The sequence below is a fragment of the Pelotomaculum propionicicum genome (genome assembly GCF_004369225.1).
GTDB lineage: Bacteria > Bacillota > Desulfotomaculia > Desulfotomaculales > Pelotomaculaceae > Pelotomaculum_B > Pelotomaculum_B propionicicum.
On sequence record NZ_QFFZ01000001.1, the window covers coordinates 57,672 to 115,342 of the forward strand.

A 57,671-nucleotide genomic window follows, 5' to 3' on the forward strand; every position below is an offset into this window, starting at 1 on the left:
GGCAGCGGCTGTGACGTGGACAGGGTGGCGGATGCTGGCCGCTATTACCTGAGTAGGCAGCTGGTGCCTGTCAAATATTTCCATAATGTCATACACCAGGTCCATTCCGTCCTGGCTGATATCGTCCAGCCGGCCTACAAAGGGGCTGACATAGGCAGCGCCGGCCCTTGCCGCAAGCAAGGCCTGGTTGGCTGAAAAGATCAGGGTTACATTAGTGCGGATCTTTTTGCCGGCCAAAATCTTGGTTGCTTTTAAACCCTCCGCGGTCATTGGTATCTTGATCACGATATTGGGATGGATTGCCGACAGTTCAACAGCCTCGGAGACCATGCCCGGCGCGTCTGTGCTTACCGCCTCGGCGCTGATGGGGCCGTCGACTATGGATACGATTTCACGCACCACCTGGGCAAAATTCCGCCCCTCCCTGGCAATTAAGGAAGGGTTGGTGGTAACGCCGCAAATCACACCGAGAGCATATGCTTCCCTTATTTCCTCCACATTGGCGGTATCAATGAAAAGCTTCATTTTCTAAGACACCTCCTATTTTGGTAGTGGGATGTGGGCCGTGGGACGTGGGTTTCCGGGGCATTCCATCCGGGACTAAAAAATTTATTCTACCCGGTTAACTTGTCGCCGAAAACAGTGCGAATGAATTCGCACCTACAATTTCATTCCCAATTCTCACGTCCCATTTCCCACTTCTCATTACGCTTTGTTGTCGCTGCCGAATACTCTGATTTTTTCCCTGATTATGTTTATGGCCGCCTCTCTGGCGGGACCCAGCATCTTGCGGGGATCGATTTCCCGGGGGTTGGCTTCCAGGACCTTGCGGGCGGCTTCAGTAAACGCTTCGCGGATATTGGTGTCAATATTGACCTTGCGCACACCCAGGCCGATGGCTGCGCGGATGGCGTCATCAGGCACCCCGGATGAGCCGTGCAGGACAATAGGTATGCCCACAAGCGACTTAATCTTCTCCAGGCGCTCCAAATCTAACTTGGGTGTCCCTTTATACTGGCCGTGCGCCGTGCCGATAGCGATGGCCAGAGAGTCCACTCCGGTTTCACTTACAAAAATTTTGGCCTCTTCAGGGTCGGTAAAAAACGCATCGCGCTCGCTGACTGTAATGTCGTCTTCAGTACCGCCTATTTTACCCAGCTCAGCCTCCACCGAAACACCGACCGCCCTGGCCACATCCAGCACCCTTTTGGTAAGCTTGATGTTTTCAGCCAGTGATAATTTCGAGCCGTCAATCATCACCGAGGTAAAGCCGGAGCGCACACACTGAACCACCTGTTCAAAGCTGGTGCCGTGATCGAGATGAAGCGCCACCGGTACACTTGTCTGTTCCGCGGCTAACCTGGCCATGGTGGTTATATAGTCTATGCCGGCGTATTTTATAGCGCCCTGGCTTGCCTGCATGATCACCGGGGCATTTTCCGCTTCGGCAGCCGCGGTAATAGCCTGCACAATCTCCATATTGTTGCAGTTAAAAGCTCCCACCGCGTAACCACCGGCTTCGGCCTTTCGCAGCAGTTCAGTTACACCAACTAATGGCACTAAAATAACCTCCTTCATAAATAGGCTCATTTAAAACACTTATGGGGGTTGTAAAACGCTGACTTTTATTGTCAGCACAAAACAATAACGGCCATATTCACTTTATGGAAAAAAACAAAAAATTATTAATGGATTTTTAGGCCATTTTACCACAGTATGGCCGGAGGGGGGGTAAATTATGTTTTGCTTCTTTTGCGGCGGGCTTTCTTGAGCTTGCTCGTGTTAGCCAGGCTGTCCAGACACTTAAACCCGTGCCGGGCAAGTTCAATGCTTTCAACCTGTCTGATAACGTTCAGGTCTTCCTCCGTTTCAGCGTAAATAATATTTATACTGTCACATTCTTTACAGTGAAGTTCCAGGCAGTCCGGAAACAGCTCGACCTCAATCTTATAATTGCCGCACTGACAATACAGCTCGCCCTGTTCTGCAATTTCGTGCAAACAGTTGAGCACTTCATACATAATATTTGAATTGTGAAAATAACCGTCACAATTAATCTCATCCACCAGAGCTTCCAGTTCCTGTTCCTGGTCCGATATTATTTGCCTGACCTTCGACTCCGGCCCGATATAACCCAATTCCAACTCGGTATCCTGACAGGAAAGCCTGATAATCTCCCCGGACCAGAGCGACTTGCCGGATACTTCAATAAAATGTTTGGTTTCACAAACCAGGCAAGGGATCTGAAGCCAATAAGAAGAGTTGTTCTTGGTATTGACGATCAGTTTGACCGTACCGCAAGAACAATTTATGTTAACCGTTTTACTTTTGCAGATAGCGAACCGGGAAAAATCGTGATACTCCATTTTCCCGCATTCCGGACAACGCATGGCCATAACAGCATTTGTTGTAATAAGCATTGCTTAAATCCCCCCAAAGCACCGCGAAATATTCACGCCGCTTCAAAAAGCTTTATTACTCCTTCGCCATTAATTAAAAAAGTCCTCCTTAAGCCAGAGCGCCAAACCCATAAATTCGTCACCTGCCGTGGAGGTTATTTTTGACTTTAGCTTATTTTCGTCATCTTTTTTTCAACTTAATAGTATCAACCGATCTCTTTCCTGGTAAAGATCCGCTCCTCTCTAGTTATGAGCAGTTCCTTGACCAGACAGCGGACCTCATTCAAGTCAAAAGGCTTATTAATATAATGTTTAACCCCTCTTCTTTTGGCCTCGGTTACGATATCCAGCTCGCCATAGGCGGTCATCATTACCACCGGCACGCCGGGGACTATTTTGCCGAGTTCTTCCAGGGTATCCAGCCCATTCATACCGGGCATCTTAATGTCCAGCAGCACAAGTGAAGGACGGCTGGCGATTGCTTTATTAACAGCTTCTGCTCCGCTGCAGGCTGTTTCAACATGGTAGCCTTCTTCGCCGAAAACCTCTGCTAAAAAGCGGCGCACTCCCGCTTGATCGTCAACTATCAAAAGGCTGTAAGCTTTTGCCGGCACATTCTCACTCCTTCCGTTACTAGAAAGGAAAAGTAACAATAAACATTCTCCGGCATTTACAAATTTCCTCCAGGGGCGGAATAAATATTATGAATCTGATTTTTAGAAGTAACCGGGTAAATTAGCGTTATAAGGCAAGGAAACAGCTATTACCAGCAGTGCAATGAACAGGAAAATTCCAAATAAGACCAGCGCCAGAAAAGGTGTCAGCACCGTTAAAACCGAACGGCCTGCAGACAGCCGGTGCACTGCCCCGACACCAATCACCATCAGGATAATACTCCAGATCCATACCGCCAGCCCGGCCAGACCCAATAATATGGTTACAGCTGTGTTCCCCATCCCGAACCAGTATCCTAAAAACTGAAAGGGTATTAATACGGCCGACGGCAAGCCGGCCAGGCCGACTGCGGCAAAAACGCCCCTGGCGCTGCCCCGGCCCCCCAGGAGGTCGGCGATCAGGTGCAAAACCGCACTGTAGCCGAACCATTTCACATAACCTATAAGAAGTGATAAAATCACCCAGAAGGGCGCCATTACCCGCAACACCGGCAGAAGTTGTTCCAGGCCGGATGCCTGCAGGCTTTGCTCCAAAACTCTTGACAAAGTGAGGTATCCCATGGTTGTGCCCAGAAGGATAAGGATAGTGACTACGATCGCCACCAGGCCGAGCGGCGGCGCTCCAGCTACTGTTTTCATTGTTTTAACCGGTTCAAAAAGCACACCATAAAAGAGCTCCAAAAAACCCGGGGTTGATTCTTGGCTGCCGCCTGGCGGGTCAGCTGCAATGCTGTTGTTTTCTGCCGCAGTGTCTGTATTTAAACTTACCGGCTCTTGTCTGCCCTGGTCATCATTAGTTTCTGTCTTTTCCGTACCAGGATCTTCATTCATAGCATTATCCTCCTTCCAGGTGATCATTTTAGATTAATGGTGTTTCTGTCTTCTCCCCGGCTTGACAGGAGGGACCCTGCCACCCCCCAAAAAGTTTGCCCGCCGGAGCCGGCGAATAATTCGCGGAAAATATTCTTTTGTCCCAATTCCACAATGGCCGGTTCTCCCTGAATACCAGCCAGGCTGCCGGCTAATAGAACGGCGTCGTGAAAGTCGCCAAGCTGGTCAACCAAACCAAGTTCCTTGGCCTGCCGGCCTGTAAAGACCCTGCCGTCGGCCAGCGGCCTGATCTCAGCGGCGTCTTTATGCCTGCCCTGCGCCACGTGATCAATAAACTGGCTGTAAATATCGTCGATCATGGACTGGTAGATAGCCCTTTCCTCAGGAGTTGACGACCTGGTGGAAGATCCCATGTCCTTGTAAGGACCGCTTTTAAATGTTTCCGTGTCAGCGCCGATTTTCCCGTACAGGCCTTGTAAATCCAGGCGTTCCATGATTACTCCGATACTGCCGGTCAGGGTTCCGGGATTGGCCACAATTTGGTCCGCCCCGGCGGCTATCCAGTAAGCCCCCGATGCTGCCGTGTCTCCCATGGAAGCAACTACTATCTTACCTGATTTTCTGAGACGTTCCAGTTCAGCGCCTATTTCCTGGGCTGCCGCCGCTGTACCGCCGGGGCTGTTCAACCTGATCACCACAGCCTTTAGTGCCGGGTCTCTGGCCGCTTCCCTTAAAGCGGAGGCAATTTCCCCGGAACCTGCTTGGGATTCCCAAAGCCCGCTCCCACTCCGGTCACTGGTGATCGCTCCTTCTATGTAAATAACCCCTACTTCTCCGCTTCTCGCTCCGGCGCCGGCAGACGCCTTGTTGCCCGGTTTCACGGCTAAGGCAATGACCAGAGAAAGAGCAATCACTCCCAACACAATCCCGGCAATAACTTTTTTCATAAATTGTCCATCCTCCCCACCATGTTATTGTCCTGTCATAACCAGATTCTACCCTTAAAACACTGTAAAATACTACTCCTGCCAATAGAAAAAAGCTTTGGTTTTATCCAAAGCTGCCCGGACTAAAAATCTATTAGTTTAGACTCTTTATATTTCAGGGAAGCTCCGATAAACTCCCTGAACAACGGGTGAGGCCGGTTCGGGCGGGACTTGAATTCCGGGTGAAACTGGGTGGCCAAAAACCAGGGATGGCCCGGCAGCTCCACAATCTCCACCAGGTAGCCGCTGGGCAAAGTTCCGCTGAACACCAGGCCTTTTTGAGCGAGTTCGTCGCGGTAAGTGTTATTCAGTTCATAACGGTGCCGGTGTCTTTCTTCAATAGTATCCTGACCATAGCAGTGATAGGCCAGGGTGCCCGGCTGAAGCTTGCAGGGATACTTGCCAAGCCGCATCGTGCCGCCTTTTTGGTCCAGGTCTTTTTGTTCCGGCAGCAGGTCGATCACCGGATAATTGGTAGCGGGATTAAACTCAGTGCTGTTGGCGTCAAGCCAGCCAATTACGTTGCGTGAGAACTCCACCACCGCCAGCTGCATGCCAAGGCAAAGCCCCAAATATGGCACATTGTTTTCACGGGCAAAACGAATGGCCTCAATCTTTCCTTCAATACCACGGTCTCCAAAACCGCCCGGCACCAGGATACCGTCGACATCCCTCAGCATTTCCTCAGCATCGGCACGCGACACTTCCTCCGAATTAATCCACCTTATATCAATGGCGCTGCCGTGGTAAAAGCCGGCATGGCGCAAAGACTCGGCCACACTCAGGTAAGCGTCGTGCAGGGACACATATTTGCCCACAAGCCCTATTGTAGCCTGGTAGCGCAGGTTTTTCAGCCTGACCACCATTTCCCGCCAGTCGGTCAGGTTGGGCAAAGCCGTAGTTACACCCAGCTTTTCCAGGACTATATCGGCCAGACCTTCTTCCTCAAGCATCAAAGGCACTTCATAAATAGACGGCGCGTCTACAGCCTGGATCACCGCCTCCTTATCAATGTCACAGAACAAAGCCAGTTTTTCTTCCATATCTTTGGTCAAGGGTTTTTCTGTCCGGCAAACAATAACATCGGGCTGGATGCCTATGCTCCTTAATTCCTTGACGCTGTGCTGGGTAGGTTTTGTTTTAAGCTCATTGGCGGCGCGCAGGTAAGGAACCAGGGTCACGTGAATGTACACCGTGTTCCGCTTGCCCAGGTCGCTTTTTAACTGGCGAATCGCTTCCAGAAACGGGAGCGATTCAATATCGCCCACGGTGCCTCCGATTTCGGTGATGATCACGTCTGCGTTGGATTCGGTGGCCACGCGGCGGACCTGCTCCTTAATTTCGTTGGTGATATGAGGGATTACTTGAACCGTGCCGCCGAGGAAATCACCCCGGCGTTCTTTATTGATTACCGCGCTGTAAATACCACCGGTCGTAACATTGCAGCTGCGGGAGATATTTATGTCAATAAAGCGCTCATAGTGTCCCAGGTCCAGATCCGTTTCGGCGCCATCTTCGGTGACGAAAACTTCCCCATGCTGATAAGGGCTCATTGTGCCCGGGTCCACGTTGATATAAGGGTCCAACTTCTGGATAGCCACCTTCAGGCCGCGGCTTTTTAAAAGGCGCCCCAGGGAGGCGGCTGTTATCCCCTTACCCAACGAAGAGACCACCCCGCCGGTAACAAAAACGAATTTGGCCATGGTCAGCCTCCTGTTATTATATGGTAGTCAGGCATTTTAAAACTGCCTCTCCCATTCTATCTTTTTATAAGTATACGAGTCAATAGAGCGTTTAAAAATTTGATGCGTTCCCTCTTTTACATTCTCTCCGGCGCGGTCAGGCCAAGCAGGCCGAGGGCATTTTTCAGGGTAATTTTCGTGGCTTCGACCAGTATCAATCGGGCCTCGGAAAGGGCCTGATCGCTGGTAATCACCCTGTGGCTGTTGTAAAAACTGTGCAGCAGGCCAGCCAATTCATGCAGGTAGCGGGCGATGCGCTGCGGCGCCAGGCCGGAAGCGGCGGAGGCCACTTCTTCCGGAAAGTCCGCGAGTTTCCTGGCCAGTGCCAGTTCATACTCTTCTTTTAGTAAATTAAAATTCGCCTGGGAGGGATCCGGCATATGTCCGCCCTGCTCCGCGTACTGCCTTAAAATACTGCAGATGCGGGCGTGGGCGTACTGGATGTAATACACCGGGTTCTCGTTGGTTTCCGCTTTGGCCAGGTCCAGGTCGAAATCCAGATGGCTGTCTGAGCCGCGCATGACAAAGAAGTAGCGGGCCGCGTCCCGGCCCACCTCGGCGACAAGCTCCTCCAGGGTCACAAACTGGCCGGAGCGTTTGGACATACGTACTATCTCGCCCCCCTTGTACAGCCGGACCAACTGCATGATCACCACTTCCAAAGAGGCAGGTTCAAAACCCAGGGCTTTCACCGCGGCTTTCATCCGGGGCACATGACCGTGGTGGTCAGCCCCCCAGATATCTATCACCCACTCAAAACCTCTCTGGTACTTGTTGCGGTGGTAGGCGATATCAGAAGCGAAGTAAGTGGGAATGCCGTTCGACCGCACTACCACCTCGTCTTTTTCTACGCCAAAATTAGTCGCTTTAAACCACTGGGCTCCTTCACTCTCGTAGATATAGCCGCGCTCTTTCAAAAAGTCCAGGGTTTTATCAATGGAGCCGTCATCGTACAGAGACTGCTCAGAGAACCAGACATCATAATGCACACCGAAATCGGCCAGGGATTTTTTAATGGCCTTCAGCTTCTCCTCCAAAGCAAAAGCCACCAGTGCGGGGCGGCGCTCCTCCGGCGGGGCGCCGGCATAGTTGTCACCATGTTTTTCCTTAAAGGCTATGGCGGACGCCAGGATATCTTCCCCGTGGTATCCATCCTCCGGCACCGGCACATCCTGCCCCAGCAGTTGCAGGTAGCGGGCTTCCAGGGAAAGCCCGAAATTCTCGATCTGGTTGCCGGCGTCATTAATATAGAATTCACGGGTAACATCATAACCGGCAAAATCAAGAATGGCGGCGATGCTGTCACCCAGCGCCGCGCCGCGCGCGTTGCCCATATGCAGAAGTCCCGTTGGATTGGCGCTGACAAACTCAACCTGGACTTTCTTAGCTTCTCCCAGGTTCACCCGGCCATAATCCCCGCCTTGGGCGACAATCCGGGGCAAGGCCTGGTAAACCCAGCCCGGGTTCAGGTAAAAATTAATAAAACCTGGGCCGGCAATTTCCACTTTTTCCACCCAGGGCAGTGAAAAGTTTTGAGCCAGTATCTCCGCAGCCTTGCGCGGCGCCATCCTGGCGGGCTTCGCCAGCAGCAGGGCCAGATTGGTGGCAAAATCACCATGTTCTTTTTCACGCGGCACTTCCACAGAAAAAGCAGGTACCTGCTCGACCTTGATAGACCCGCCGGCGCGTGCCGCCTGCAGCGAGCTCTCCAGAGCTTTTGACAAATTCACCCGGATCTCATCAACTATCCCGCTCATATGTATGAATTAACCCCCTTACCGGCATGCGGTATTTTTATCCATTTTCTTCCACCCAGGATCCAATTCAGAATTGTTTTTCTTTTCACTGAGCTAACGGTATAATCATTTTAATTAATTATTTTTATTGCTTATAGTCATATCCGGCGGCAAAGGCGGCTTTGTTCACTTCCAGCAGCTTGGACGGTACACGCCGGCTGAGCGCTTTTTCCCATATCTCCCGTCCTATCGGGAGGCTGCGGGCTATTACACCCAGGAGCACCACATTGGCGGCCTTGGCATTGCCGCATTCTTTGGCGATACTGTGGGCGTCCACCGACATCATGCCGGGCGCTTTGGAACGGATATACTCAAGTATGTTCTGCGGATATTCAGCAGCTCCCGTCAGTACAGGCACCGGGGGGATTTCCTGCTCGTTGATGATTATCGTGCCGCCCGGCTTGAGTGAGGCAAGGAGTCGCAACCCCTCCAGTTTTTCAAATGCCAGCAGCACATCCGCCCCTCCCGCGGGAATCAGTGGGGCGTACACTTTTTCGCCCAGACGCACCTGGGTGACCACACTGCCGCCACGCTGGGCCATTCCGTGTATTTCAGATACTTTTATGTCATAGCCCGCTTCCTGAGCTGCCACAGCCAGAATCCTGCTGGCCAGTATAGTCCCCTGGCCGCCGACACCAACCATCAAAATATCAACCGGCTTAAGCACCTGTCTTTCCCCCTTTCACCAGAGCCGCCTCGGGGCACACCTGGGGGCACAGGCCGCAGCCTGTACAGGCCAGCGGATGCACCCTGGCTGTTTTCTCTTTCATTAGGATGGCCGGGCAGCCGAGACGGATACATGCCTTGCAGCCTATACATTTGTCCGGCAGGGCCTCAACAGCAGGCTCAACTGCCTTAGATAAAAGGACGCAGGGCCTGCGTGCGATAATCACTGAGGGCTCACCGGCTTCAGTCTCTTCCTGCACAGCCTTTTTGGTTTCAGCCAGGTCTAACGGGTCAACCACTCTTACCCGCTTAACGCCCAGCGCCCTCACCAGCGTTTCTAAGTCAACAGCCGGAGCAACCTCACCCATTAAGGACAATCCTGTGCCGGGGTGCTGCTGGTGGCCGGTCATAGCGGTAGTACGGTTGTCCAGGATAATCACGGTGCCGGCGCCTTTATTATAGACCATGTTCAACAGCCCGGTGATGCCCGAGTGAAGGAAGGTGGAGTCACCGATCACCGCCACTGTACGGCCTGCCAGCGCGGGGTCGGCTTTGCCCATACCATGTGCCGCGCCGATGCTGGCGCCCATACAGACACAGCAGTCCATCGCTTCCAGGGGCGGCAGCCCGCTTAATGTATAGCAGCCGATGTCGCCCGTTACGTTCAGCTTGAGGCGTTTAAGCACGTAAAACATGCCCCTGTGGGGACAGCCCGGGCACAATACCGGCGGTCTGCCGGGGACTCCCGGCGCGTCTTGCAGGTCAGGTTTTACCATACTATCCGGCAAAGCCGGCTTTATTCCCGCCTCAACAAATTTTTCGGAGATCATCCCGGCATCAAGTTCACCGGAGTTGGGGATAAGTTCCTTGCCGGATACCGCCAGTCCCATGGCTTTGACCTGATCTTCGATAAAGGGTTCCAGCTCTTCAACCACAATCAGCCGGTTCACACCGGCGGCGAACTGCCTGATCAAGCCTTCCGGCAGCGGGTTGGTCAGCCCCAGCTTAAGAACAGAAGCGTCCGGCAAAGCCTCCCGCACATACTGGTAGCTGATACCGCTGGTAATAACACCTACTGCCCGGTCACGCCATTCAATAAAGTTCAACCGGCTTGTCTCAGAATACTCCCTGAGGCCCGCCATTCTTACTTCCAGGGCGGCCCGGCGCATCTTGGCGAAAGCAGGCACCATCAGGTATTTTGGGGCGTTTTTAACGTAGCCGCGGGTAGTGCCCGGCCTGGGGTTTCCCGTTTCAACAAAACTCTGCGAGTGGGCCACCCTGGTAGTGGTCCTGAGCATAACAGGCGTGTCGAACTGCTCGCTTATTTCCAGGGCCAGGCCCACCATGTCCCTGGCCTCCTGGCTGTCGCACGGCTCCAGCAGCGGTATCTTGGCAAATTTCGCGTAGTGCCGGTTGTCTTGTTCATTCTGCGAGCTGTGCATACCGGGGTCGTCCGCTGAGACCAGGACAAAACCCCCGTTCACACCAGTATAGGCAAAGGTCAGCAGGGGGTCTGCGGCCACGTTGACTCCGACATGTTTCATGGCCACCAGTGTACGGGCGCCGGCCAGTGAGGAACCGATACCAACTTCCATGGCGACTTTTTCGTTAGGCGCCCACTCCGCGTAAACACCCGGGTAGCGCGCAAAATTTTCTAATATCTCCGTGCTGGGCGTGCCCGGGTATGCCGCGGCGACTGTCACGCCGGATTCAAAAGCGCCTCTGGCAATGGCTTCATTGCCCGAAAGAAGCTCCTTCAAATAATATCACCTCCGCAAAAATACGATCTCTCAATATAAAAACCCGGTGCGGCAAGCTGGAACTTGGCCGAACCGGTTCGATCACAACATAATTAACAGTAATTTCAGTTAAAAGTTTAGCAGAAATACTCCGGCCGGACAAGGGGCAAATGACAGCTTATATAATTTGCGCGAAAAGCACGGCTATGATGCCGGCCACAAAGGTCATGATGATAGATATGATGAAAGCTGTCTTGATTACTTCGCTTTCTATACCAAGCGCGTCAATAGTGGCAGCCGCGTTTTGCAGTTTGGCGGGGGAAATGACACTGGCCAGGCCGCCGCCGATGGCGGTTACCGCGGTTACTACCAGGGCGTTGACTTTGAGCATCTGTGAGGTCAGGATGTGGTACTTGGTAAACATGGCGATGGTTGAAGCCTCGCTGCCGGTGACAAACCCGCCGAAGAGGCCCAGGAAACTGCTGATGAACGGGTAGGCTGAGCCAAACGCCAGCGCCGACGCATGGGCCAGGACCCAGATCATGTTCGAATTTTGGTCAACGATCTTATAAACGCCGCCGCCCAGGTTTTGCAGGCCGGAGTTGTTCATCACAAAGGCAATCGCAAAGAATATGGCGGCAGAAAAGGTAGGCCTGAGCGCCCGCTTCAGCCACTTGCCCAACGTAAATTTAACCATGTCGCCGGACGGCCTGAGCCACAGCGCGGCAACTATGGTGCTGATCAAAACCCAGGTATAGGCGTTCCAGATCATCCTGGTAACGATTTTTTGTCCCGGTATTACATACACAGGCATGGCATACCTGGTAAACAGCAGGTCTTTTAAGGGCGGGAAATAGTTGATGAAAAACAGCGCCGCAATCAGGATCAGCCAGGGAGACAATGCTTTAGACAGGCTCATGCCTTTTTCCACAGAAAGGTCTTCTTTCGTTAAAATAGTCCTGTCAATAACCGGCCGGCCCAGAAGCTTCAAGTAAAGCAGCATCACCAGAATAGTGACAAAACCGGATACCACCCCGGTTAATACAACACCATTTTTTAAAAAGGGTGTGTAGCTCATGGCAACGGCCATACCGCCGTTGGTGAGCCCGGCCAGCAAGCAGGGAACAAACCCCTCCCTCATCAGTTTGTATTTACCCACTATCCAAAGCATACCAAAACCGATTAAAGGGGAAATGATGGGCAAGAACTTGGCAAAAACCTGGGCTGATTCAATCAAGGGCGTTCCGGTTAAATCAGAAAAAGCAACCAGCGGCGCGCCGAGCAGCGCAAAGGTGCATAAGGCGTCAAACCCGATGGCGGGAAGGGCTACGGCCACAAATGTCGAATAGCCTAATGCCGCCAGGATCGGCGGCAGTATTGACACCGGAGTGGCGCCGATAGAAACCAGCAGAGTACCGGCCCCCACGTTCAACAGCATGATCTGCACTGCTTTATCAGCCGGGGCCAGGGTTTTCACAAACACCACTATTCTTTTAATCGCGCCGGTCGATTCCATAAAGGTGATTTGCAAGATTGAGGTCAGCACCATCAGAGATACCGGGAATGATGATATTATACCCGCCAGGCTGGCCCGGAGACCTACCTCAAGTGAAGTGTTAAAAAAAATAACGGCGATAACCAGGGCCAGGATCCACCCGGCTGTCCCGCTGACATCGGCCGCCATCCGCCGCCAGGTCATCAACACTACTATGAGCGCAATTGGCAGCAGGGTTAAAATAATTGATAAAGCCACTTTTCTACTGTCCTCCCAAACTACTTTTTTAATTATTCACTGCAAAAAAAAAGCTGCCTGTGAATAATCAGACCCCAATATGTTCTATACCGTCTGACAAATTCCTTCTTTTTTAGACTCATTTTTACCAAATGAAAAGGTTAAAATCTTTCCTTTATTCACCCTTCTCTTAACAAAGCTGTTCATACGCCTGAAAGCCTCGGTCAAATCATCCACAGAAGCGGCGTAAGAACAGCGGATAAACCCTTCTCCCTGTTCGCCGAAGGCGTTGCCGGGAACAACAGCCACTTTTTCCTCTTTCAACAGCTGCTGGGCAAAATCTTCCGAAGAAAGCCCTGTGCTCCTGATTTCGGGAAAGGCGTAAAACGCGCCGCGGGGCTCGCTGCAGGGCAGGCCTATTTCCCGGAATGCTTGCATTACCAGGCGGCGGCGGTGGTTATAGTGCTCCACCATTTTATGCATGCCGCTTTTCCCGTTTTTCAAAGCTTCCAGCGCGGCAACCTGTGCGGTAATGGGGGCGCAAAGCATGGTATACTGGTGGATCTTGGTCATGGCTGAAATAAAGTCGGGATGCCCCGCGGCGTATCCTATCCGCCAGCCGGTCATGGCGTGTGACTTGGAAAAACCGTTAAGTAAGATGGTGCGGTCGCGCATACCAGGCAGGGATGGAATACAGGTATGCTCGCCCACATAGGTGAGCCTGCCGTAAATTTCATCGGAAACAACGATTAAATCATGAGCCCTGGCAATTTCGGCAATTTCCAGGAGTCTTTTCCGGTCAATGGTTGACCCGGTGGGGTTGTTCGGGTTGCACAGGAGCAAAACCTTGGTTTGGGGGGTAATGGCCTTTTCCACCATTTCCGGGCTCACCTGGAAACCGCTTTCCATCGAAGTGCTTAAATATACAGGCACAGCTCCGGTCATCAGGGTAACAGGAGCGTAGGAAACATAAGAAGGCGCCGGGATCAGCACCTCATCCCCCGGGCACAGGACCGTGCGCATAGCCAGGTCAAATGCTTCACTCACGCCCACGGTTATTAAAATCTCTTCCCGCGGGTTATAGGAAACCCTGTAACTGGAAGACAGGTCACGGGCAATTTCTTCCCTTAGCTCAAGCAGGCCGTGGTTGGAAGTGTACATGGTATAACCCTTTTCCAGAGAATAAACACAGGCTTCTCTGATATGCCAGGGAGTTACAAAATCAGGTTCGCCAACTCCTAATGAAACAACACCCTTCATTTCAGCCACCAGGTCAAAAAAACGCCTGATCCCTGAAGGCTGAATGCTCCGCACTGTTGGATTTATCCTGTCAAGCCAGTTAGATTGCTTTGTCATGGGGTCACCATCAACCTCCTGTCCTCTTCACCGTCATCCATAATAATGCCGTTATACTTATAATTCTTGAGCACAAAATGGGTGGCTGTGCTCAACACGTGTTCAATCGAGGCCAGTTTTTGAGTTACAAAGGTTGCCACTTCCCGCATAGTCTGGCCTTCTATTACAACGATCAGGTCATAAGCCCCCGACATCAGGCGTACAGTTTTTACTTCCGGGAAACGGCAAATCCGCATGGCAACGGCATCATATCCTATATCCCGCTGGGGCGTAATTTTTACTTCAATAATGGCTGAAACCTTTTCCTCGCCTACCTTCTCCCAGTCAACCAGGGTCTGGTAGCCTACAATTACTTTTCTTTCTTCAAGTTCCTTAATGGCCTGCTCCACTTCTTCTTCTTTCTTATTCAGCATGACTGCTATTGTTTTTGGGGTTAACCTGGCGTCGTTTTCAAGAAGTTCAAGAATCTCCTTCACCCGACATTCTCCTTTCAAAAATGCAAATAAAAAACCCCGCGTCCTCACAAAGGGACGGGAGTCTATCTCGCGGTACCACCCTAGTTGACTGCAGACAGATAACTGCCTGTCAGCCCTCTCTAACCCGTTAACGGAGGCAACCCGGCTCAGCTTACTTTCGTTTTCAGCCTGCGGCATCAGAGGCGGCCCGGTCGCTTTCCTCCGCCGGGCTTACACCATACCCCGGCTCGCTGGTGATTATCAGCGACATTCTTCCCCTTCATCGCCTTGTCAAATAAAATTGAAGCTATTATAGCACGCGCCACCAGGGGAGTCAACAGGCAATATTTAGACGTGAGAATTGAGAAGTGGGACGTGAGACTTCCGGGTATTCCATCCCGGTCTAAAATATGGATACATCTCTTCTGTTCAATGCCTTCGTACTGTTAGGTTATTCCTTTAAAGTGTTTTACCCTTAAGACTATCCTTCAATCTCACGTCTCACGTCCCACTTCCCACGTCCAAAATGGCTGCCGGTGAGCATGATTGCCACTGAAAGACCCATACCGACATAGAGAGGATCTACTGACCGGGGGAAAATAAAAGCCCACAGCAAGGCCATAAGCGGTGCTATAATAACAGCCCTTAATCCTGCCCCGGGGAGTATTTTCCCCGCGGCAAAAACTGCGGCAACCAAGGGGGCAAAAACTGTTACACCGCGGAGGGTCATTGATAAAAACGCCCACTTCAGGATCAGGGTTTTTATGTTGATAAGAACAAACAAGAGACTGAACATACTTACCAGAACCACCATCACCCGGGATGACAGCAATATTTTCCTGTCACCGGCAAGAGGCCGCAGCCGGCAATAAATATCATGGGTGAGTACTGTACTAATACCCAGGGTAAGTGCCGCGCCGGTCATAAATAATGATATAAGCAGGGTGCCAAAGGCTACACCGCTCAGCCAGGGATTAAGGTGACCGGCTAGAAACAGCGGCAGGGCGCTCCCAGGCTCAATTTCAGGCCGCACAGTACGCATGTATAAACCTATTAATGTCGCTATCAGTCCCGCAATGGGTATTAAAAGCCCGGCTAAAAAGACTCCCAGCCTTGCGGACCGCGCGTTTTTTGCTGAAAAAACGGGCTGAAGATAGGTCTGGGTGGAAATAAAGCCCACTATTACAGAAAAGCCTGAGGCCAGCTCTTTTCCCACACCCTGTGGAAACAATGAAAACCAGGCGCCGTCAGGGAATGACTGCCTGGCCCCCTGAAAACCACCCAATAGATGATAACTGGTTAATCCTGCAATAAACAAGACGGCGTAGATCAAGAAAAGTTTAATCAAGCCAATCAGGCTGGCCCCCCAAACCCCTCCAAACATAATAAAGATTAACAGCGCCAGAGTAAAAAACACTGCCGCGAGCTGCGGCGAGACAGGGAACAGGCTGGTCAGAACCGGCACAGCCGACAACCCCTGGGCGGCAACCTGTATAAACATCCCGGCGGATGTATAAATAGCCACCCATGGCCGTACCGATTCACCATATGCAGCAGCCAGATACTGGGCAACAGTGTCCACCTTGCGGGACCTCAGCGGCTCTACCAGAAATAAACCCAGAACAAAACAAGCCAGACCGCCGCCCAGGGTAAACCATATCGCGCTGATACCATATTGAAAGGCCAACTGGGCTGTCCCTATGGTTGAGGTTCCTCCTATAAAGGCCCCAATCAGAAAGCCTCCCACCAGGGAGGGCCCTATTTGCCTGCCGCCTACAGAAAAATCCTCCGCGGTGCGAACAAAGCGTGTAGAGTATACACCTGCAAAAACAACTAAAATAATGACTGATACAATGCTGATATAGTGAATGTGCGTAATCATAAAGCGATTATAACACAATTGGGCCGTGGGAAGTGAGATGTGAGCCAAATCACATGGTTAAAACGCCGCCGGGAGTGTCAATCAGTTTAAGCACATTTTCTTCCCTGCCGTCAACAGCGTTTACATAGACCAGGTAAGTATCCTCACCAAGTTTGCCCTGAAATTCATAAGCAAGTTTTTCATCATCCGCCCCAAGGGGTATCAATACCAGTTTTCCGCCGCCGGTAACCTGCAGGCGGGAGTTAATCGTTCCCCTGGCGCGCTCAGGTGTTATTTTGGCCTGAGGCAAGTCGCGTGTGCGGTGTGACATCAGGTAGCCCGAGGTTTCAGCGCCGGTAACCTCACCGTTGTCCAGCGCTACCGTCACTTTAACCAAATCCGGGTATAAAACAACGCTGTTCTGGGCTGCCGCAAAATTATAAGTAACGGAATTACCATGACGGGTAAAATAGGTTGCCTGCATTTCACCAAAACCATGGTTTTTTAGATAAGTTAAAGCCTTTTGCCGCGCCGTATCAAGGTCAACCGTCTGATTTGCCACCGGACGGGAGTTCAAAGCCCAGATCAATTTTCCACCTTTTTTTGAGATATCCAGGACCGTTGCGCGTGTACTGTCTCCGTCCGGGGTAACCTCGACCCTGTAAGCCGGGATGCGGCCCTGCGCCGTGCCTTTTACAGCGGCATTGTATGCCACACCAGGCTGCCTGTCTATGTATGACAACGCCTTGTTTGGCGCTTCAGCGGGGCTTACCTCCGCCAACCCGTCCAAATACCTGGGTTCAGTCCGCTCCAGGTGTTCTGAAAAGGGGCCGTCATAAATCAGAGACGGGTACTGCTGCATCCTTCTATCCATAGCTTGAAAATCAGTTACCGCCAGGTTATCCGGGTTCTGCTGCAGGTTCTTTCTAATCTGCCGGACAAGTTCTCCAAAGTAAAAGTTGTTTTGGGCAACGTTATACTGCACACCCTGCAGTTCCTTGTTTAGCTCCATTGACTGCTGGTACAGGCTGTTCAAGGTATCCCAGTTTTTGGAGTCGACATTATCACCCCTGTTTATCTGCCCCGCTAAGCTGCCAGCATAATCACCCACCTGAGTTAGAAACTTGGCTGTACGGCCCGCCAGCGCGTCGTTCAGCGGCAATTGCCCAAGGTTGGACTGGGCAAAGGCGGCCTGTTGCCGGATATCCATTAACAGTGACGCGTCGAGGCGCGGGTCGGTGGCAACCATACTTTTGGATAAAAGCACTTCCAGGTTCTGCACCTGACCAGTCATGTCATAGAAAGCTCTCTGGTATTTATTGTTTAAAAAGTTCTCCAGGTCGCGGCTGGCCCGGGCCTGGCTGTAGCCCCACGCGCCGGTCGCGGCGATCACTAAAAAGCTGGCCACAGCCGACAGGATCATCCACTTTCTCACAAATATCCCCCCATTACCGTGCAAAGACATGATTGCCAATCTGCGTGATTACATTTCTTGACCAAATCCACGGGTTTACCGGTTTGGCCGGGTTCCAGAAAAAAATCGCGCCACCGGTGGGATCATACCCGCTCATAGCCATCTGGGCAGCCTCTATTGACTCCTGGCTTAATGGCCGGTAGGCCTGGCCGTTGCTGATAGACTCGAAAGCGTGATCCTGAAAAATCACACCACTTATAGTGTGGGGAAAAGAAGCGCTTTTGGTCCTGTTCATAATCACCGCTCCGACAGCTACTTTGCCCAGAAGCGGCTCGTCAGCGGCCTCTCCCTCGATCACCCGTGCCAGTATGCCTATGTCACCTCTGTCTGTTGCCGCTCCCCTTGACACAGCAGGCATGGCCTCCTGTCTGCTCAGACCAAGCGCGGCAAGGGTCGCCCCGCCTGCCACACCATCCACTGGAATTCCGTTATTACGCTGGAAATTCTGCACCGCCCGGTAGGTTTCGTCTCCATAATAACCGTCAAGCGGGCCTTGGTAATAACCCCACTGGCTGAGTTTCTGCTGCACCTGGAAAACCTCGTCTCCGCTGCTCCCCCAGTAAAGCGCCTCCGCCTCCGCCGCCTGCCGCCCCTGTGTGAACACAACTAAGCCCAAAAGCACAAGCAGGCATACCATGCACAGAATAAACTTATACCCGGCATACGAAAATTTCTTATCGATGATTTCTCACCTCCTGGCTTTCAATAGTATTTTTTCTGTTATTGCAATTTTTATGTAAGCTGTAAAAAACAAATACCCCGGACCGGGTTTAACCCGCCGGGGCAAATGATTAACTATCTTTAACTTGGAAAACACAGTTCCCCATAAAAATCACACGCAGCCGGCCGGTTTCGGCAGGCCGGCCAGTTTGCACGCGCCCTTAGCCGGACCGGCGGGGAACAATTCATAAATTTGTTTTAAGCTGTAGCCAGTATCTTTGCAAAGCTTCCGGATCATCGGGGCGATCTGGAACTCATTGTAATAATCACGCAGATAGCGGATTATTTTCCAATGGTCCTCTGTAAGAGTAATCCCTTCCCGCGAAGCTAAAGCGACAGCAAGGTCTTCGCTCCAGTCATCCGGGTCTATTAAAAAACCTTCGTCGTCAACTTCTATTTCCCTGTCTTTAATGTTGATACCAGGCAATAACCGCACCTCCCGCTGCTTTATATATAAGGTATTATCCCTTAATTGATTAAAAAGTCATATGTTAAAAGATACCATGGTCAAATCTCTCAGTCAACCGGATTTAACCGCCAAAAAGAGAGAAGGCCTGCGCCTTCTCTCCAAAGCAACCGTCCCTATAGTCTAGCGGATCCTGGGGTTATTCTGATTATTGACCGGCTAAAATCAATTTTCCGAAACGAACCTGCGAGATTGGTCACACTCAATTTCCTTCAGATCATCCTTACCTAAATTAACCTTTACTTAAAACCAGATACAAAAAACACTATCCTAGGACTGGTCAAACTACTTGCAATGTACCCGAAATACCTTCCGAATTGCTCTTGCTTGCAACTAAACCAATGTCACTATAGGGATGGTGCTTAAGGTAATAATAGCATGGAGCCTGCCAAAATGCAATAGCCTCATGGAATAAAGACATGCTGTCGCAAATGGAATTGTATTCCTTTTAATAGTGGTATGGCTCTTTTCTGTAAATTTTAAACCAGCGGTATATTTGCTCCAGCAAAATAACGCGCATCAGCTGGTGCGGAAAGGTCATCCTTGAAAAGGAAATCCTCAAGTCGGCGCGCTCCAGAACATTTTTGGACAGTCCCAGGGCGCCGCCGATAATGAAAGTCAGATCACCCTGCCCTCCCAGCGCTTTCCGGCCTAATATCCCCGCCATCTCTTCAGAGGAAAACTGTTTTCCCCGCAGGTCAAGAGCAATCATAAAAGTGCCCTGCCGCAAGCGCTTCAAGAGCCGCTCTCCTTCTCTTTCCTTTATTTTAGCTAAATCCAGCGGGGAGAGGCTTTCAGCAAAACTCTCGTCACTCACCTCAACAACTTCAACCCTGGCATAAGCAGAGAGCCGTTTCAGATATTCGCCCGCTGCTTCAGTCAGGTATTTCTCCTTGAGCCGCCCCACTGCCAGGATGGTAACATGAAACATAATTCCTCCCAAGAACAAATTCACCCTATCGGGCGACTTAATTAAACCGGGGATAGGTTTAGCTATGGTCTATCTCTATCCTCGGTTTCACCCGTATATAACATTTCTCTCCCACAATCGCAACCAAAGTTAAGAAAACTGAGCATATATCGCCTTCCAGTGGTATCAAAACCCAATGAATTAACACCGATCCTGCACAAGAATGAATGTTGATTGTGATTTTACAACATTTTCTTTTCCTGTATTAGTCTTTCTTTGATCCATAAACGGGCAAGAGTGCCTTGCGTAAGGCCCTTTTTTTGGGCGAGCTTCTTTATATGTTGGATGTCATCATGATCCAGCCTGACAGGCAGTATATCATTGTCTCTAATACACTCTACTTTGACCTCTTCAAGATCATCGTCAAATTCACTAAGAGAATGTTCATCCCAAAATTTTATCTCCTCTTCTTCACTTTTAAAGTAAGGGATTTTTTTGCTCATTCTCCGCGCCTCCTTTCATAACGGCGTTTTTCTGTATCGGTCATGTCACGCGCTGTAACCGGCCTAGCCAATCCGCTTTTTAGATATTCAAACACTGCGAAAATATACCTTCCGGACAGTGTCCTGCTTAAAAGGTAGTAACGGCCGGTTCGACCTCGTTCCCAAAGCCCGGGGTAATCAAAAACCGCTTCTTCAAGTTCATCAGGGCTAATGTTATGTCGGGCTATATGAGTAATGTTTGCCGTATCCCATTCCAAAGATACTATCCTCAATTATTATCACCAAAAATCGTTCGCAGGATAAATAACTAATCTAATTTTACCACAAACCTTAACTTGCAAAATAACAATTCCTCACAAAATCCGTCAAAACCCTCCTATTTCAACCTGTTTGTTTACCCAATTATCTATATAAACCTTACCGCATCGGCTGCAGAACCGGCTCTTACAGGAAAATCCTATAACCCTTTGATGCTTCCCGCACTCAGGGCACATATACTTAATAAAGCCGTATCGAGGGTCACCGCACCTTAACATTTTTTCAACAGATTCCGTGACACTCTCAATCATATCCCTGGGAATCTTATGCAGATTAGTTTTCCTAAATCCTTCCCAGTGGTCAGCAAATACCTTTTTTATTGTAATTGTTTCTACTCGCTTCTTACCATTTGCTTCCATATCATAATTCTACACTTATCCACAATGTTCGAAAAGCTACAAAAATAAAAGCGTGTCGCCACGCTTTTTTTAGTGTCTCCTGATGGAAGCCCCCAGATTCCTCAATTTTTCCTCCAGGTTGTGGTAGCCCCTGTCAATAAAACTAGCGTTGCAGATTTCCGTCTCCCCGGTGGCGATTAATCCAGCCACAATAAGGGCGGCGCCCGCGCGCAGGTCTGTCGCCTTGACCTGGGTGCCTTCCAGGCAGCTTACTCCTTCTATGACCGCGATCCGGCCTTCCACCTTGATCCTGGCGCCCATACGTTTCAGTTCGTCTGCCACCATAAAACGGTTCTCAAAGATATTTTCCACCAGCATGCTTGTCCCCGGAACGACTGAAAGCATGGCCGCCAGCTGAGACTGCATATCGGTGGGGAAGCCCGGGTAAGGCATTGTCTTTATATCAATGGGCTTAAGCGGCCTGCTGGATATCACCCGCAGTGAGTCTTCACCCTCAATCACATCCACGTCGGCTTCCCGCAGCTTTGCGCTTAAAGGCTGCACATGGGCTGGGATCATGTTCTCCAGGATAACATCTCCCTTTGTTGCCGCCGCCGCTACCATAAAAGTGCCCGCTTCAATCCGGTCCGGAATCACCGGGTAGCGCACCCCTCCTTTAAGGGAAGCCACGCCTTCTACCTTTATTACATCAGTGCCGGCTCCCCGCACTTTTGCTCCCATAGTGTTCAGGAAATTGGCAAGGTCCACAATCTCCGGCTCCTTGGCCGCGTTTTCTATAAGTGTCTGCCCTTTGGCCAAACAGGCTGCCATCATGATGTTTTCGGTCGCCCCGACACTGGGGAAATCCAGGTAAATCCTGGCGCCCTTCAGCCGTTCCGGCACACTGCCGCAGACACAGCCGTGTTCCAGAGACAGCTCGGCCCCCAGCCCGCTAAGACCTTTGAAGTGCAGGTCCATTGGCCTTATTCCGATATTGCAGCCGCCCGGCAGAGCCACTTTGGCCTGTCCGAATCTCGCCAGCATTGGGCCAAGCAGGAGATTGGACGCCCTTAGCTTTTTAACCAGATGAAAAGGAGCGCCCATGTTTATTTTCCTGGGAGGCATGATCCTCAGTGTTTCCGGGTTTTCCCATGCTATCTGGGCCCCCAGGTTGTTGATAATTTGAATCATTACACGCACATCGCTGATATCAGGAACATTCTCCAGCACTACCTCGTTCCTGGCAAGAATGGTGGCGCATAATAATGCGAGTGAAGCGTTTTTGGCACCGGAGATTTTCACTCTACCACGGAGGGAGCTTCCCCCCGTTATAATAATTTTGCCCATAAATTCCTCCTGGTGAGATCCTGAAAACTTTCACGTTTAGATTATTCGATCAAAAAGACTTTATTCCTGCCGGACGAAGAATTAGTCTGTTAACGAAGTATGGTGATGTTTTCTGTTTTAACCGCCCTGCCGGGCCCACGCCCGCCAGTTGGCCTCAAAGCCCGTGCTGTCAATCTGCAGGCTCTTTAAAAGGGCCTGGTCAAAGTTTTTTCCGTCTCCCAGTTCTTTAATCAAATTAAATAAAGTTTTTTCGCCGTACTGGTCGACAATGTACCTGACAGCGCTGTATGCTTCCCTGTAAGCAAGATACTGGTCGGGCAGGCTGTCAAAGTTTTGCGAGAGATCCTGCATAGAGTAAAACTGCTGTCCGGGCGATCCGTAGATATCGCTGAATTCAAACCCGGTTATTTTGTTTTCTTCGTATTGCGCCACTCCCTCGGTAAACCAGCGGGGGTAGTTGCCGCCAGTAAGGTAGTCAACCATCAAGTGGGTTAATTCGTGCGCCATCGGACCTGAAGTTGCAAAAGTTTCCTTCAACCTGGCGGGATCTTTTTCTTCAATCCACACTTCCGGTGTCAGCACCCTGATCGCCCCGCCCCAGTAAACCCCGATAGCGCTCTGCTTGGCGTCCCAGCCAAAACTGCCGTTCAATTCCTCCTTGGAAGAATAGAGAATCAACGGTATCCTGGCAGCAGGCACATAGCCGAAGTCCCCGGTGACCGGGCGGTAAAACATCTCCGCTGTGGCCAGGACCAACTCGGCTCCCTGGCGGTCTTCAGGCCTGAACTTAACATAGAAATGTTCAGATGTCAGCTTGTCCATATTCCAGGCGCTCAAAACGGTGTAACCTTTGATTAATTCCCTGACGGCCCAGTAACTGTAAGTTTTTGCACCTGCGGGCAGCCTCCCTAAAAAAGTCATAATCAAAATAAAAGCGGCCGTTAAAATTTTTACGGCCCTGAGTAATGATCCGCCTGTTTGGTCTTTATATTCACCGGGCTTCATAGCTGGCCTCCTAACTGATTAATTAACCAGTTTAATTATAAGGCCGGCACCTTGCACTTCCTAGCGGTAATAAATTCAAAAAGGCCGCTGGCAGGCGCGGCCTTTCTTCCTGCTAGTTCTGAGGCTGCTGGGTCTTCCACTCGTTAATTATCTGCCTGGCCTTTTCTACATTCGGCCCTTCCTTGGCCAGCTCAATATACTTCTCTATTTCCTTAATGCCCGCGGCATAGTCTTTTTTACCGGTCCCCAGGACAACGCCGTACAAGTAGTGGGCTTCTTTGTTATCCGGGTCTTTTTGGAGCAGTTCCTGGAGTTTGGCTTCCGCCTGGTCGTATTTTGCGCTCATGTAATAGATAAAGGCAATATCGTAGCGCGCCTCAGACTTGCCGGGGTCAAGGGCGAGCACCTGCTCGAAGGTTTTAACCGCCAGGTCCGGGTTGCCTGTATAAACATATGTTTCTGCCAGTTCCATCAGGACCGCTGTATCTGTGGGGTTCTCCAAAGCCTTGGCCTCAAGCTCAGCAAGCCTGTCCTGATTTGTCTGCTGCGCCGTGCTTTGGGTGCCGCCGCTTGTAGGCTGTTTTTGAAACATAGCGGCCAGCGGAACAACCAAACCAATAGCGATTAAAGCTGTAATTGTTATAAAAACAGCCTTCCTGAACCTGTTTCTTTTGACAGATTTTCGAATGAACAAATTTTTTCACCTCAAAAGTATTATAGCATTGTCAGGCCCGTTTACAACCCCTATTAAACAACAGAAATCCCGCCCGTCACCAGTCCCGCGCGCGGTAATAATTTTTGAGCCTGCCTATAAAAACGAACCGGCAAGACTAATCCTGCTGTACTTCTACGGTAACAGCACTTATATCTCACGTCCCACGACCCACTCCTCACATCCAATTACGGAAGGTAATTGGTCGGGTCACGCGGCACTCCTCCCACAATAGTCTCGAAATGCAGGTGTGGTCCGGTCGAGTTGCCCGTGGAACCCACCAATCCTATAACATCTCCGCGGTCAACGGATTCTCCGACACTTACCTCGATACTGGAAAGGTGCGCGTACCTGGTGACCAACCCGCCGCCATGGGATATCTGCACCTGCTTGCCGTATCCCCCGTCCCAGCCCGCTGAAACAACCGTGCCGCCGGCAACCGCCACTACATCGCTTCCATAAGACGCATCCAAATCAATACCTTCGTGCATTCTGCCCCAGCGCATGCCAAACGGTGAAACAATATCGCCGTCGCATGGCCAGGCCAGGCGCACCGAACCGCCGCGGGAAGCCACCATGGTTATTGTACCTTTAACCACGACTTCTGTGGTGGGCTCTCTTTTAACGATCTGGCTCAGGATTTCCCGCCCTGTTTCAAAACCGTTCTCCCTGGAGATGCGGTAGGTAACCGTTTTTTCACCCGGAACGCCCTCGGTGATTACCTCTTTCTCACCCAACAAGAGTTTGTCATCATATCTTACGTCAACAGGGCACGGTATTTTTTCATCAACTGTTGTCTCGCGGGTGGCCGTAACAGTAATCAGCGGCGCCTCCTTACTGAGATACAACACCTGGTCGATTTCCAAATTTTCCGGGTCCATACCAGGGTTGGTGAATATAATCTGATCCAGATCAATCTTAACAGCCCTGGCGATGTCCCACAGGTTATCTCCGTCTTTGACCTTATATTCCACAATTTTATTAGTTCCCAGTAAAACCTGCCTCTGAGCCGTGGCGAGGTCAAGTGTGTTTTCCAAATCCACGGGAGTCTCCACGACTTCTACCGTTTCCTTAAATCCCAACTGATCGCCCGGCTCAACCGGGTAAACTGTTTTAAGCCAGGCCAGCAGAGCCTCGGCATCCTGAATATCTTTTAAAAAAACTTTTTGTTCCCCGTTTACCAGTATGGCCGCTCCTTTGGCTTTAAAGGTAAGCGCACTGGCCAGCTCTTCACGCAACGCCTCCTGGTCCAGTACATCCTGCTGGTTAATCCTGATACCCTTGTATTTAATTTTTTCTAAAACATCTACCGGGCGGCCCGCTTCGCTTGTTTTAAACTTCACAAGATCGCCCATAACTTTTCTGGCAATGTTTTCATCGGCGGCGACAGCGATGATCCTGCCGTTGGCCATCACGGCGCAGGCATTACTATGAAAGGCTACATAGAGAGGAATTGTGATTGCCAGGTAAAGCCCCACAACGAAGCCTACCCGTCGCAGCATAGACTGCTTAAGGAACCATTGCTGGAAAATCAGGCAATAGGCGAAGAATACTGTTATTTCCAGCCTAAGGCGCCGCTGTCCTTCAGGTCTAGGCGGCAAATCAGCCAGCTCCTTTCATATTTTGTTTATTATAGAAATATCTCTCATTTTCTGGCTATATTAGTGCTGTTGTGGCAAAGTGGGTTTATTATACCACAGCAAATCAAGGCCGGTAAACCGGTTGTATTTATAGAAAACGGCCCATAACAGGCCGTATTTCCACTTGAGTGTGAATAACCGGCTTATTTGGCAAGTGATCTGTGTCAAAGCCCACTGCCTTCGTCCGGCTCGCATTTAGCTTTAAAATAGATGGCGCATTCAAGTCTTTTTCTGGTCATGGAGCAGCCAAGCTGGTATGGTTTCAAGATGGAACCGTGCAAGAGGTCGGCATTGGCGTGACAGCCCCCGCTGCAGTAAAACTTGGCCCAGCATGCCGAGCATTCTTCCTTGTTATACACATGGGCCTGCCGGAATGCTTCCATAAGCCTGGTATCAAAATCTTCTCCTGCCACATTGCCAATTAAGTAACGGTCTCTGCCCACAAACTGGTGACAGGGGTACAAATCCCCGTTTGGGGCCACAGCCATATATTCGTGACCGGCGCCGCAGCCTGAAAGACGCTTGGGCAGGCAGGGTCCCCCGTCAAGGTCGATATTAAAGTGAAAGAAGTTCACTTGTTTGCCCGCCTGTCTCCTCTTAAGCAGATTTCGTGTCAACCGTTCATATTGCTCATAAATTAGCGGCAGGTCTTCAGTGCGGATGGCATAGCCTGCTTCTTCCGTAGCTACCACCGGTTCCACCGAAAGGCGCTCAAACCCAAGGTCGGCCAGGTGCAGCACATCTGAGCAGAAGTCAAGGTTATGCCGGGTGAAAGTACCGCGTATGTAATAATCCATGCCGTCCCGGGAATTCACAAAGTCCCGGACCCTGGACAGGACCTGGTCGTATGTGCCCGCGCCAAGGTTGGTGACCCGCATGGCATCATGCACTTCCCGCCTGCCGTCAAGGCTGAGCACAACACTGATATTCTGGTCGTTGAGGTACCTTGACACCTCCTGGTCCAGCAGCAGCGCGTTGGTGGTCAGGGTAAAATTAAAGGTCTTGCCGGCCCGCTCGCCCTGCGCACGGCCATAAGCCACCAGCTCTTTTAACGTATTAAAATTTAACAGCGGCTCGCCGCCGAAAAAGTCAACCTCAAGATGCTTCCTGCCGCCGGACCGCCGGATCAAGAATTCTATTGCCCTGCGGCCAGTATCCAAAGGCATTAAATCTGCCGCCCCGCCAAACTGCCCCTGCCCGGCGAAACAATAACGGCAGCGCAGGTTGCAGGCATGTGCCAGGTGCAGGCAAAGTGACTTGACCTCAAACCTGGCCGGCGGGCTGTAAGTATCATGGTACGGGTCCGGGCTGAAAAGCAAACCGCTGTCAGCCAGGGTTTTAATTTCCCCAACAGCTTCCAGCACATTGGTCCGGCCAAATTTCCGCCCGTACTTCCTGGCTAAATCTTCAGCAGTCATTTGACGGTAATCTTCTATCAGGTCCCAGACCAGATCGTCCACCAGGTGAACCGCCCCGCTGTGCACGTCCAGGATAATTTTGGTCCCGTCAAACTCAAACTTGTGCAGCAAAATTTGTCCTCCTCAAAAAAGCACCTCGTCCCTGTGGGACAAGGCTCTTTTTTATCTGGATTTTTCTTTTGAACAGACCTGGTTCCCCACCGTACAGGAAGTTTTACAGGCTGACTGGCAGGAAGCCTGGCACTCGCCGCAGCCGCGGTCCTTAATGGTTGACTTGAGCTCGGCGCCGCTTAATGTTTTAATGTGTTTACCCAACCTTTACCACCCCTCTTTCATTAGTCATTATAAATGATTGGAGCAGGCGGCGCAACCAGCCTTTACCTTTAAAAAACGCGTATATTATACATAAAACACTGCTTTTTTCTTTCCCGTCGCCGGGCAAAAGCCCTGCTTGCTTGTCAATAGTGCCGCGATAAATTATACCCGTCCACAAGTTATTGTACAAAAATCGTTAATTTTCTACAATATGTATTGTCTCTGATCACAATCAATGTTAGAATATTACAGGGTGGTTGGATGCGCTTTGTCAAATGGCTGGAAGGTGTACGTTTTTACTACAACTATATTGTTTCAGGATTTTCGAACGGGGGAAGCTGGAAACTCAACAGAATTACCGAGCTTAATAGTGTCGAAACCCGTAAAATCCTGATCAGGAACATGTCGACGTACGAAGAAATTTTCATCCGCCAGCACAGGGTTTCTTCGTAATATAAGGCCCCTTAAAAGCTCTTATCAAATAGAGAGTGGTTTTTTGCCCTTTTTTCATTGTTAAAACTATCTTCAAACAGCATCCTGTTAAGTACAGGGTGTTTTAATTTTTTGCGGCAATATCGGTTAACCGTGCCAACAAGGCCGGCGCCTGGTACAAATATTCAAAGACTACGGCACAAAGTCCTTGTAAAAATTCTATTTCTTTTTCTATCCCAGGCTGATCTGAAGCTGTGAAAAACCCGCCTCTGTCATTGCTTTCAAATTTTTGAGCCAACTCGTATATTTTTAAGGGGATTTCGCCCTTTTTAGCGAGATTCCCTATTCTTTCACAGATTGAGTCTCCTTCGGCCCGGCGGTCAGCGCAGGCCAGTTCCAGTGCCCGGCGCAGGTGTGCCGCACAAGTCCCAGGATCACTGTTTCTAAATTGGCGGGCGGTCAGGCAAGCATCTCTCACCTGCACAGGCAGGGTTTGCGGAACAGGTTCGCCGTCCGGATACAAAATAGTATAACTGTAATCCTCCGGCCTTCGTTCATCGTGCCAGTCTACTCTGGTCAGGGTAAGCTGGTCACAGCACAGGCACCGGGAGACACTGTACGCCACCCCCCAGGGGCGCAAGCTTTCTTTGGCCAGATAACCGCACGGGCTGGTTAAAGTCTCCATATCCCTCTCGCTGTATTCAGCAAGAATACCGGCCAGCCCTTTTTTGCCGCAGTGCCCGCAAATAAGCCGGGCGCAGTATTTTCTATCCATTTTTTTTCATTATTTTCGCCCAGGAGTCTTTCAGCGAAACGATCCGGTTGAATACCAGCGCGCCGGGTTTTGCATCCACAGGGTCGACAATAAAGTAGCCGTGCCTTAAGAACTGAAACCGGCTTCCCAGCGGCGCCCCGGCCAGGCCGGGCTCAACCAGGCAGGCAGTAAGTGTCTCCAGCGAATTTGTGTTGATGCAGGATTTGAAATCCTTCTCCTCATCCGGGTTTTCCCGGTTGAAAAGGTGATCGTAAAGACGAACTTCCGCTGGAACGGCGTGAGCAGCTGAAACCCAGTGCAGCGTTCCCTTGACTTTGCGCGTGCTGCCGGAGCCGCTGCGGGTTTCAGGATCATAGGCGCAGTGCAGTTCTATAATTGCACCGGTCTTTTCATCTTTGACCACCCGCTCGCACTTGATAATGTATGCATGTTTCAGCCTTACCTCATTGCCGGGCGAAAGGCGGAAGAATTTTTTCGGCGGGTCTTCCAGAAAGTCGTCCTGTTCAATATAAATCTCGCGTGAAAAGGGGACTTTCCTTGTGCCCATAGCGGGATTTTCCGGGTTTATTTCAGCGTCCAGCTCCTCTACCTGTCCAGCCGGGTAATTGTCTATGACCACCTTAAGCGGGCGCAGCACCGCCATCACCCGCGGGGCGCGGGAGTTCAGATATTCCCTGATGCTGTGCTCCAGCATGGCTATGTCCACCATACTGTTGGCTTTGGCCACCCCGATGTCTTCGCAAAAGTCGCGGATCGCCTCCGGCGTGTAACCGCGCCTGCGCAAGCCGGATATGGTAGGCATGCGGGGGTCGTCCCAGCCGCTCACGTACCCTTCCTCCACCAACTGCCGCAGCTTGCGCTTGCTCATAACGGTATAGGTCAGATTCAGACGGGCAAACTCGATCTGCTGCGGGTGGTAAATTTTCAAAGCGTCCAGCGTCCAGTCATAAAGAGGGCGGTGGTCCTCAAACTCCAGCGTGCAGATGGAATGGGTGATCCCTTCTATAGAATCGGAAATAGGGTGGGCATAGTCGTACATCGGGTAGATGCACCACTTGTCACCGGTCCGGTGGTGCGACGCTTTCATAATGCGGTAAATCACCGGGTCCCGCATATTCAGGTTCGGCGAGGCCATATCGATTTTAGCCCGCAGCACCCGCGCGCCTTCCGGAAATTCACCGGCTTTCATTCTTTCGAACAAATCCAAATTCTCTTCCACCGACCGGTCGCGGTAAGGGCTCGGTTTGCCGGGCTCGGTCAGCGTGCCGCGGTAGTCCCTGGTCTCTTCGGCGCTCAGGTCGCAAACATAAGCCTGTCCGGTTTTGATCAGCTGGACGGCATATTCATAAAGCTGGTCAAAGTAATCCGAGGCGTAGTACATCCGGTCGTCCCAGTCAAATCCCAGCCACTTCACATCGGTCTTGATCGAATCCACATACTCGACCTCTTCTTTGGAAGGGTTGGTGTCATCAAAACGCAAATTGCACAGGCCGCCGTTTTTAGCGGCTAGCCCGAAATTCAGGCAGATGGACTTGGCGTGCCCTATGTGCAGGTAGCCGTTCGGCTCCGGAGGGAAGCGGGTGTGGACCCTGCCGCCGTACTTGTTTGTATCAAAATCCTCATTGATAATGTTCTGAATAAAGTTGGAAGAAGTGCTGGAACCGTTTGTTGTCATTCTCATTGCTCCCTTATCATTTAGTTCCTCAACACTGAGCCGTGAGCACCTTTGGTCACATTCTATATTATACCTTAACACTATTTTACCAAATTTAAACCTTCCCCTGCCATATTTCAACATACAGTTAAATAATCCTTCCGGTTAGTGAACAGCAGTGTTTTGATCCAGGTCACCTGGAAAGCAAAACCTGGCGCGTGGCCAGGCAGTGTTAAAATCTATGCCGCAAGAAACTTGGTTTATTGCGGCGCCCAAATTGTTTTTCTGGGGAACTATTTAAACAATCGGATAAGGTTTACTTTACAAGTTGTATCGACTAATGCCCGTTCTTTTCCAGTTAACCCGTAATCATAAATTTCCTTTAGTTTTGCAAGATTTTTTTCCGATCCTTTGATAAAAGGCAATAATTCCTCAATAGACATTAAATCCTTTTTCTTTTTCATTTCCTGCCGGCGGTTATTAATAACTAGTTTGTGTAAAACATATGCTTCCGGCAGAGGCACCCGCAGCTGAAAGGATCGGATTACTAAAACAGTGGTCCATTGACTCAAACTGTCCAGGTGCCGAAGACCGGTAGCTTTTATTCCAAGACCTTCAACGGTATAAGGCTCAACTTGGCCATGACCCATTTCTCGAACTAAAAATTCGACATCAAGAGGCCCTTCCACTTTCGAAAATTTTATCAGACCATCTCGGCGCTGCTGGGTCATAAAACCATGACGCTCCATTACGTCGCACAATGGTACTTTTTTAGCTGGCCGTCTTATATTGGGGATTAGAAAATCAAGGTCGATTGTACGGATGCTTGGCTGGAAGCCTCTAAAATAATTAGATTCAGCATAAATATACTCAACCCAACTCCCAATTAAAATTAGATCTGCCAAAATACCTTGTGCATCCAGCAGCGCAATAGTTTCCCAGAAAACTGCTTCCTGTGTTCTGCTCATTTGCGTTTAAGCGCTTTCTCTAAAATCCTACAATCTCTTTTTACTTCCCTTAAATTTTGCAGGAGTTTCTTATGTTGCTCTAATTTAAACTGTAACTCCTCTAACTCTTCTTTGGATAGTTTATTTAAATACTTAGATACCATCTTTCCGTTTTCCCGATAATCCAGATAAGGATACAAACGACCTCGAATATTTTTAAGACGGATATTCCCCTTAGGCATGGACGCTAATCTCTCTTTATAGGATTGTTCCATCGACTTGAGCCGTTCATAATGGTCCTCCAAAACACCGCGAATCATTATAACCCCTCCTATTATTAACCTGCAACATGGTAATAATTTAACCAGTGCAGGTTAATAATATTCTACCCTACGGACTCTTATTTTGCAAGAACAAATTAACCTGCAACAGCTCAAATTTGGATTAGCCGCAGGTTAATTTTTTGAAACTGCCTGCCGGGCTAACACAACTATGGATTTTTTAATTTCTTGCCAGCGATGAAATAAGCTTCAGGTAATATCAAGGCTGTCAAAATATTTAAAAACGCGCAAAAAACCCTGCTAATAATATGCAGGGTCACTAAAAAACTAAAGCCCTAGTTTTTACTGGAGCGGGTGACGAGGATCGAACTCGCAACCCTCAGCTTGGGAAGCTGATGCTCTACCGTTGAGCTACACCCGCCCGGCTCTATTATTATAACTTTTCTGTATTTAAAAATCAAGTTCAAGCCGGGAACGCTTTTTACAGGAGCCTAAAAGCAACGGACAGCCGGCGGCTGTCCAAACTGTTTTACTTTGGTGACCCCACCGGGATTCGAACCCGGGTTACCGCCGTGAAAGGGCGGTGTCTTAGGCCGCTTGACCATGGGGCCTTATCGGTTGTCGGTAGTCCGTAGTCGGTTGTTGGATTGCTTGTTGGAATTCGCTTTTAGCGAATTCCTTCCCAATTAACTGACTACTGACTACTGACTACTGACTACTGACTACTGAATTGGTGAGCCATGCTGGACTCGAACCAGCGACACCCTGATTAAAAGTCAGGTGCTCTACCGACTGAGCTAATGGCCCAAAAAGCCTTACAGTTAGATATATTACTATAACCTGAATAACCAGTCAACCATTAAAAATATATGTATTTTCCCAGTTCTGCTGTATGTCTTCTTTACACTCTATTTAAGCCAGGTCTTATTTATACAGGTCCTCGGTGAGTATGGTCTGGGCGCGCCTGCCGCCCACTCCGACAAGGGCAATGTCGGTACCTGACACCTCACTGATCCGGTCCAGGAAACTTCTGGCCTGGGGCGGGAGGTCGGCCAGTTTTCCGGCGCCTGTTATATCTTCGCTCCAGCCCGGCAATTCCTCATAAACAGGCTCGCATTCTTTTAAAACCTTGAGGCTGGCCGGGAATTCAGTGATGATTTCGCCCCGGTACTTGTAACCGGTGCAGATTTTCAGTTTTTCCAGCCCGCTTAACACATCCAGCTTGGTGATCGCCAGGCAGTCCAGGCCGTTGATCCTGACCGCATAGCGGGCGACAACCCCGTCAAACCAGCCGCAGCGGCGCGGGCGCCCGGTAGTGGTACCAATTTCACCGCCCTGCTTTCTGATGTAGGCGCCTGTTTCATCATTAAGCTCGGTTGGGAAAGGGCCTTCTCCCACCCTGGTGGTGTAAGCCTTGGCGACTCCTATGACCCGGTCGATCTTGGTCGGCCCTATGCCGGCGCCGAAACAGGCCGCTCCGGCAGTGGGGTGAGAGGAAGTCACAAAAGGATAGGTGCCGTGGTCGAGATCCAGAAGCGTCCCCTGAGCGCCTTCAAAAAGGACGTTTTTGCCTTGTTTGATCATGTCGTTGACCACTACAGAGGTATCACAGACGTACTTTCTGAGCTCTTCGCCATACCTGGTGAAAGAATCGAGCGTGGTTTGGTAATCCACCGGGCTGCTCCCGTAAACTTCGGTTAAAAGGTGGTTCTTAGTCTCAATATTCCTTTCCAGCAGGAGGGGAAACTCTTCCCTGTCCAGCAGGTCGATCACCCGTATGCCTACCCGCGCGGATTTATCAGTATAAGCGGGCCCGATGCCGCGGCAGGTGGTGCCTATTTTATTGCTGCCCTTGCTCTCCTCTTCCACCTGGTCAAGCTTTTGGTGGTAAGGGAGAATCACGTGGGCACGCTGGCTGATCCTCAAATTAGCCGTACTGACACCGCGCTTTTCCAGGGAAGCAAGCTCTTGCAGCAGAACTGCCGGGTCAATCACCACACCGCTGCCTATTACACACATTTTATCGGGATATAGTATCCCCGAGGGAATCAGGTGCAGCTTAAACTCGCGGTCCTCAACCACAACTGTGTGGCCGGCATTGTTGCCGCCCATGTAGCGGACAACCATATCGGCCTTTTCAGCCAGGAAGTCTGTTACCTTCCCTTTCCCTTCGTCTCCCCACTGTGCGCCAATTACTACTACTGTGGACATCCGGATAAAACCCCCTATATCCTTTTTGCAATTTCCCTGGCCGCCAGCACACCGGCCGCGGAAGCCTGGGCCAAACCTCTGGTCACGCCGGCCCCGTCCCCGGCGGCAAATAAATTCTTGATCTGGGTTTCCAGCGCTGCCGACAGCGCCAGGCGGGACGAATAGAACTTAACCTCCACGCCATAGAGCAGGGTATACCTTGCATATACCCCGGGCGCCAGGTTATTAAGCGCTTTTAACATTTCCACAATTCCCATCAGGTGGCGGTAAGGGAAAACCAGGCTTAAATCGCCGGGTGTCGCCTCACGCAGGGTGGGCACAGTCATGCATTTGGCCAGTTTTTCCCTGGTGGAGCGGTGCCCTGAAACCAGATCGCCCAGGCTTTGCACGATCACCCCGCCGCCAAGCAGGTTGGCCAGGCTGGCTATATACCTGCCGTAAGCAATCGGCTCCTTAAAGGGCTCGGTAAAAGTCTTGCTCACCAGGACGGCGAAATTGGTGTTTTCAGTCTTATTATATGCGTGGCTGTGTCCGTTGACGGTAACCAGCCCGTCGATATTTTCCAGAACCACCTCTCCATTGGGGTTCATGCAGAAAGTACGGACTTTATCGTTAAAAGTTTTGGCATAATAGATAAACTTGGCTTCGTAGAAAATCCTGGTCAGTGGGTCCATTACCGCGGCCGGGAGCTCAACCCGCACCCCGATGTCCACCGGGTTGATTGAAGTGTTCAAACCAAGCCGCTGGGCTTCCTGGGTGAGCCAGTCCGCTCCCTCCCTGCCGGGGGCAAGCACCACGATTTTCGCGTTGATGACCTGACCGTCCCTGGTCAGCACGCCCCGGATTACTTTATCTTTTACCAGGACCTCTTCCACCTGGCAGGAGGTGCGCACTTCCACACCCCTCGCAACCAGGTATTCCTGCATTCGCTGCAGAACTTCCTTGCAGCGGCCGGTACCCATATGCCTGATCCGGACAGGGATCAGCTTTAATTCAGACAGTACAGCCCGCCGCTGTATTTCCTGGATCTCCTCTTCGTGCTCCAGGCCAAAAACATGCTCAGGCGCGCCAAATTTAACATAAGTCCGGTCAATATAATCTATTAAGTCAGATAAACCCTTTTCCCCGGTATATTGCTCCAGGCTGCCGCCTATGTCGGTGGACAGGGTCAGCTTCCCGTCGCTGAAGGCGCCGGCCCCGCCCCAGCCACAGATTGTGGAGCAGGGGGAACAGTTGACGCAGGGGCCGCCCTGTTCCCGGGCGACACAGGCCCGCTTACCAATGTCCCGTCCTTTTTCCAGTATTAATATTTTCATGCCGCCGCCGGTTTCAATCAGCTCCAGGGCGGTGAAAATACCAGCCGGCCCGGAGCCTACAATAATCACATCGTAATGCTTGCTCACAACATCCCTCCTGCCGCCTATCAGCACAGGCCGGCAATTACCGCCGGCATAAAAATAACCCAAACAACAAACCTGCATCAGCTGCGCTAGTCGCCATTTGAGCACTCACCAATCCGCTTTAAAGGGTTTAATTGTCGGGAATTCCATACCGGGCAGCAAGGGTATTTTAGCAAACCATGCTGTCAATGTCAAGAAAATAAACAGAAATTAAACATTTAAGAGAAACCCTGCATGTGTTATTTTGAATTTTATTCATTATATTCCATATGCTTCTCAAGGTGAAAAAACTTTGTGTACTCTTTCCAGAATCCCAGCTCTACGGTACCTGTCGGGCCATTGCGGTGCTTGGCTATAATTATTTCCGCGATCCCCTTCTTATCCGAATCCTTGTTATAATATTCATCACGGTAAATAAACATGATTAAATCAGCATCCTGCTCCAACGAGCCTGATTCCCGCAGGTCGGACATGATCGGCCTTTTTTTATCCCTCTGCTCGACGGCACGGCTGAGCTGGGCTAAAGCCAGCACCGGCACGTTGAGTTCTTTGGCCAGCCCTTTTAAAGAGCGTGAGATCTCTGATATCTCCTGCTGCCGGTTCTCCGCCCGCCTGCTCCCCTGCATCAGTTGCAGGTAATCAATCACGATCAGCCCCAGACCTTTTTCTGCCTGAAGCTGCCTGGCCTTGGCCCGCACCTGGCGCACTGTTATGCCGGGTGTATCGTCTATGAAAACAGGTATGTTAGCCAGCCTGTTTTTAGTCTCGTGCAGTTTCTGCCAGTCTTCTTCCTTCAGGTCGCCGGTGCGGAGGCGGTGCTGGTCAACCTTGGCCTCCGCGCAGAGAATACGCTGCACCAACTGCTCTTTAGACATTTCCAGGCTGTACACGGCCACCGGCGTGTCATACTTTAGAGCGGCATTGTACCCTATGCTCAGGCCCAGGGCGGTTTTGCCCATGCCGGGGCGGCCGGCCAATATAATCAGGTCGCTGGGCTGCAGGCCGCTGCAGAGCCGGTCCAGGTCGCTGAAAGAAGTGGAAACCCCTGTGGTGTCACCCTTGTTGTTGTACAGGAACTCCAGGTGGGCAAATGTATCCAGCAGGATGTCCCTGATGGCGAAGAAAGCTGTAGCCGCCCGCCTGCCGCCCAGTTCCGTGATCATGCGCTCCGCTTCGGCAATAAGCTTCTCCGGTTCCTCCCCGTCTTCATAGCCCATGCCGGCAATACGGGTGGACAACTGGATCAAGGTGCGAAGCAGCGCTTTTTCCTCAACAATGCGGGCGTAATATTCAATATTGGCCGCCGTTGGCACCATTTCCGCCAGCGAGGCCAGGTAGGCCACGCCGCCGGCTTTTTCCAGCGAGCCGTTCTGCTTTAAATGCTCGCTTAAAGTGATTAAATCAACCGGGTTGCCGTTCTCATTCAACTCAAGCATTGACTCATAGATCAACCTGTGGCTTTCCCGGTAAAAATCCTCCGGCCGGAGCAGTTTCATGGCCGCGTAAACGGCCTCCGGGTCCAGCAGGATAGCGCCCAGCACTGACTGCTCGGCGTCAATATTTTGCGGGGGTATCTTATCCAACAAAGAAATCACCTGCTAACTAACCAGTTCGTCGACCTCTGCGGGCGGGAACACGTGCCTGATAATTTCTTCCACGGAATTGACCGGCACCACCTTAATGCCTTTGACGTCAACCGGTATGTCTTTTTCATTCTCCGAAGGCACCAGCACCATTTTAATACCTGCCTGCCTGGCGCCGTAGATCTTTTCAAAAACGCCGCCGACAGCGCGCACCTTGCCCTGAATGGAAATCTCACCTGTCACGGCCACGTCCTGGGCGATCGGACGGCCCTGAATAGCGCTTAAAATGGCCAGGAAAATAGCCACTCCGGCCGAGGGCCCATCTATTCTGCCGCCGCCTACCACGTTCACATGCAGGTCGTAGTTGGCCAGGTCCTCTCCTGTCAGCTTGCGGATCACCGAAGCGGCGTTGAACACCGAATCCTTGGCCATGCTTCCCGCGGTGTCATTAAAGCGGATTGTTCCCTGCCCCTGGTTGCGGGCGGTAAAAGCCATCGCTTCGATTTCCAGCACCGACCCCAAAAAGCCCAGCACGCCAAGTCCAAAAATTTTGCCGACTTCGCGCTGGGGAGAAGCCTTGCGGGTTACATACGGGCTTAACCTGCTGACCTGGGCCACCTCCATGACATCCTCGAGGGCTATTTGCGGCCGGCAGCCTCCTGCTTCGGCACGGTGGCAGGCCATACCATAGGCGTCCGCCAGGATATTGATGGCCTTGCGGCCTTCGATGGTATACTCGCTGATAACTTCAGGCACCGCTTCCTGCATTTCAACGTCAAGCTTGGCCGCGGCTTGTTTTAAAATTTCTCTGATATCTTTAGGCGTCAGCGGCTCGAAAAAGATTTCAGCGCAGCGGGAGCGGATAGCCGGGTTGATTTCCTCAGGGTCTCGGGTGGTGGCGCCGATCAGGATGAAATCAGCCGGGGCTCCTTCTTCGAAGATTTTTCTAATATATTGCGGTACATTGGTCTCATGAGGATCGTAATACGAAGAGTCAAAGAAAACTCTTTTATCTTCCAGGACCTTTAATAACTTGTTTTGCAGTATGGGGTCCATTTCCCCGATCTCATCAATAAAAAGCACGCCGCCGTGAGCGTCGCTGACCAGGCCCAGCTTGGGCTCCGGGACTCCGGTTTCAGCCAGGTCCCGCTTGGCACCCTGGTAGATGGGGTCATGCACGGAACCCAGGAGCGGGTTGGTCACTTCCCTGGGGTCCCAGCGCAGAGTGGCGCCGTTTACTTCTACAAAAGCAGCTTCCTTGGCAAAGGGAGTAACTCTGGCCTTTTTGGCCGCCTCCAGCGCTAACCTGGCCGCGGTGGTCTTGCCCACGCCGGGCGGGCCGTAAAGGATTATGTGCTGCGGGTAGGGAGAGGCCAATTTGGCCAGCAAGGCCTTGACCGACCGCTCCTGGCCCACTATCTCCTCAAAACTGGACGGCCTGAGGAACTCCATCGCGGACGCGGAAAGTTTACGCTGTTCCATTTTTTCCAAAATGGCCAGCTTTTTTAAGGTCTGGGCGTTTTCCGGCCCGGTATTCTCTTTAATCACCTGCATTCTGATTTCTTTAATGTACTCTTCATGCCGCTGTTGAAGTTTTTCGCTTATTTTCTTTTCAAGCTTATCTTCTACCGTACGCCTGGCAATAGTATCCGCTATTTCCTCCTCGAGCTCTTCCAGAATGTCCGGAATATCTTCATAAGACGGCAGGGTGTCATAGGTGGGATCCTCGAAAACCAACTTCTGGAGGGCCAAAACCCTCTCCTCCAGCTTTTCGGAACGCATTAACTGCAGCGCGTCCAGTTTTCCCGCCCGCAAAACCAGTTTGTCGGATCCATGCAGGTTGGCCAGGAGGCTGTAGAGCGCTGTGACTTGACGTTTTAGCTGATCGTGGCCCTGCAGTTTACTGGGAGCCTCATTTTTTACGCTGCCAATAAACTTTTCGAGGAATACTTTCATCTTGAGCTCCTTTCTACCGGCGACTTTTCAAATTTGGGCAAGACAGCAGGCGCCAACCGGCTCTACTGCATAAGCGACTTAAAACATTTGAACAGGATTAACAAGATTATTACGGATTTACAGGATTGGAGAATAAAAATAATTTATTTATTTGTAATAAGAACATGCATTAGGCATTCAAGTTTTTAAATCCTGTTAATCATGTTAAAAATCCTGTAAATCCTGTCAAATTGTTTTAATCACCGACAACTTCTACTTTAACTTCAGCGTGGACATTGGAATGCAGCTTGGCAGTAGCGGTATAAACGCCCAGTTGTTTAATCGGCTCTTTAACTATCAGCTTTTTTTTGTCCAGGACGATTTTATGCTGCTCGGCCAGGGCATCTGAGATATTTTTGTTATTGACCGAGCCAAAAAGCTTTCCTCCCTCACCCGCTTTCGCCCGGACCACAACAATGAGGTTGTCCAGACTGGCGGCAAGCTCCCTGGCTTCCTGCTCTATCTTCTGTTCTTTGGCAGCCTGTGCCTGGCGGCGCACAGCGAGCTCATTCATTTTGCCCTTGGATGCCTCTGCGGCCAGGCCGCGGGGAAACAGGTAATTGCGGGCATACCCTTCCGCCACGTTCAGCATGTCCCCGCGTTTGCCCTGACCAGGCACATCTTTAAGTAATATTACCTTCACGTTTACACTTCCTTTTGTCAATCTTTTCTTGATTCGCCAAGATCATTACCTAAAATTATCTTTAAGGCTTCAGACGCCTTAAATTTACCAGGGGGTCCACAACCCCCAGTAATAGGATAATCATCAGGCTAAAGGGAAGATACACCACGGCCAAAATCAATATAGAAATTTTTATGGGCTTGGCGAGATTGACCTTACGAAAAAAATAAATAAAAACAGACAGCCCAAGTATGAGATACAAGTAAAATAAAACAAACAAAATGTTTTTACCTGTTTTAGCAGCCAGCGTCCAGGAAAACAGGTCCCCGCCCAAGGTCAGGGCCAGCCCTGTGATTAATCCCCACACGCTGTACCAGGGCAGGGACAGCGCTGTGAAAGCAGGGGGCGCTGAAGTAAAATAATTTACCCGCCTTAACCAGGCGACGGCAAGAAGGAAGGCGCAGGCAGCTTCTATAGCGGCTGTAACAACATACTGCCCCGGCAAGAGCAGTTCAAATGTTGCAACCACACTTTCACCGAATGAGGACTGCCATTCCGCGGGCAAATCATTGAAAAGACCGGCGCTCTGGTTGGCGGCCAGCCACTGTTCGGCTGCCTGAAGGCCTTCTTCACCAAGGACAAATGGGTTGTTGCCGGTTAAAAAATAAAACCCGGCAGCGAAAATAAGGGTTAAAGCAACTGAGCACAGGATGCCCGCGGCAAGGCTTTTCCCCGGGGCAACCCGGTTTTTAAACAACAAACCGTAACAAACACCAAGCAGTCCAAATTTTAATACAAATAAATCCGCTTCCAAATGACTGTTAATCAGAATCCCCAGAAAAAGCGCTCCCACCAGTAAGCCCAGCGCGGCGTAACGGAGATCAAGCCGCAGCACCAGCATCATTACCGGCAGGGGGAGCAAAACCGCGGCGATAAAGTAAAGAGGCGGCAAGTAAATTCCGCCCAGGCCGACAACAATGACAAGTGATGTAAAAAAAGCCCACTGGGCCAGGGCTGCGGTTTTCTCGCCTGTTGTCAAGGAATCACCTCTTTTTGTCAACCAGGTAATTTAAAAGGGTTGAAAGATCACCATACCACCTTTCCACCTCGTGATCCTCATCAATACCCTGGCGCAGCTTGGCCTCGACTTTCAAATCAAGCCGGGAAAAATTTATGCCAAGCCGCCGCCCTAAAACATAACAGTTAATGAGCAAACTGGCCAGCGCGTCCAAGATAAGCTCCTCACTGCCACGGAGCATAGACTTGAAAAGAGCTGAGACGGAGGCAACCAAATCGGCCTTCAGCCACTCTATGACCTTGATATTCTTAGCTATGCCGCCTTCCTGGTTCGCGGGAATCATCAAAGAGAGTCCTCCTTTGCTCACTAGACTTAAAACTATTCTGCGAAGCACGCTTCTTTTCCTGCCCGGCATTCATAGTATTTACCTGTTATTTGTTGTCGGGTTTGTTTAGAAGCCCCTGCTTAAACGAAATAACCCTGACTTGCCTGGCTTGCGCTAAAAAATCAAGGGGAGCTGTCTTAGCCCCCCCCTCTTGTTTTATTCTGCTGTGAACGGCAGGAGGGCTATGTTGCGCGCCCTCTTGATTGATGAAGTCAACATGCGCTGGTGTCTGGCGCAATTTCCTGAAATCCTGCGCGGCAGGATTTTTCCGCGCTCGGTGATATACTTTTTGAGACGCGGCACATCTTTATAATCAATGGCTTCCATCTTGTCCACACAAAAGCTGCAGATCCGTTTTTTCCCTCTGCGGCCTCTCTCACGTTTCAATCGCCATTCCTCCTTGCATCAGCCACCTTTTGCGTCGGTGGCCTCTTATTTAATCAAAACGGAATATCATCCTCGTTAAAGCTAATTTCACTGCCATAATCAAGGCCTTCAGCAGTGTGGCCGGCGCCGGGCGCGCCAGGCCCGCCCTCTTTGGCGCGGTCCAGAAAACGAACGTTTTCAGCTACCACCTCAGCAGCTTTTCTGCGGACCCCCTGGCTGTCATCATAAGAGCGGATCTGCAGCCTGCCTTCGACAGCTACAAGCCGGCCCTTTCCGAGATAGTTAGCGCAGTTTTCTGCCTGTTTCTGCCAGACAACAATGTCAATAAAATCCGTTTCCCTTTCCCGGTCCCTGGCCTGGCGCCTATCCACCGCCAGGGTGAACTTGGCTACCGCCGTCCCGCTTGGGGTGTAGCGAAGTTCAGGTTCTCTGGTGAGCCGGCCGATTAAAATAACTTTATTGAGCATTTTTTCACCGCCTTGGTTTTCTATCTACGGAGAATACAAAAAATCGTCCGTCAGGACTTGTTATTACGCTACTCGTCTATGCGCACAATTATATGCCTGAGCACTTCGTCCGTAATCTTAAAAACGCGGTCTAGTTCTGCCGCCACTTTGGACTGGGCGTTCATATGCACGATAATGTAAACGCCTTCTCTGAAATCCTTCACCTCATAAGCCAGCCTGCGCTTGCCCCATTTGTCGATTTTAAGGACTTCCCCACCTTGGCTTTCAATCAGGCCTTTAAATCTTTCCAAGACCGCCGCGCTTTTTTCTTCGTCCAGATCCGGACGGAGAACAAAGACTACCTCGTACTTGCGCAAAGCACTCACCTCCTCCCCATGGACTATGGCCCTACCCGAAAGAGTAGAGCAGGGTGGACACATCATCAATTAAGACTTAAAGATTATAGCACAGCCCTCCAAAAATGGCAAGGAAGATAGAAAAAGGAAGGCGGTAAATTTGTTGCTTTTTAAATAACCTTTGTCCTATCGATGCAAAATAACTATGGAGAGAGTAATTTCGGAAAGTCGGTTTGCAAAGACCGTTCTGTCATCGCGAGGAGCGAAAGCGACGTGGCGATCTCACAGTATAAAGCGGGGGTAAGAGCCGGAGATTGCTTCGCTTAACGCTCGCAATGACAAACGGTAGGACTTTCCGAAAGTATTGTGGAGAAAAAAAGGAGGCGTTTAATTTATGGGTTCGATTAAACCTTATGCTTATTCTCATAATCTAAAAGGAGCGCAGGTAAAACCCCTGAGCAATGACGGCAGGAAAGTAAGTGTATTTTATAACGGCCCGCTGGCGCAGTCCGCAGGCGGCCAGGTTTACCTGCACTGCGGTTCCGGCGACACAAACAACTGGAGCAGTGTCAGTGATTTTCCAATGGAACACCGGAGCAACGGCTGGGAATTATCAGTAGGATTGAAGACCGGCAACAGTCTGAATTTTTGCTTCAGGGACAGCCACGGCAACTGGGACAACAACAACGGCGCCAACTGGCTATACCGGATAACGGAGTAAACAAATTGACAGGAATAACTGGGTAAACAGTAAAACAAATTGACAGGATTAACAGGATTAAAACGGATTTACAGGATTTAATTAAACATAAAAGTATTTAATGATTATCCCTTCATTCCTTTGCCCAGAAAAGCAAACTTTGCCATTTGATTAGAGCATTTGAATATTTTATCCTGTTAACCATTAAAAATCCTGTAAATCCTGTCAAATTGTTTTTCGTAACTCATTGTTCATTACCAGTCTGTTGAACTACCGTCTTGACCGACTTTTCAAATTTGGGGCGGGGCAGCAGCAGCACCCTGCCGCATTTCAAGCATTTGATCCGGAAATCAACGCCGACGCGAATTACTTCCCATAAGTCTCCGCCGCATGGGTGCGGCTTTCTTGTCTTTACAACATCACCCACTTCATATTTAACCAAAAAGAATCCCCCCTCCGGCAGCAATTCAGACAGGTTTAATCCAGCAAAAAGGCTTTATATCCTTTATAGGTCATATATATGTCAGCCTTGCTGGCGATCTCAAAAGTTGAATGCATCCCAAGCAAAGCGACGCCACAGTCAATTACGTCCATACCGTGGGCGGCCATCAGGTGGGCAATGGTGCCGCCGCCCCCTTGGTCCACCTTGCCAAGTTCACCCGTCTGCCACAGTACTCCGGCATTGTTAAAGATCCGCCTGACATCCGCTACTACTTCAGCGTGGGCGTCACTGGTAGAATACTTACCCCTGCTGCCGGTGTATTTAGTTAATACGACCCCCCCGCCGAGACGGGCAGCGTTCATCTTTTCCACAACTTCCCCGAAGTTTGGGTCAAGCCCGACGTTTACGTCAGCCGAAAGCGCCCGGGAATTGGCCAGGACCCGGCGCAGCGCCAGTTCACTATAGCCGGGCATACATCTGGCAGTAATTTCAGCGATACTGTTTGTAAAAAAGGCTGATTCCATGCCAGTATTGCCATTGCTGCCGGTCTCTTCCTTGTCGGCCAGGACCAAAAGGGCAGTTCGCCGGGGAGTTTTTATTCCGGCCAGCGCACGCAGAGCGACATAAGAACACACACGGTCATCTTGCCCATACCCCCCGACGAAACTGCCGTCAAGTCCAACATCCCTGGCGGGCCAGGCAGGGACCAGCTCGATTTCCGCACTGATCAGGTCCTCTTCCGCAATCCCGTACCAATGGTTAAGTTTTTCCAGCACCGCCAGCTTGAATCGGTCTTTAAGGTCCTCGTCCCCGGCGGGAATACCCCCCACCAAAACATTCAAACTTTCCCCGGGTACAGCCTCAGCTAGTTTTTTATCCATTTGATCCTTGGCCAGGTGAGGCAGCAGGTCCGATACAGTGAACACCGGCTCACCTGGTTTTTCTCCGATTACCACCGGGATCACCCTGCCGTCAGCTTTAACAACCACCCCATGCAGCGCCAGGGGTACGGAAAGCCACTGGTACTTCTTGATCCCCCCGTAATAGTGCGTCTTAAACAAAGCCATTCCTTCGTCCTCATACAAGGGTTGTGGTTTTAAATCCAGGCGGGGGCTGTCAAGATGAGCGCCGATAATATTCAGCCCGCCTGCTGCCGGGTTGTCCCCTATAACGGCCGCTGTTAAAGCCTTGCCCCGGTTAATGGAGTATACTCTGTCACCGGGTTTCAGCATAGAAATTTTTTCAAGAGGGTGAAAACCTGACGCGGCAAGGTACGCCTGTGCGGCTGCCACAGCCTCCCTTTCCGTTTTGGCCTTATTTAAAAAATCTTTATACTCCTCACAAAAAGCGGCTATAAAGTTTTTTTCGTCCTGCCGCAGCCTGTCCCAGGCGTTTTGCCGGCGGTAGGCTAAAGATAAAGCCGGGTGCTGCTGTTTAGTATCAGCCATCTATATCCCCCCGTTTTCACATAAAGTGAAAGGTTATTCAATGTCTGCATTTTTACCCGATCCGGCTTTGATTATAAGCTCTATATTGATTTTACCGGCATGGACTGGTTTGTTTTTTCCGGCAAAGTTCCGGGCAGCGGGCGGTTAATCGCTTTAAATAAGGGTTCAAAATAGGGCAGCAGCTTTGATTCTAAAAAAGCATTTCCCTTTGGCTGGGTAACTCCCGGCGTTCCCGGGCTGCTGCCCCGCAGCGAGCCAACGCTCTGAAAAGGGGCCAGCAAAGTTAAAACAATCATTACCACGACAAGCCCTTTAACCGCTCCAAACAAAAGCCCGCCCATACGGTTGAAAGGCCCGAGAAAAGCGAGAGCGGCGACCTTGGTAAGGATAAAGCCGGCCAGGTTTACTGCCCAAACGGTAATAAAAAGCAGAGCCAGAAAACAAAGGGCGTTTACTATTGTAGCGGCAAGCGCCGAGGCCGCGTAATCGGCATAGCTGGTCAGGGGAGAAATCTGACCGGCGGCTGGAGTTGTTTTAACAGGAAACCAAAAAACCAGAATTTTTTTGGCCAGCGGCAGGATTTTTTCCGCCAGGTTCCAATGGGCAGTCAGATATGCCGCCAGCTCCTGGTAATAAGTGACTGCCACAACGAAGCCGGCCAGGATACCAGCCAGTTTCGCCACACTGCCCACTAAACCGTAGCGCAGGCCCTGCCAGGCGGAAAAGGCCAAAATCGCCAGGATCAACCAGTCCAGCCAGTTCAATTTGTTTCCCCCATCTAAAATCAGTACTTTAATTAATTATATGGAATCCTTAACTGTTGTGAAGCGTTTTTTATCGTTTCCTTAAAAAAAATACCAGCGGCTTCACTAACAGGGCCACTAACAGCGCCAGTCCGGCATAACCGAAAAGCGGGTACAGAAAACGGACCAGGACGGCAAAACTGAACTTTGACAGGGGCAGCGCCAGCAGGCAGGCAGCAATGCCAGTCAGGCGATAGCGGCTGCCGCCTGCAGGAGCCAGCCTGCTGGCAAAACCGTGCGCATTGGCGATAGCGGTAGTAAGGATGGCCAGCCAGATTAAAAACCCCAGTCCCCAGCGGCAAGACGCACCCAGGCGGCCGGCCAGGTAAAGCAGCGGGATCTGGTAGGAAGCCGCTTCCGGCAGGAAGCAGATTTCCGAGGCAGTTACCAGAAATATGGCCAGACCCAGCAGCAGCCCACCTGACAACCCTCCCGCCAGTCCTATCCTCAGTGGGACAACCTGGCCCAGAGAGGAGAGGACGGCCACAGGCACAACCATATTATATGAAACATATAAAAAGGCCGCGCATACCCAGTGCCCCGCCACACCCCCGCTTCCCTGCGTCAAGGCCGGCGCCCCGCTGTGACCGCTTCCCAGCAGCGCCGCCAGTGAAATAGCCGCTACCGCGAAAAATTTCAAGGGGACGAGGCAGACATTGGCGCAGAGCACCCCCCGCACCCCGCCCCAAAGCACCAGTGAAGTGAGCGCCGCCACCAGCCAAACTCCAAAGGCGGCCGGCAGGCCAAAATGCTCCTCAAAAACAGCGCCGCTGCCGGCCAGCATGACGCTTAACCCGCCCAACAACATGAAAAGATTTAATGCGTCAAGCAGCTCCCCCGCTTTTGAACCCATTAATAAACCCAATAATTTTTTATAACTGTCTGAACGCATTGTTATAGAAAGAAACATTACCAGCATGCCCAGGTAGGAAAAAAGGACAGTCGCCAGGACTACCCCCAACAGCCCGGACCTGCCGTGCAGGGCAAAAAACTGCATGATTTCCTGCCCGGAAGCAAATCCCGCCCCTATGATCGAGCCTATGTAGGTGCAGATAACCTTGGCCAGAAGCCAGCCGTTTTCTCTGTGACGAATCACAAACACCACCTAAAAAGCTTTGCATAGTCAAATACTATGCCTGTACGGGCGGCTTCTGACTAAAAAAAATATCATTGCTTAAGGAATAAGATCGCCCCCCTTTGGAAATAAAATATAGTAGTTTTGCTGTTGGCAGGAGGTAAAAAATGATCACCCCGAACAAATATGAGATAATTAGAAATCCTGAAAAAACCAGAATTCATGTGGAAGATGATCTGGCTGCCAGCAAGTTTGCCGGGGATCTGGTCAGCCGTTTAAAAAGATACGGTATTCAGAGCAGCAACCCCAAGGTGCTGCTTTGCATTGGCACGGACCGCTCTACAGGAGACTGTCTGGGACCGTTGGTAGGCTCAAAAATATCCACCCTGCAGCAGGATTTTTTTAAGGTGTACGGCACCCTGGAGCACCCGGTTCACGCCAGCAACCTCAAGGATAAGCTTGATGAAATACATAAGAGCCATGAAAATCCTTTTATCATCGCTATAGATGCTTGTCTTGGACGGATTGAAAACGTGGGGTGTATTAATCTGGGAGACGGCTCGCTGCAGCCTGGCGCAGGTGTAAATAAAAACCTGCCGCCTGTCGGACAGGTACACATAACAGGCATCGTCAATGTGGGGGGGTTCATGGAGTACATGGTCCTGCAGAACACCCGCCTGAATATTGTAATGAGATTGGCTGACGTAATTGTGAGCGGACTGAACAAAGTCGCCGCGGAATTTGCCGGACAGCACAGCGTTCAGGTGTTTTAAGGAAAATCTAGTATCAACGCTGCGTACTTGAAAAACGGGGGGGCACTTCTTCTAAAGGGAAGCGCCCCCTGTTTGTCTTAAGAGAATTAAAGACGAGCTTTAAGGTCTCTTAGAATTTGCTCCGGTGTTTTTCCACTGGCGTCGATAACCGTTGATTTGTCCTGGATATCCTGCATGCCCATAACATTCATGTCCAGGCCCGTCAATATGGTCGCGTCAATTTTTTCTGCCGTGCCGGGCTTCACTACCCTGTACCCCTCTTTTTCAAGAGCGCTTTTAATACTCCCTGACAAACCTTCCTCTACCGCGATAACTTTTGCCATATAAATAATTTACCCCCTTCCACAGTTATTATTAGAAGGGGGCGCTTCTTTTATTCCTCAATTCTTTTAAGTTCTTTCAGCAGTTTAACTACTTCTTCATCTTCTGTTTGATCAAACCGCTGATAGAACTGGCCAACAGCATAGAAATTAGCGGGTGTGAGCAGACATGCCACATGATCAACTTCCTTTTTCAGAATTTCCAGGGTCTCCGGCGGAGCCACCGGAACAGCCAGGATTAATTCCCGCGGGCGCAGGCCGCTTGCTGAGCGAAGAGCCGCCAGCATTGTATAGCCTGTGGCGATGCCGTCATCAACCACTACCAGCTGCTTCCCGTTATAATTCCCGTGGTTGTAATCTGAGCTTCCCCTGTAAAGCAGCATGCGGCGTTTTATTTCTCCTAATTCGTAGGCTATTATCTCACCAAGTTCAGCGCCCGTAACTCCAAGCAGTTCAATCAGGCGTCGGTCAAGGATGGGCGCGCCGTCCTGGGCCACGGCGCCGATAGCCACCTCCGGATTCTGGGGGGAGCCTATTTTGCGGGGTATGATCAGATCAAGCCTCAATCCGAGGCTTCTGGCCAACTCCGCGCCAACAACCACACCGCCGCGCGGAATCGCCAGCACAACACCGTCCTTGACAATACGGCCGGTTAGTTTTTCAGCCAAAAGCCTCCCGGCTTCTGTGCGATCCTTAAATATCACAGCCATACCCCTCCCGGATGTCACTTCTTAAATTGTTTCCAACTCCGTTAATTTAAAACAAAAAAAATGAAAAATATTTTTCGCTTAAAATGGCTCCTTATAAAATTTATCGATAAGACAAAAAATATTTTTGTCCCAACGGTAAAAAATTAATTAATTTTCTTTTGAAGGGTGATCAAAAACTGGCAAACCGGGTTAGGACGGGATTATTTTGGGCAGCCAGCAGGCGAGAGGAATAGCGAAAAAAATCGCGGGCAGCAGGTTGCCGACTTTTATTTCCATAATATTTAATATGTTTATGCCAATGGCTACTATTAAGAGACCGCCGGTTGCGCTCATTTCAGCTACCGCCGCCGCACTCAGAACACCTTTGATATGAGCGGCCAGAAGAGTAATGGAGCCTTGATAGACCAGCACCGGCAAAGCGGAGAACGCCACACCCGGACCCATGGTGGAAGCAAACACTATCGCGGAGATCCCGTCCAGGGCTGCTTTGGTCAGAAGTATGCCGGGATTGTTGTTCAGCCCGTCTTCGATCGATCCCATAATGGCCATCGCGCCGACACAGTAGATTAGGCTTGTTGTTACGAAGGCCTTGCCAAAATCACCCTGCGCCCCGCCCATTTTGGACTCCAGCCACCTGCCCAGGCGGTTAAGACCGCCTTCTATGTTCAGCAACTCTCCGGTCAACGCACCGAGCGCCAGGCTTAACACGACCACGAGCACCTGCTGTGTTTGCAGGGACATCTGCAGGCCTATCAATAATACCGCCAGGCCGATCCCCTGCAGGATAGCGCGCCTGACCCGTTCAGGTATGCCTTTCTTAAAGAACATGCCGGTTAGTGTTCCCAAAACTATGGCTGCGGCGTTTACTAAAGTACCAACCAATAAATTTTCTCTCCTTGCGGAATAACATCATCTTCAGCGTCAGGTCCGGGATTGTTTCACGTGAAACATTTCAGGTTTAAAAGCCCACACCGCTGGCATAGACCAGCAGCGGCGTAAAAATAATGACTCAAATTCCATTTCAACCGAACCAGAGATTTATAGTCTGAATGCAGGATGTCCACTGCTATTACAGGTTGAGCAGGATTGTTTCACGTGAAACATTTTATCCTTTTCTGACGCCGAGCAACAGGTCTATAATTCTTTTAAGATCTCTTTCGTCATCAAAGTTTATCTCCAGTTTGCCGCGTCCGCCCGGCAGCTCTTTCACCTTTACCTTGGCGCCAATAAATCTTTTCAACCGTTCTTCTGCTTTGAGCAGGTAGTGCACCCGCAAAATCCTGTTTCCGGCTCTTTTTTCCTTTTCTTCGATCATGTCCCTGGCCATTTTTTCAGCCTGGCGGACGCTCAGCTGCAGTCTGGCTATCTTAAAAGCCGCGGCAACCTGCTTTTTGCTGTCATTTATAGGCAGCAGCGCCCTGGCGTGGCCCGCGCTGATCCTTCCGGCAGCGATCATCTCTTTGATTTCCGCGGGCAATCCCAAAAGCCGGACCATATTTGCCACAAATGGCCTGCTTTTCCCTACTCTGCTGGAAACGTCCTCCTGCGTCAGGTCAAAATCCTCCATTAGCTGGTGGTAGGCAGCAGCTTCCTCCAGCGGATTCAAGTCTTCACGCTGTACGTTTTCGATCAGGGCCGCAGCTGTAGCTTCCAGGTCCCTGTATTCTTTAATTACCGCGGGGATGTTCTGGTACCCAAGACTTTTGCAGGCCCGCCAGCGCCTCTCGCCGGCAATCAGCTCGTAAAAACCGTCTTCGCGCGGCCTTACCACGACCGGCTGGATGACACCATGTTCCTTAATGGAGGAGGCCAGTTCCTCCAGTTTCTCCTGGTCAATCGACTTCCTGGCCTGGCGGGGGGCAGTCCTGATTTTTTCTATGTCAATTTCTTTTAGTATGTCCTTCCCCTTTACTGTTTCCGTCACCACAGGGATTAAAGCCTCCAGGCCTTTGCCCAACCCTCTGCGTTTACTCAATGCCCATCACCTCTTTCGCCAGTTGGTAATAAACCTCCGACCCCCTGGAGCGCCGGTCATAAACCATCACTGGCTTACCGTGGCTTGGCGCCTCACTCAGCCTCACGTTGCGCGGTACTATAGCACCGTACACCTTGCCTTTAAAGTGTTTTTTGACCTCATCAACCACCTGAATGGACAGGTTTGTCCTGCCGTCGAACATGGTCAGCAGGACCCCTTCCAATACCAGGTTTTCATTAAGGTTCTGCTGCACCATGTGAAATGTGTTAAGAAGCTGACCAAGCCCTTCCAGGGCGTAGTATTCACACTGAATGGGTATGATCAGGGAGTCGGCGGCTGTAAGCGCGTTAATCGTCAGCAGCCCGAGCGAAGGTGGGCAATCTATAAAAATGTAATCATATTTATCTTTGATCTCAGCTAGCGCTTTTTTTAAGGTGCTTTCCCTCTCTGCACGTCCAACCAGTTCAATTTCAGCACCCGCCAGTTCAATTGTGGCCGGGACCAAGTCGAGATTTTCCACAGCGCTGGGCACTATTACCTCCTGAAGCGTCAATCCGTTGATCATAACATCATAAATGCATCTTTCAACTTCGTTTTTATCAACGCCCACCCCGGTTGTAGCATTGCCCTGAGGGTCAATATCCACCAGCAAGACCTTCTGTCCCATAAGTGAGAGCCACGCTCCAAGGTTTACAGCTGTAGTTGTCTTGGCCACTCCACCTTTTTGATTGGCTATGGCGATGGTCTTTCCCATGGTTTTTTACCCCCATAATTTATTAGCTGCTTAACATTTTTCCACATCAGGTTTTACAGTTCCTGCTCAATCAATGCCTTTCTTCTACAATAAACACAAACATTTTCACCCGTGTATAAAAAATCAGCCTATGGAGCTGCACACCATAGACTTTGTCTTGCTGTTTTGCCACCATCCGGCAGTGTATTTTTTACTAAAACCTGTATTGTATTACCTGTAAAAACACCCGTACCAGATCCGGGTCGAATTGGGAGCCGGCGCATCTCTTAATTTCAGCTACGGCTTCCTCTCTGGACAAAGCTCTGTGGTAAGGGCGGTCGTTAGTCATGGCGTCATAGGCGTCAGCGATGGCTAAAATCCGGCACTCCAGAGGTATTGCATCTCCTTTGAGGCCCTGTGGATAGCCCTGCCCGTTCCACCACTCATGGTGTTTCAGGATCCAGCCGGCGATGGGCGAAAGGTCAGGGTTAGACTGGGCGATCCGGTGGCCGATCTCGCTGTGTCGCTTCATTTCCGAATATTCATCAGCTGTCAGGGGTGCTTCTTTAAACAGGATCCGGTCGGGTATGCCCACCTTGCCAATATCATGAAACTTCGCCAGCAGGCGCAGGTCGGCCAGGCCCCGTTCCGGCAGGCCGATGGCGGAGGCCAGTTCTTCAACCAGTTCCTGCAGCCTGTCAGCGTGACCTTCCGTAAGGTAGTCACGCGCTTCCAGCGCTTTCATCAAAGTCTGGACGATGGCGCTGCGCGCGCTTTGGCCGCTGTGCAGTTTTTCCCTGTACATGTTGTTGTCGGCTTCCTTGAAAACTTCGCCAAGGTTATCTTTAGTTTTGCCGCTCACAGCAAATCCTATGGACATACTTAACGGGGGAACGGCTCCGGCGGCGTTGTATTTTTCAACTTCCTCTTTAATTCTCAGACTGGCCAGATCAACCACACTTTCATCGCAATCCGGCAGCAGGACGGCAAACTCGTCGCCCCCAATGCGCGCGACCATGTCCCCCAAACGGAAACACTCCTTAATTATTCCGGCGGCAGAGATCAGCAGCCTGTCTCCGGCCTCATGCCCGAGGGTGTCATTAACAAGCTTTAAACCGTCTATATCACAAACCAGCATGCCTACCCGCATATCGCGTTTTTCTTGCAAACGCAGCATTTCCTCCTCAAAGAAAGTACGATTGTAGAGACCGGTAAGGGTATCGTGCAGGCCGAGATATTTCAACTGCTCCTCCACCTTCTTCCGGTCTGTTATATCCAGGAAGGAAGCGACGCTCTTCTTGGTCCCCGGAATTAAGGCAGACAATAAAAAGTCCGCGTAAAATTTGGAGATGAAAGCCGAGTGTTTGATAAAACCAGTGCAAATTAAAAATGTTTGCCGGGAAAAACGGCGACGGAGGCACTGCCAGGAGCGAAGTCGCAGCAAAAAGCGCCATTGATATACTTGCTGACTCTAACCAGCGGCGGGCCTGCCCGCTTATTCTTTGGGAAGCGCGGTTAAATGACAGAGCCGCCCAGAACCCTCCGCCAAAACCCAGTACATACTGGGCCATGGCTGTTAAACCCGACGGACCGTTCAGGCCGCCCAGCGCTGCAATAGCCAGGAAAGGCACAACAATCCACCTTCCCGGCGCCTTTGCTCCTTCTTTTATAAAAACAAGCCGCCCGAATTCTATCAGGAACAACTGGGAGATAGTAAGCAAGCCTGCTTTAAAGTAAGTAAATGAAAGCACAAAAGTACCGCTGTTTGAAAAATGATAAATCCATTCGTACAGACCATGGGTGATGATGAACAGACTTAATAAAAACCACGGCAGGCGCTGTCTTTCGGATCTGCTCATAGCTAAACAGACTGCCGCCAGCATAATGAAAGACAATCCGTATAGAAAATAAATATAATCCATCTGCCAGCCGATGGTTTGGTTCATTAATAAATCCTCCGACAGACAACCAACTTGTCCAACTCTAATTCTATATCGACAAAATCTTTGCTTTGTTGAATTAAATTTCTGCACATTTGTCAACACTACAGAAAAAACACACCGGCCGGGGTGTGTTTTTTAATTCAAAACTATAATATATTTATGAGTGCTTTAATTATTTATAAAGGTTTTTTGGAGGGGATACCGGCGCGGCGCGGGTATTTGGCGGGGGTATCTTTGATCTTTCTGATGACTACCAGGCTTCTTTCTTCACCTGTAATCGGGAGGCGCAGCAGTACGGTCCTTTCAACCACTCCACCCAGTATTGTTATGGCTTTTTCAGCGTTTTTAATTTCTTCCGCCGGCAGAGGCCCTTTCATGGCCAGGAAAAGGCCCCCTTTTTTGAGGGGCGGCAAACAGTACTCCGCCAGCACTCCCAGGTTGGCCACCGCCCTGGCCAGCACGCGGTCGTATCTTCCCCTGTATTCCTTATTTCTTCCCAAATCTTCAATTCTTTTATGAAAAGCCTCGATCTCCTCCAACCCAAGACCTTTTATTGCCGATTTTAGGAATTTTACCCTTTTATCGAGTGAGTCGATCAGAGTTATTTTTAAGTCGGGGCGGCATATTTTTAAAGGTATGCCAGGAATTCCAGCTCCTGATCCAACATCCAGCACGCTCATCGCAGCATCAAAAGGCGCGGCTTTCAGACAGGTCAGCGCATCTGTAAAATGCTTAACCGCAACATCTCTTTCTTCAACTATAGCTGTGAGATTGATGTTTTGGTTGGTTTGTATAATCATCGCATAATATTTTTCAAACAAAATAAGTTTTTTTTCTGGTAGCTCTATGCCCAGTTCCGCGGCTCCCGCGGACAAGGTTTCCGTTAAGACGCTCATAGGTCACCTTAATCCTGTCTGGTTGTTTGCCTTCTTCTTTTTTGTTCCAGATGAATCAGCAGCACTGATATATCGGCCGGCGTGACACCGGCTATGCGGGCAGCCTGTCCGATGGATACAGGCCGGACTTGTTCCATCTTTTCCCTGGCTTCCAGAGAAAGCCCCTGCGCCTGGCTATAGTCCAGGTCATAGGGAATTTTTTTCTCCTCCATGCGCCTGAAACGCTCTACCTGGGCCTGCTGTTTTTTAATATATCCTTCGTATTTAATTTGTATCTCGACCTGTTCCCGTACTTCCGGCGGCAGTTCCGGATGCTCAAGGGGCAGCTGCAGCAATTGTTCATAGCCAATCTCGGGCCGGCGCAGCAGACCTGCCAGAGATGCGCCCTGCTGGGGCAGCGCGGCGCTTTTCATCTGCTCCAGGACCTTTTTTACTTCACCGCTAACAGGAACCATAGTCCTCTCCAGCCGGTTTTTTTCTTCCTCAACAAGAGTTTTCTTTCTTTCAAACATTTTATATCTCTCGGCTGTAACCAGCCCGATCTGGTAACCCTTCTCGGTCAGCCGCAGGTCGGCGTTGTCCTGCCGCAGCAGCAGCCTGTATTCCGCCCTGGAAGTCAGCATGCGGTAGGGCTCGTCTAACTCCTTGGTAACCAGGTCGTCTATCATTACACCTGTGTAAGCGTCGGCCCTGGTCAGGGTAAACGGCTCCCGGCCTTTAACATAAAGAGCGGCGTTAATCCCCGCCATAATTCCCTGAGCCGCGGCTTCTTCGTAGCCGGAGGTGCCGTTAATCTGCCCGGCTGCAAAAAGCCCGGGTATTTCTTTCACTGCCAGCCAGAGGGTCAGCTGAGCAGGAATTAAGTAGTCATATTCAATAGCATAGCCAACCCTCATTATTTCCACTTTTTCCAGCCCGGGCAGGGTGCGCAGCATGGCCAACTGCACGTCTTCCGGCAGGCTGGTGGACATGCCCTGGACATACATCTCGCTGGTGTTTCTGCCTTCAGGCTCGATAAAAACCTGGTGGGCCGGCTTGTCTGAGAACCTTACCACTTTTGTTTCGATAGAAGGACAATAGCGGGGTCCCATACTCTGAATTGCTCCGGTATAAAGCGGCGCCCGGTAGAGGTTTTCGCGGATAACCCGGTGGGTCTCCTCATTGGTATAAGTAAGCCAGCAGGGCAGCTGTTCTCTGTGGTCAATATCCGACATAAATGAGAAGTTGTGGGTTATGTCGTCGCCCGGCTGGATGATCATCCTGCTGAAATCTATACTGCCGGCGTCAACCCTTGCCGGCGTGCCGGTTTTGAAGCGGCCAAGCCGCAGACCCAGATCAATCAGGCTGTCCGACAACCCGACAGAGGGAAATTGTCCGTTAGGCCCGCCCGGAAATGAGAGGTCGCCGATTACTATCCTCCCTTTTAGGTAAGTGCCTGTGGTCAGCACCACTGCTTCGGCCTCAAACCTGGCCCCCGTGCTGGTTACCGCGCCGCAGACCTTTCCTTTCTCAACCAGCAGCCTTTCCACTGTCGCCTGTTTTAGATCCAGCAGCGGCTGCCGTTCAAGCACCTGCTTCATACCGGCCTGGTAGGATTTCTTATCCGCCTGCGCCCGTAAAGCGTGTACAGCGGGCCCTTTGGCTGTATTTAAAAGCCGCATCTGAATAGAATGCCGGTCTGTGTTCAGGCCGATCTCTCCGCCTAAAGCGTCCACTTCACGCACCAGGTGCCCCTTGGCCGGACCACCGACAGCAGGGTTGCAGGGCATCAGGGCAACGTTGTCCATGTTCAAAGTAAGCACGCAGGTGCGGCAGCCCATTCTGGCCGAGGCCAGGCCCGCTTCACAGCCGGCGTGCCCGGCGCCGACAACCAGCACATCATATTTGCCAGCAAAATATTCCATGGTAAAGGCTCACTTCCCAATACAAAAATCCGCAAAGATCCGGTCGAGGAGGTCTTCAGTTACCGTATTTCCGGTTATTTCCCCGAGCGCCTCCCAGGCTGCCCTGATATCAATGGCCGCCACGTCCACGGGGACCTTTTTTTTCAGCTCAGCCACAGCGTCTGTGAGGTGCCTTTGCGCTGCTTCCAGGGCCTGCTTGTGCCTTGTGTTTGTCACCAGCGCATCGTCAGTTCCGGACAGGTGTCCACCCATGACCATTTCAAATATTTTTTCTTCCAACTCATCCAGGCCTGTTTCTTCTTTGGCTGATACCCACAGCACAGGCCGGCCCGCGGCTAAAACATCCAGTTCTTCCACACTGATTTTTTTCTCTGCAAGGTCATCTTTATTTACAAGAAAAACCGCCTTTTTATCTCTCACAGAGCCGATAATATCAAGGTCAGCCGCTACCAGTTCCCTGCCGGCGTCCAGCACTACCAGCACCAGGTCAGCCCGGTTGATCATCTCCCTTGTCTTTTCCATCCCTATTTTTTCAATAATGTTTTCTGTTTCATGCAGTCCCGCCGTGTCTATGATCTTTAAGGGGATCCCGCCGATATTGATCATCTCTTCAATAATATCCCTGGTAGTACCAGGAATATCACTGACAATAGCCCGGTTTTCCCTGAGCAGGGCGTTTAAGAGAGAAGACTTGCCGACATTAGGCCGCCCGATGATGATGGTCCTGATTCCTTCCCGGTAGATCTTGCCTGCCTGTGCTCCCCTGATCAAATCTTCAACCTGCTCCAGCAGTTCTCCAACTGTTCGCAGCAATTCCTGCCCTGTCGCTGCTTCCAGGTCGTCCTCCGGAAAGTCGATGTTGGCCTCAACCTGAGCTAAAAGCCCCAAAAGCCTGTCCTGCAGCTCCAGAATTTTTCTGGACAGGCTGCCGTTTAACTGTGCCACCGCCAGCTTCAACCCGGTTTCTGTCCGGGCGCGGATTATATCTATGATAGACTCGGCCTGGGCCAAATCTATTCTGCCGTTTAAAAAGGCTCTCAGGCTGAATTCGCCGGGCCTGGCCAGGCGGGCGCCGGCGCTGAGGACCAGTTCAAGAATTTTTTTGGAGGGCACTATCCCGCCGTGACAGTTAATTTCTATTATATCTTCCCTGGTATAGGTATGCGGTGCTTTCATGTACCCGAGCAAAACTTCATCCACAATCTGTCCAGCCGGATCAAGAATGTGGCCGTAAACCAGCCTGTGTCCTTCCGCGGCGCTCCATTCTTTCTTCTTTGACCTGAATATTTTTTTAGCGATATCAAATGCTGCGGGCCCGCTCAGCCGTACAATGCCTATGCCCCCTTCGCCCAGGGGAGTAGAAATTGCCGCTATAGTATCTTCCAACAAGTTCAGCCCTCCGGCCAGATAGTTTTTTAAACCCAGCAAGCTCTAGACCTGCTGGGTTTGTTTTATTTCTTGGGGGATATTATTATTTTACGGTAAGGTTCTTCCCCTTCGCTGAAAGTGTAGATGTCATCTCTTCCCTGCAGGGCGGTGTGAATGATTCTTCTTTCCTGCGAGCTCATCGGTTCTAAAACCACGTTGCGCCCCCTTTGCCTGGCCTTGTCGGCAAGCTTCAGGGCCAGTTTTTGCAGAGTTTTCTCCCGCCTGTTGCGGTATCCTTCTATGTCAATAATAATTTTTTTCCTTGTTTCCTGATTTTTATTCACAGAAAGGTTCACCAGGTACTGCAGCGCGTCCAGTGTTTCCCCGCGCCTGCCGATTAAAATACCGAGGTCATGACCTTTCAGGTCAACAAGCAAAGATTTTTCATTTTCAGTTGTTTTGATATCCACATCCAGCTCTAAAGACTTGAATATCTGCTTCAATAAATTGCTGGCTTTTTGAGAAGGCCCCTCTTTTAAAACAACCTTAACCCTGGCCTGTTTTACCTTGATCAGACCGAGTATGCCCTTGGAGGGTTCTTCTAATACTTCTATTTCTACTTCCTCTTTGGCAGCGCCTAATTCTTTAAGGGCCAGCTCAACAGCTTCATCCACGGTTTTCGCTGT

Annotated in this window: 59 protein-coding genes and 3 tRNA genes (2 of these 62 cut by a window edge); 3 read left to right on the forward strand and 59 right to left on the reverse strand. The window is 50.6% G+C overall.

Annotation, left to right across the window (positions count from 1 at the left end):
* From fsa to scfA, 27 genes are all read right to left on the reverse strand, one after another.
* A protein-coding gene (fsa, locus tag Pmgp_RS00270; RefSeq protein ID WP_134211966.1) for a fructose-6-phosphate aldolase crosses the window boundary here: on the reverse strand, positions 1-525 show its 5' portion. It extends 123 nt beyond the left edge of the window; only the first 525 of its 648 coding nucleotides appear in the window; its start codon is at positions 523-525; the stop codon falls past the left edge of the window.
* Between the two features lie 180 nt (positions 526-705).
* Positions 706-1,560 carry a class II fructose-1,6-bisphosphate aldolase gene (locus Pmgp_RS00275; protein WP_134211967.1) on the reverse strand — a complete coding sequence of 285 codons (855 nt, stop codon included), beginning with the start codon at positions 1,558-1,560 and terminating at the stop codon, positions 706-708.
* Between the two features lie 176 nt (positions 1,561-1,736).
* On the reverse strand, positions 1,737-2,420 hold the full coding sequence (locus tag Pmgp_RS00280; RefSeq protein WP_134211968.1) for a hypothetical protein: 684 nt from the start codon (positions 2,418-2,420) through the stop codon (positions 1,737-1,739).
* Between the two features lie 185 nt (positions 2,421-2,605).
* Positions 2,606-3,013 (reverse strand): response regulator, encoded by a 408-nt coding sequence (locus Pmgp_RS00285; protein WP_134211969.1) that lies wholly within the window; start codon positions 3,011-3,013, stop codon positions 2,606-2,608.
* 102 nt (positions 3,014-3,115) lie between these two features.
* A complete protein-coding gene (locus Pmgp_RS00290; protein WP_192902696.1) occupies positions 3,116-3,904 on the reverse strand; it encodes a Yip1 family protein in 789 nt (262 codons plus the stop codon).
* 23 nt (positions 3,905-3,927) lie between these two features.
* Positions 3,928-4,851 (reverse strand): signal peptide peptidase SppA, encoded by a 924-nt coding sequence (gene sppA / locus Pmgp_RS00295; RefSeq protein WP_134211971.1) that lies wholly within the window; start codon positions 4,849-4,851, stop codon positions 3,928-3,930.
* Positions 4,852-4,973: 122 nt separating this feature from the next.
* Complete coding sequence (gene pyrG / locus Pmgp_RS00300; RefSeq protein ID WP_134211972.1) at positions 4,974-6,593, reverse strand: CTP synthase; 1,620 nt, start codon at positions 6,591-6,593, stop codon at positions 4,974-4,976.
* Between the two features lie 116 nt (positions 6,594-6,709).
* Positions 6,710-8,389 carry an arginine--tRNA ligase gene (argS, locus tag Pmgp_RS00305; protein ID WP_134211973.1) on the reverse strand — a complete coding sequence of 560 codons (1,680 nt, stop codon included), beginning with the start codon at positions 8,387-8,389 and terminating at the stop codon, positions 6,710-6,712.
* A gap of 124 nt (positions 8,390-8,513) precedes the next feature.
* Positions 8,514-9,095: an indolepyruvate oxidoreductase subunit beta gene (locus Pmgp_RS00310; RefSeq protein ID WP_134211974.1), complete on the reverse strand. Its 582-nt coding sequence runs from the start codon at positions 9,093-9,095 to the stop codon at positions 8,514-8,516.
* Entirely contained in the window at positions 9,088-10,854 is a 1,767-nt protein-coding gene (gene iorA / locus Pmgp_RS00315) for an indolepyruvate ferredoxin oxidoreductase subunit alpha (protein WP_134211975.1), read from the reverse strand. Before iorA ends, Pmgp_RS00310 begins: the two co-directional genes overlap by 8 nt.
* Before the next feature lie 157 nt (positions 10,855-11,011).
* On the reverse strand, positions 11,012-12,586 hold the full coding sequence (locus Pmgp_RS00320; RefSeq protein WP_134211976.1) for an L-lactate permease: 1,575 nt from the start codon (positions 12,584-12,586) through the stop codon (positions 11,012-11,014).
* Positions 12,587-12,670: 84 nt separating this feature from the next.
* Positions 12,671-13,921, reverse strand: coding sequence for an aminotransferase class I/II-fold pyridoxal phosphate-dependent enzyme (locus Pmgp_RS00325; RefSeq protein WP_134211977.1), 1,251 nt, complete (start codon positions 13,919-13,921; stop codon positions 12,671-12,673).
* Positions 13,918-14,397: an Lrp/AsnC family transcriptional regulator gene (locus Pmgp_RS00330; protein WP_134211978.1), complete on the reverse strand. Its 480-nt coding sequence runs from the start codon at positions 14,395-14,397 to the stop codon at positions 13,918-13,920. The genes Pmgp_RS00325 and Pmgp_RS00330 overlap by 4 nt, the downstream gene beginning before the upstream one ends.
* Before the next feature lie 460 nt (positions 14,398-14,857).
* A complete protein-coding gene (locus Pmgp_RS00335; protein ID WP_134211979.1) occupies positions 14,858-16,258 on the reverse strand; it encodes a sodium:solute symporter family protein in 1,401 nt (466 codons plus the stop codon).
* A gap of 49 nt (positions 16,259-16,307) precedes the next feature.
* Positions 16,308-17,672 carry a germination protein YpeB gene (ypeB, locus tag Pmgp_RS00340; protein WP_192902698.1) on the reverse strand — a complete coding sequence of 455 codons (1,365 nt, stop codon included), beginning with the start codon at positions 17,670-17,672 and terminating at the stop codon, positions 16,308-16,310.
* Positions 17,673-17,685: 13 nt separating this feature from the next.
* On the reverse strand, positions 17,686-18,348 hold the full coding sequence (gene sleB / locus Pmgp_RS00345) for a spore cortex-lytic enzyme (protein ID WP_134211981.1): 663 nt from the start codon (positions 18,346-18,348) through the stop codon (positions 17,686-17,688).
* Positions 18,349-18,543: 195 nt separating this feature from the next.
* Positions 18,544-18,858 (reverse strand): TusE/DsrC/DsvC family sulfur relay protein, encoded by a 315-nt coding sequence (locus Pmgp_RS00350; protein ID WP_134211982.1) that lies wholly within the window; start codon positions 18,856-18,858, stop codon positions 18,544-18,546.
* Between the two features lie 487 nt (positions 18,859-19,345).
* Positions 19,346-19,828, reverse strand: coding sequence for a 23S rRNA (pseudouridine(1915)-N(3))-methyltransferase RlmH (gene rlmH / locus Pmgp_RS00355; RefSeq protein WP_134211983.1), 483 nt, complete (start codon positions 19,826-19,828; stop codon positions 19,346-19,348).
* 221 nt (positions 19,829-20,049) lie between these two features.
* Positions 20,050-20,310, reverse strand: a complete 261-nt coding sequence (locus Pmgp_RS00360) for a CopG family antitoxin (RefSeq protein ID WP_134211984.1) — start codon at positions 20,308-20,310, stop codon at positions 20,050-20,052.
* Positions 20,307-20,567 (reverse strand): BrnT family toxin, encoded by a 261-nt coding sequence (locus tag Pmgp_RS00365; protein WP_192902699.1) that lies wholly within the window; start codon positions 20,565-20,567, stop codon positions 20,307-20,309. The genes Pmgp_RS00360 and Pmgp_RS00365 overlap by 4 nt, the downstream gene beginning before the upstream one ends.
* Before the next feature lie 108 nt (positions 20,568-20,675).
* Positions 20,676-20,987 carry a transposase zinc-binding domain-containing protein gene (locus Pmgp_RS20745; protein ID WP_134211986.1) on the reverse strand — a complete coding sequence of 104 codons (312 nt, stop codon included), beginning with the start codon at positions 20,985-20,987 and terminating at the stop codon, positions 20,676-20,678.
* 69 nt (positions 20,988-21,056) lie between these two features.
* Positions 21,057-22,313: a UDP-N-acetylglucosamine 1-carboxyvinyltransferase gene (gene murA, locus Pmgp_RS00375; RefSeq protein ID WP_134211987.1), complete on the reverse strand. Its 1,257-nt coding sequence runs from the start codon at positions 22,311-22,313 to the stop codon at positions 21,057-21,059.
* Positions 22,314-22,430: 117 nt separating this feature from the next.
* Positions 22,431-23,318, reverse strand: a complete 888-nt coding sequence (locus Pmgp_RS00380) for a peptidase MA family metallohydrolase (RefSeq protein ID WP_134211988.1) — start codon at positions 23,316-23,318, stop codon at positions 22,431-22,433.
* Positions 23,319-23,430: 112 nt separating this feature from the next.
* The gene (locus Pmgp_RS00385) at positions 23,431-24,012 is read right to left on the reverse strand and encodes a tetratricopeptide repeat protein (RefSeq protein ID WP_134211989.1); all 582 of its coding nucleotides are present in this window, start codon (positions 24,010-24,012) and stop codon (positions 23,431-23,433) included.
* 206 nt (positions 24,013-24,218) lie between these two features.
* Complete coding sequence (locus Pmgp_RS00390; RefSeq protein WP_134211990.1) at positions 24,219-25,631, reverse strand: peptidoglycan DD-metalloendopeptidase family protein; 1,413 nt, start codon at positions 25,629-25,631, stop codon at positions 24,219-24,221.
* Positions 25,632-25,834: 203 nt separating this feature from the next.
* On the reverse strand, positions 25,835-27,199 hold the full coding sequence (scfB, locus tag Pmgp_RS00395) for a thioether cross-link-forming SCIFF peptide maturase (protein ID WP_134211991.1): 1,365 nt from the start codon (positions 27,197-27,199) through the stop codon (positions 25,835-25,837).
* Between the two features lie 51 nt (positions 27,200-27,250).
* Positions 27,251-27,403, reverse strand: coding sequence for a six-cysteine ranthipeptide SCIFF (gene scfA / locus Pmgp_RS00400; protein WP_134211992.1), 153 nt, complete (start codon positions 27,401-27,403; stop codon positions 27,251-27,253).
* Between the two features lie 261 nt (positions 27,404-27,664).
* On the opposite strand from scfA, the gene Pmgp_RS00405 reads away from it, so the two are divergent.
* Positions 27,665-27,856, forward strand: coding sequence for a hypothetical protein (locus tag Pmgp_RS00405; RefSeq protein ID WP_134211993.1), 192 nt, complete (start codon positions 27,665-27,667; stop codon positions 27,854-27,856).
* A 103-nt stretch (positions 27,857-27,959) separates the two neighbouring features.
* On the opposite strand, the gene Pmgp_RS00410 is transcribed toward Pmgp_RS00405, so the two are convergent.
* From Pmgp_RS00410 to rpsF, 17 genes are all read right to left on the reverse strand, one after another.
* Complete coding sequence (locus Pmgp_RS00410) at positions 27,960-28,610, reverse strand: DUF4145 domain-containing protein (RefSeq protein WP_134211994.1); 651 nt, start codon at positions 28,608-28,610, stop codon at positions 27,960-27,962.
* Entirely contained in the window at positions 28,603-30,285 is a 1,683-nt protein-coding gene (locus Pmgp_RS00415; protein WP_134211995.1) for a glutamine--tRNA ligase/YqeY domain fusion protein, read from the reverse strand. The genes Pmgp_RS00410 and Pmgp_RS00415 overlap by 8 nt, the downstream gene beginning before the upstream one ends.
* Before the next feature lie 272 nt (positions 30,286-30,557).
* The gene (locus Pmgp_RS00420; protein ID WP_134211996.1) at positions 30,558-31,232 is read right to left on the reverse strand and encodes a GSU2403 family nucleotidyltransferase fold protein; all 675 of its coding nucleotides are present in this window, start codon (positions 31,230-31,232) and stop codon (positions 30,558-30,560) included.
* On the reverse strand, positions 31,229-31,531 hold the full coding sequence (locus Pmgp_RS00425; protein WP_134211997.1) for a DUF6788 family protein: 303 nt from the start codon (positions 31,529-31,531) through the stop codon (positions 31,229-31,231). Before Pmgp_RS00425 ends, Pmgp_RS00420 begins: the two co-directional genes overlap by 4 nt.
* Before the next feature lie 307 nt (positions 31,532-31,838).
* Positions 31,839-31,913 (reverse strand) — tRNA-Gly (locus Pmgp_RS00430).
* 114 nt (positions 31,914-32,027) lie between these two features.
* Positions 32,028-32,103, reverse strand: a tRNA-Glu gene (locus tag Pmgp_RS00435).
* A gap of 120 nt (positions 32,104-32,223) precedes the next feature.
* Positions 32,224-32,299 (reverse strand) — tRNA-Lys (locus Pmgp_RS00440).
* A 117-nt stretch (positions 32,300-32,416) separates the two neighbouring features.
* Complete coding sequence (locus Pmgp_RS00445; RefSeq protein WP_134211998.1) at positions 32,417-33,703, reverse strand: adenylosuccinate synthase; 1,287 nt, start codon at positions 33,701-33,703, stop codon at positions 32,417-32,419.
* Between the two features lie 14 nt (positions 33,704-33,717).
* Positions 33,718-35,106 (reverse strand): NAD(P)/FAD-dependent oxidoreductase, encoded by a 1,389-nt coding sequence (locus Pmgp_RS00450; RefSeq protein ID WP_134212097.1) that lies wholly within the window; start codon positions 35,104-35,106, stop codon positions 33,718-33,720.
* 248 nt (positions 35,107-35,354) lie between these two features.
* Entirely contained in the window at positions 35,355-36,689 is a 1,335-nt protein-coding gene (gene dnaB, locus Pmgp_RS00455; RefSeq protein WP_134211999.1) for a replicative DNA helicase, read from the reverse strand.
* A 12-nt stretch (positions 36,690-36,701) separates the two neighbouring features.
* A complete protein-coding gene (gene lonC / locus Pmgp_RS00460) occupies positions 36,702-38,642 on the reverse strand; it encodes a Lon family ATP-dependent protease (protein ID WP_134212000.1) in 1,941 nt (646 codons plus the stop codon).
* Positions 38,643-38,877: 235 nt separating this feature from the next.
* Positions 38,878-39,324: a 50S ribosomal protein L9 gene (rplI, locus tag Pmgp_RS00465; RefSeq protein WP_134212001.1), complete on the reverse strand. Its 447-nt coding sequence runs from the start codon at positions 39,322-39,324 to the stop codon at positions 38,878-38,880.
* 61 nt (positions 39,325-39,385) lie between these two features.
* A complete protein-coding gene (locus Pmgp_RS00470) occupies positions 39,386-40,342 on the reverse strand; it encodes a YybS family protein (protein ID WP_192902701.1) in 957 nt (318 codons plus the stop codon).
* A gap of 4 nt (positions 40,343-40,346) precedes the next feature.
* Positions 40,347-40,664: a MazG-like family protein gene (locus tag Pmgp_RS00475; RefSeq protein WP_134212098.1), complete on the reverse strand. Its 318-nt coding sequence runs from the start codon at positions 40,662-40,664 to the stop codon at positions 40,347-40,349.
* A gap of 198 nt (positions 40,665-40,862) precedes the next feature.
* A complete protein-coding gene (gene rpsR, locus Pmgp_RS00480) occupies positions 40,863-41,093 on the reverse strand; it encodes a 30S ribosomal protein S18 (protein WP_134212003.1) in 231 nt (76 codons plus the stop codon).
* A 53-nt stretch (positions 41,094-41,146) separates the two neighbouring features.
* Entirely contained in the window at positions 41,147-41,560 is a 414-nt protein-coding gene (locus tag Pmgp_RS00485; protein ID WP_134212004.1) for a single-stranded DNA-binding protein, read from the reverse strand.
* Between the two features lie 68 nt (positions 41,561-41,628).
* A complete protein-coding gene (rpsF, locus tag Pmgp_RS00490; protein WP_134212005.1) occupies positions 41,629-41,916 on the reverse strand; it encodes a 30S ribosomal protein S6 in 288 nt (95 codons plus the stop codon).
* A 373-nt stretch (positions 41,917-42,289) separates the two neighbouring features.
* On the opposite strand from rpsF, the gene Pmgp_RS00495 reads away from it, so the two are divergent.
* Positions 42,290-42,616 carry a carbohydrate-binding protein gene (locus tag Pmgp_RS00495; protein WP_134212006.1) on the forward strand — a complete coding sequence of 109 codons (327 nt, stop codon included), beginning with the start codon at positions 42,290-42,292 and terminating at the stop codon, positions 42,614-42,616.
* A gap of 223 nt (positions 42,617-42,839) precedes the next feature.
* Here the strand turns inward: Pmgp_RS00495 and Pmgp_RS00500 are convergent, their stop codons facing one another.
* From Pmgp_RS00500 to Pmgp_RS00515, 4 genes are all read right to left on the reverse strand, one after another.
* Positions 42,840-43,037: a DUF951 domain-containing protein gene (locus Pmgp_RS00500; RefSeq protein WP_134212007.1), complete on the reverse strand. Its 198-nt coding sequence runs from the start codon at positions 43,035-43,037 to the stop codon at positions 42,840-42,842.
* 35 nt (positions 43,038-43,072) lie between these two features.
* Positions 43,073-44,485 (reverse strand): aminopeptidase, encoded by a 1,413-nt coding sequence (locus Pmgp_RS00505; protein ID WP_134212008.1) that lies wholly within the window; start codon positions 44,483-44,485, stop codon positions 43,073-43,075.
* Between the two features lie 80 nt (positions 44,486-44,565).
* Positions 44,566-45,249 carry a CvpA family protein gene (locus tag Pmgp_RS00510; protein WP_192902702.1) on the reverse strand — a complete coding sequence of 228 codons (684 nt, stop codon included), beginning with the start codon at positions 45,247-45,249 and terminating at the stop codon, positions 44,566-44,568.
* 70 nt (positions 45,250-45,319) lie between these two features.
* Positions 45,320-46,384, reverse strand: a complete 1,065-nt coding sequence (locus Pmgp_RS00515; RefSeq protein ID WP_345789113.1) for a YkvI family membrane protein — start codon at positions 46,382-46,384, stop codon at positions 45,320-45,322.
* Between the two features lie 146 nt (positions 46,385-46,530).
* Here Pmgp_RS00515 and yyaC point away from each other — a divergent pair, with 146 nt between their 5' ends.
* Complete coding sequence (gene yyaC / locus Pmgp_RS00520) at positions 46,531-47,136, forward strand: spore protease YyaC (RefSeq protein WP_134212011.1); 606 nt, start codon at positions 46,531-46,533, stop codon at positions 47,134-47,136.
* Between the two features lie 86 nt (positions 47,137-47,222).
* Here the strand turns inward: yyaC and Pmgp_RS00525 are convergent, their stop codons facing one another.
* The 11 genes from Pmgp_RS00525 to jag all read right to left on the reverse strand — a co-directional run.
* Positions 47,223-47,459 carry a YkuS family protein gene (locus Pmgp_RS00525; RefSeq protein WP_134212012.1) on the reverse strand — a complete coding sequence of 79 codons (237 nt, stop codon included), beginning with the start codon at positions 47,457-47,459 and terminating at the stop codon, positions 47,223-47,225.
* A 50-nt stretch (positions 47,460-47,509) separates the two neighbouring features.
* Positions 47,510-48,160, reverse strand: coding sequence for a phosphoribosyltransferase (locus tag Pmgp_RS00530; RefSeq protein ID WP_243119663.1), 651 nt, complete (start codon positions 48,158-48,160; stop codon positions 47,510-47,512).
* Between the two features lie 195 nt (positions 48,161-48,355).
* Positions 48,356-49,048: a DUF554 domain-containing protein gene (locus tag Pmgp_RS00535; protein ID WP_134212013.1), complete on the reverse strand. Its 693-nt coding sequence runs from the start codon at positions 49,046-49,048 to the stop codon at positions 48,356-48,358.
* Between the two features lie 223 nt (positions 49,049-49,271).
* On the reverse strand, positions 49,272-50,141 hold the full coding sequence (locus tag Pmgp_RS00540; RefSeq protein WP_134212014.1) for a ParB/RepB/Spo0J family partition protein: 870 nt from the start codon (positions 50,139-50,141) through the stop codon (positions 49,272-49,274).
* Positions 50,134-50,895 (reverse strand): ParA family protein, encoded by a 762-nt coding sequence (locus tag Pmgp_RS00545; RefSeq protein WP_134212015.1) that lies wholly within the window; start codon positions 50,893-50,895, stop codon positions 50,134-50,136. Before Pmgp_RS00545 ends, Pmgp_RS00540 begins: the two co-directional genes overlap by 8 nt.
* A 193-nt stretch (positions 50,896-51,088) precedes the next feature.
* Positions 51,089-52,117, reverse strand: a complete 1,029-nt coding sequence (locus tag Pmgp_RS00550; protein ID WP_243119664.1) for an HD-GYP domain-containing protein — start codon at positions 52,115-52,117, stop codon at positions 51,089-51,091.
* Positions 52,059-52,820: a hypothetical protein gene (locus tag Pmgp_RS20145; RefSeq protein WP_243119665.1), complete on the reverse strand. Its 762-nt coding sequence runs from the start codon at positions 52,818-52,820 to the stop codon at positions 52,059-52,061. Before Pmgp_RS20145 ends, Pmgp_RS00550 begins: the two co-directional genes overlap by 59 nt.
* 173 nt (positions 52,821-52,993) lie before the next feature.
* Positions 52,994-53,713, reverse strand: coding sequence for a 16S rRNA (guanine(527)-N(7))-methyltransferase RsmG (rsmG, locus tag Pmgp_RS00560; protein ID WP_134212018.1), 720 nt, complete (start codon positions 53,711-53,713; stop codon positions 52,994-52,996).
* 8 nt (positions 53,714-53,721) lie between these two features.
* Positions 53,722-55,617: a tRNA uridine-5-carboxymethylaminomethyl(34) synthesis enzyme MnmG gene (gene mnmG, locus Pmgp_RS00565; RefSeq protein ID WP_134212019.1), complete on the reverse strand. Its 1,896-nt coding sequence runs from the start codon at positions 55,615-55,617 to the stop codon at positions 53,722-53,724.
* A gap of 9 nt (positions 55,618-55,626) precedes the next feature.
* On the reverse strand, positions 55,627-57,006 hold the full coding sequence (gene mnmE / locus Pmgp_RS00570) for a tRNA uridine-5-carboxymethylaminomethyl(34) synthesis GTPase MnmE (protein ID WP_134212100.1): 1,380 nt from the start codon (positions 57,004-57,006) through the stop codon (positions 55,627-55,629).
* A gap of 62 nt (positions 57,007-57,068) precedes the next feature.
* Positions 57,069-57,671, reverse strand: partial view of an RNA-binding cell elongation regulator Jag/EloR gene (gene jag / locus Pmgp_RS00575; protein WP_134212020.1) — the 3' portion only. It continues 18 nt past the right edge of the window; 603 of the gene's 621 nt are visible here — the last part of the coding sequence; its start codon lies off the right edge, out of view; it ends in the stop codon at positions 57,069-57,071.

Excerpts from the sequence above, each read along its gene's own strand:
- Pmgp_RS00280 (WP_134211968.1), bottom strand. The coding sequence starts at position 2,420 with ATGCTTATTACAACAAATGCTGTTATGGCCATGCGTTGTCCGGAATGC.
- Pmgp_RS00290 (WP_192902696.1), bottom strand. The coding sequence starts at position 3,904 with ATGAATGAAGATCCTGGTACGGAAAAGACAGAAACTAATGATGACCAG.
- sppA (WP_134211971.1), bottom strand. The coding sequence starts at position 4,851 with ATGAAAAAAGTTATTGCCGGGATTGTGTTGGGAGTGATTGCTCTTTCT.
- pyrG (WP_134211972.1), bottom strand. The coding sequence starts at position 6,593 with ATGGCCAAATTCGTTTTTGTTACCGGCGGGGTGGTCTCTTCGTTGGGT.
- argS (WP_134211973.1), bottom strand. The coding sequence starts at position 8,389 with ATGAGCGGGATAGTTGATGAGATCCGGGTGAATTTGTCAAAAGCTCTG.
- Pmgp_RS00325 (WP_134211977.1), bottom strand. The coding sequence starts at position 13,921 with ATGACAAAGCAATCTAACTGGCTTGACAGGATAAATCCAACAGTGCGG.
- Pmgp_RS00335 (WP_134211979.1), bottom strand. The coding sequence starts at position 16,258 with ATGATTACGCACATTCACTATATCAGCATTGTATCAGTCATTATTTTA.
- sleB (WP_134211981.1), bottom strand. The coding sequence starts at position 18,348 with ATGGTATGCCTGCTTGTGCTTTTGGGCTTAGTTGTGTTCACACAGGGG.
- rlmH (WP_134211983.1), bottom strand. The coding sequence starts at position 19,828 with ATGTTTCATGTTACCATCCTGGCAGTGGGGCGGCTCAAGGAGAAATAC.
- Pmgp_RS00360 (WP_134211984.1), bottom strand. The coding sequence starts at position 20,310 with ATGAGCAAAAAAATCCCTTACTTTAAAAGTGAAGAAGAGGAGATAAAA.
- Pmgp_RS20745 (WP_134211986.1), bottom strand. The coding sequence starts at position 20,987 with ATGGAAGCAAATGGTAAGAAGCGAGTAGAAACAATTACAATAAAAAAG.
- murA (WP_134211987.1), bottom strand. The coding sequence starts at position 22,313 with ATGGGCAAAATTATTATAACGGGGGGAAGCTCCCTCCGTGGTAGAGTG.
- Pmgp_RS00380 (WP_134211988.1), bottom strand. The coding sequence starts at position 23,318 with ATGAAGCCCGGTGAATATAAAGACCAAACAGGCGGATCATTACTCAGG.
- Pmgp_RS00405 (WP_134211993.1), top strand. The coding sequence starts at position 27,665 with ATGCGCTTTGTCAAATGGCTGGAAGGTGTACGTTTTTACTACAACTAT.
- Pmgp_RS00410 (WP_134211994.1), bottom strand. The coding sequence starts at position 28,610 with ATGGATAGAAAATACTGCGCCCGGCTTATTTGCGGGCACTGCGGCAAA.
- Pmgp_RS00415 (WP_134211995.1), bottom strand. The coding sequence starts at position 30,285 with ATGACAACAAACGGTTCCAGCACTTCTTCCAACTTTATTCAGAACATT.
- Pmgp_RS00420 (WP_134211996.1), bottom strand. The coding sequence starts at position 31,232 with ATGAGCAGAACACAGGAAGCAGTTTTCTGGGAAACTATTGCGCTGCTG.
- Pmgp_RS00425 (WP_134211997.1), bottom strand. The coding sequence starts at position 31,531 with ATGATTCGCGGTGTTTTGGAGGACCATTATGAACGGCTCAAGTCGATG.
- Pmgp_RS00445 (WP_134211998.1), bottom strand. The coding sequence starts at position 33,703 with ATGTCCACAGTAGTAGTAATTGGCGCACAGTGGGGAGACGAAGGGAAA.
- lonC (WP_134212000.1), bottom strand. The coding sequence starts at position 38,642 with ATGAAAGTATTCCTCGAAAAGTTTATTGGCAGCGTAAAAAATGAGGCT.
- Pmgp_RS00475 (WP_134212098.1), bottom strand. The coding sequence starts at position 40,664 with ATGATTCCCGCGAACCAGGAAGGCGGCATAGCTAAGAATATCAAGGTC.
- Pmgp_RS00485 (WP_134212004.1), bottom strand. The coding sequence starts at position 41,560 with ATGCTCAATAAAGTTATTTTAATCGGCCGGCTCACCAGAGAACCTGAA.
- Pmgp_RS00495 (WP_134212006.1), top strand. The coding sequence starts at position 42,290 with ATGGGTTCGATTAAACCTTATGCTTATTCTCATAATCTAAAAGGAGCG.
- Pmgp_RS00505 (WP_134212008.1), bottom strand. The coding sequence starts at position 44,485 with ATGGCTGATACTAAACAGCAGCACCCGGCTTTATCTTTAGCCTACCGC.
- yyaC (WP_134212011.1), top strand. The coding sequence starts at position 46,531 with ATGATCACCCCGAACAAATATGAGATAATTAGAAATCCTGAAAAAACC.
- Pmgp_RS00525 (WP_134212012.1), bottom strand. The coding sequence starts at position 47,459 with ATGGCAAAAGTTATCGCGGTAGAGGAAGGTTTGTCAGGGAGTATTAAA.
- Pmgp_RS00545 (WP_134212015.1), bottom strand. The coding sequence starts at position 50,895 with ATGGGAAAGACCATCGCCATAGCCAATCAAAAAGGTGGAGTGGCCAAG.
- Pmgp_RS20145 (WP_243119665.1), bottom strand. The coding sequence starts at position 52,820 with ATGAACCAAACCATCGGCTGGCAGATGGATTATATTTATTTTCTATAC.
- rsmG (WP_134212018.1), bottom strand. The coding sequence starts at position 53,713 with ATGAGCGTCTTAACGGAAACCTTGTCCGCGGGAGCCGCGGAACTGGGC.
- mnmG (WP_134212019.1), bottom strand. The coding sequence starts at position 55,617 with ATGGAATATTTTGCTGGCAAATATGATGTGCTGGTTGTCGGCGCCGGG.